Source organism: Lentzea roselyniae (assembly GCF_039537795.1).
In the GTDB taxonomy this organism is placed as follows: Bacteria; Actinomycetota; Actinomycetes; order Mycobacteriales; family Pseudonocardiaceae; genus Lentzea; species Lentzea atacamensis.
The window spans coordinates 1-57,671 of the sequence record NZ_BAABBE010000033.1 but is presented as its reverse complement, the minus strand read 5'-3'; the positions used below and the strand labels follow the sequence as shown (position 1 = coordinate 57,671).

The 57,671-nt window shown below is 69.5% G+C and carries 44 protein-coding genes and 2 pseudogenes (1 of these 46 running past the window's edge); 22 read left to right on the top strand and 24 right to left on the bottom strand.

Annotated elements, in window-relative coordinates:
* From ABFX45_RS38270 to ABFX45_RS38235, 8 genes are all read right to left on the bottom strand, one after another.
* A protein-coding gene (locus ABFX45_RS38270; RefSeq protein WP_215732155.1) for a cupin domain-containing protein crosses the window boundary here: on the bottom strand, positions 1 to 584 show its 5' portion. It extends 127 nt beyond the left edge of the window; the window shows 584 of its 711 coding nt (coding positions 1-584); it begins with the start codon at positions 582 to 584; its stop codon lies off the left edge, out of view.
* Positions 581 to 1,474 (bottom strand): DUF6807 domain-containing protein, encoded by an 894-nt coding sequence (locus ABFX45_RS38265; protein ID WP_346135594.1) that lies wholly within the window; start codon positions 1,472 to 1,474, stop codon positions 581 to 583. The genes ABFX45_RS38270 and ABFX45_RS38265 overlap by 4 nt, the downstream gene beginning before the upstream one ends.
* Positions 1,456 to 2,538, bottom strand: a complete 1,083-nt coding sequence (locus tag ABFX45_RS38260) for a Gfo/Idh/MocA family protein (RefSeq protein WP_109641309.1) — start codon at positions 2,536 to 2,538, stop codon at positions 1,456 to 1,458. The genes ABFX45_RS38265 and ABFX45_RS38260 overlap by 19 nt, the downstream gene beginning before the upstream one ends.
* On the bottom strand, positions 2,535 to 3,842 hold the full coding sequence (locus ABFX45_RS38255) for an ABC transporter substrate-binding protein (RefSeq protein ID WP_346135592.1): 1,308 nt from the start codon (positions 3,840 to 3,842) through the stop codon (positions 2,535 to 2,537). The genes ABFX45_RS38260 and ABFX45_RS38255 overlap by 4 nt, the downstream gene beginning before the upstream one ends.
* 15 nt (positions 3,843 to 3,857) lie before the next feature.
* Positions 3,858 to 4,769, bottom strand: coding sequence for a carbohydrate ABC transporter permease (locus ABFX45_RS38250; RefSeq protein ID WP_109641311.1), 912 nt, complete (start codon positions 4,767 to 4,769; stop codon positions 3,858 to 3,860).
* Positions 4,759 to 5,682: a carbohydrate ABC transporter permease gene (locus ABFX45_RS38245; RefSeq protein ID WP_109641312.1), complete on the bottom strand. Its 924-nt coding sequence runs from the start codon at positions 5,680 to 5,682 to the stop codon at positions 4,759 to 4,761. Before ABFX45_RS38245 ends, ABFX45_RS38250 begins: the two co-directional genes overlap by 11 nt.
* Positions 5,683 to 5,821: 139 nt before the next feature.
* Positions 5,822 to 7,705: a phosphatase PAP2 family protein gene (locus ABFX45_RS38240; RefSeq protein ID WP_346135589.1), complete on the bottom strand. Its 1,884-nt coding sequence runs from the start codon at positions 7,703 to 7,705 to the stop codon at positions 5,822 to 5,824.
* Positions 7,706 to 7,820: 115 nt separating this feature from the next.
* Positions 7,821 to 9,788 (bottom strand): hypothetical protein, encoded by a 1,968-nt coding sequence (locus tag ABFX45_RS38235; RefSeq protein WP_346135587.1) that lies wholly within the window; start codon positions 9,786 to 9,788, stop codon positions 7,821 to 7,823.
* 341 nt (positions 9,789 to 10,129) lie between these two features.
* Here ABFX45_RS38235 and ABFX45_RS38230 point away from each other — a divergent pair, with 341 nt between their 5' ends.
* The 5 genes from ABFX45_RS38230 to ABFX45_RS38210 all read left to right on the top strand — a co-directional run bounded on the left by ABFX45_RS38230 (position 10,130) and on the right by ABFX45_RS38210 (position 18,522).
* Positions 10,130 to 11,083: a carbohydrate ABC transporter permease gene (locus ABFX45_RS38230; RefSeq protein WP_109641314.1), complete on the top strand. Its 954-nt coding sequence runs from the start codon at positions 10,130 to 10,132 to the stop codon at positions 11,081 to 11,083.
* Entirely contained in the window at positions 11,073 to 11,909 is an 837-nt protein-coding gene (locus ABFX45_RS38225) for a carbohydrate ABC transporter permease (RefSeq protein WP_109641315.1), read from the top strand. The genes ABFX45_RS38230 and ABFX45_RS38225 overlap by 11 nt, the downstream gene beginning before the upstream one ends.
* A gap of 28 nt (positions 11,910 to 11,937) precedes the next feature.
* Entirely contained in the window at positions 11,938 to 13,239 is a 1,302-nt protein-coding gene (locus tag ABFX45_RS38220; RefSeq protein ID WP_109641316.1) for an ABC transporter substrate-binding protein, read from the top strand.
* Between the two features lie 4 nt (positions 13,240 to 13,243).
* Positions 13,244 to 17,353: a glycoside hydrolase family 38 N-terminal domain-containing protein gene (locus ABFX45_RS38215; protein WP_346135584.1), complete on the top strand. Its 4,110-nt coding sequence runs from the start codon at positions 13,244 to 13,246 to the stop codon at positions 17,351 to 17,353.
* A gap of 458 nt (positions 17,354 to 17,811) precedes the next feature.
* Positions 17,812 to 18,522 (top strand): hypothetical protein, encoded by a 711-nt coding sequence (locus ABFX45_RS38210; protein WP_346135582.1) that lies wholly within the window; start codon positions 17,812 to 17,814, stop codon positions 18,520 to 18,522.
* Between the two features lie 51 nt (positions 18,523 to 18,573).
* Here ABFX45_RS38210 and ABFX45_RS38205 read toward each other — a convergent pair whose 3' ends face one another.
* From ABFX45_RS38205 to ABFX45_RS38180, 6 genes are read right to left on the bottom strand one after another with little or no spacing between them, the layout of a single operon-like run.
* Positions 18,574 to 20,124: a glycoside hydrolase family 43 protein gene (locus ABFX45_RS38205; protein WP_346135580.1), complete on the bottom strand. Its 1,551-nt coding sequence runs from the start codon at positions 20,122 to 20,124 to the stop codon at positions 18,574 to 18,576.
* A gap of 13 nt (positions 20,125 to 20,137) precedes the next feature.
* Positions 20,138 to 21,157, bottom strand: a complete 1,020-nt coding sequence (locus ABFX45_RS38200) for an endo-1,4-beta-xylanase (RefSeq protein ID WP_109641319.1) — start codon at positions 21,155 to 21,157, stop codon at positions 20,138 to 20,140.
* Between the two features lie 22 nt (positions 21,158 to 21,179).
* A complete protein-coding gene (locus ABFX45_RS38195; protein WP_346135578.1) occupies positions 21,180 to 24,242 on the bottom strand; it encodes a glycosyl hydrolase 115 family protein in 3,063 nt (1,020 codons plus the stop codon).
* A 25-nt stretch (positions 24,243 to 24,267) separates the two neighbouring features.
* Positions 24,268 to 25,083 carry a carbohydrate ABC transporter permease gene (locus ABFX45_RS38190; RefSeq protein ID WP_109641321.1) on the bottom strand — a complete coding sequence of 272 codons (816 nt, stop codon included), beginning with the start codon at positions 25,081 to 25,083 and terminating at the stop codon, positions 24,268 to 24,270.
* 1 nt (position 25,084) lies between these two features.
* Positions 25,085 to 26,059: a carbohydrate ABC transporter permease gene (locus ABFX45_RS38185; protein ID WP_233440173.1), complete on the bottom strand. Its 975-nt coding sequence runs from the start codon at positions 26,057 to 26,059 to the stop codon at positions 25,085 to 25,087.
* Positions 26,059 to 27,342, bottom strand: a complete 1,284-nt coding sequence (locus tag ABFX45_RS38180; protein ID WP_109641322.1) for an ABC transporter substrate-binding protein — start codon at positions 27,340 to 27,342, stop codon at positions 26,059 to 26,061. The genes ABFX45_RS38185 and ABFX45_RS38180 overlap by 1 nt, the downstream gene beginning before the upstream one ends.
* A gap of 132 nt (positions 27,343 to 27,474) precedes the next feature.
* On the opposite strand from ABFX45_RS38180, the gene ABFX45_RS38175 reads away from it, so the two are divergent.
* From ABFX45_RS38175 to ABFX45_RS38155, 5 genes are read left to right on the top strand one after another with little or no spacing between them, the layout of a single operon-like run.
* Entirely contained in the window at positions 27,475 to 28,488 is a 1,014-nt protein-coding gene (locus ABFX45_RS38175) for a LacI family DNA-binding transcriptional regulator (protein WP_109641323.1), read from the top strand.
* Positions 28,489 to 28,502: 14 nt separating this feature from the next.
* Positions 28,503 to 30,806 (top strand): beta-xylosidase/alpha-l-arabinosidase, encoded by a 2,304-nt coding sequence (locus ABFX45_RS38170; RefSeq protein WP_346135574.1) that lies wholly within the window; start codon positions 28,503 to 28,505, stop codon positions 30,804 to 30,806.
* 50 nt (positions 30,807 to 30,856) lie between these two features.
* A complete protein-coding gene (locus ABFX45_RS38165) occupies positions 30,857 to 31,210 on the top strand; it encodes a hypothetical protein (protein WP_346135572.1) in 354 nt (117 codons plus the stop codon).
* 52 nt (positions 31,211 to 31,262) lie between these two features.
* On the top strand, positions 31,263 to 31,841 hold the full coding sequence (locus ABFX45_RS38160) for a carbonic anhydrase (RefSeq protein ID WP_346135570.1): 579 nt from the start codon (positions 31,263 to 31,265) through the stop codon (positions 31,839 to 31,841).
* An 8-nt stretch (positions 31,842 to 31,849) separates the two neighbouring features.
* Entirely contained in the window at positions 31,850 to 33,331 is a 1,482-nt protein-coding gene (locus ABFX45_RS38155) for a SulP family inorganic anion transporter (protein WP_346135568.1), read from the top strand.
* Positions 33,332 to 33,369: 38 nt separating this feature from the next.
* Here the strand turns inward: ABFX45_RS38155 and ABFX45_RS38150 are convergent, their stop codons facing one another.
* Positions 33,370 to 33,783 carry a DUF6928 family protein gene (locus ABFX45_RS38150; protein WP_428834279.1) on the bottom strand — a complete coding sequence of 138 codons (414 nt, stop codon included), beginning with the start codon at positions 33,781 to 33,783 and terminating at the stop codon, positions 33,370 to 33,372.
* A gap of 12 nt (positions 33,784 to 33,795) precedes the next feature.
* On the opposite strand from ABFX45_RS38150, the pseudogene ABFX45_RS46650 reads away from it, so the two are divergent.
* A pseudogene (locus ABFX45_RS46650) lies at positions 33,796 to 34,284 on the top strand (MFS transporter); the annotation flags it as partial.
* 424 nt (positions 34,285 to 34,708) lie between these two features.
* Here ABFX45_RS46650 and ABFX45_RS38140 read toward each other — a convergent pair.
* Complete coding sequence (locus ABFX45_RS38140; RefSeq protein WP_346135562.1) at positions 34,709 to 37,375, bottom strand: AfsR/SARP family transcriptional regulator; 2,667 nt, start codon at positions 37,373 to 37,375, stop codon at positions 34,709 to 34,711.
* Between the two features lie 119 nt (positions 37,376 to 37,494).
* Between ABFX45_RS38140 and ABFX45_RS38135 the strand changes: the two genes are divergently transcribed.
* Both ABFX45_RS38135 and ABFX45_RS38130 read left to right on the top strand, forming a co-directional pair.
* Positions 37,495 to 37,866, top strand: a complete 372-nt coding sequence (locus ABFX45_RS38135) for a hypothetical protein (RefSeq protein ID WP_109641330.1) — start codon at positions 37,495 to 37,497, stop codon at positions 37,864 to 37,866.
* Positions 37,867 to 38,008: 142 nt separating this feature from the next.
* Entirely contained in the window at positions 38,009 to 39,142 is a 1,134-nt protein-coding gene (locus ABFX45_RS38130) for an endonuclease/exonuclease/phosphatase family protein (protein WP_109641331.1), read from the top strand.
* On the opposite strand, the gene ABFX45_RS38125 is transcribed toward ABFX45_RS38130, so the two are convergent.
* A complete protein-coding gene (locus tag ABFX45_RS38125) occupies positions 39,139 to 39,429 on the bottom strand; it encodes a DUF1905 domain-containing protein (RefSeq protein WP_109641332.1) in 291 nt (96 codons plus the stop codon). The genes ABFX45_RS38130 and ABFX45_RS38125 overlap by 4 nt on opposite strands.
* Before the next feature lie 138 nt (positions 39,430 to 39,567).
* Here ABFX45_RS38125 and ABFX45_RS38120 point away from each other — a divergent pair, with 138 nt between their 5' ends.
* From ABFX45_RS38120 to ABFX45_RS38105, 4 genes are all read left to right on the top strand, one after another.
* Entirely contained in the window at positions 39,568 to 40,578 is a 1,011-nt protein-coding gene (locus ABFX45_RS38120) for an iron ABC transporter substrate-binding protein (protein WP_233440174.1), read from the top strand.
* Between the two features lie 86 nt (positions 40,579 to 40,664).
* Positions 40,665 to 42,095, top strand: coding sequence for an ABC transporter permease (locus tag ABFX45_RS38115; protein WP_346135558.1), 1,431 nt, complete (start codon positions 40,665 to 40,667; stop codon positions 42,093 to 42,095).
* A complete protein-coding gene (locus ABFX45_RS38110) occupies positions 42,092 to 43,096 on the top strand; it encodes an ABC transporter ATP-binding protein (RefSeq protein WP_346135556.1) in 1,005 nt (334 codons plus the stop codon). Before ABFX45_RS38115 ends, ABFX45_RS38110 begins: the two co-directional genes overlap by 4 nt.
* Positions 43,093 to 45,492, top strand: a complete 2,400-nt coding sequence (locus ABFX45_RS38105) for a non-ribosomal peptide synthetase (protein ID WP_346135554.1) — start codon at positions 43,093 to 43,095, stop codon at positions 45,490 to 45,492. The genes ABFX45_RS38110 and ABFX45_RS38105 overlap by 4 nt, the downstream gene beginning before the upstream one ends.
* On the opposite strand, the gene ABFX45_RS38100 is transcribed toward ABFX45_RS38105, so the two are convergent.
* Positions 45,476 to 46,129, bottom strand: a complete 654-nt coding sequence (locus tag ABFX45_RS38100) for a hypothetical protein (protein ID WP_109641336.1) — start codon at positions 46,127 to 46,129, stop codon at positions 45,476 to 45,478. The genes ABFX45_RS38105 and ABFX45_RS38100 overlap by 17 nt on opposite strands.
* Positions 46,130 to 46,571: 442 nt before the next feature.
* Between ABFX45_RS38100 and ABFX45_RS38095 the strand changes: the two genes are divergently transcribed.
* Both ABFX45_RS38095 and ABFX45_RS38090 read left to right on the top strand, forming a co-directional pair.
* Positions 46,572 to 47,123: a TetR/AcrR family transcriptional regulator gene (locus ABFX45_RS38095; protein WP_109641337.1), complete on the top strand. Its 552-nt coding sequence runs from the start codon at positions 46,572 to 46,574 to the stop codon at positions 47,121 to 47,123.
* 5 nt (positions 47,124 to 47,128) lie between these two features.
* The gene (locus ABFX45_RS38090) at positions 47,129 to 49,291 is read left to right on the top strand and encodes an MMPL family transporter (protein WP_346135552.1); all 2,163 of its coding nucleotides are present in this window, start codon (positions 47,129 to 47,131) and stop codon (positions 49,289 to 49,291) included.
* On the opposite strand, the gene ABFX45_RS38085 is transcribed toward ABFX45_RS38090, so the two are convergent.
* From ABFX45_RS38085 to ABFX45_RS38070, 4 genes are all read right to left on the bottom strand, one after another.
* Entirely contained in the window at positions 49,288 to 49,641 is a 354-nt protein-coding gene (locus ABFX45_RS38085; protein ID WP_109641339.1) for a DUF6292 family protein, read from the bottom strand. The genes ABFX45_RS38090 and ABFX45_RS38085 overlap by 4 nt on opposite strands.
* A gap of 139 nt (positions 49,642 to 49,780) precedes the next feature.
* Positions 49,781 to 50,719: a sporulation protein gene (locus tag ABFX45_RS38080; RefSeq protein ID WP_346135549.1), complete on the bottom strand. Its 939-nt coding sequence runs from the start codon at positions 50,717 to 50,719 to the stop codon at positions 49,781 to 49,783.
* A 29-nt stretch (positions 50,720 to 50,748) separates the two neighbouring features.
* Positions 50,749 to 51,780, bottom strand: coding sequence for a hemolysin family protein (locus ABFX45_RS38075; RefSeq protein ID WP_346135548.1), 1,032 nt, complete (start codon positions 51,778 to 51,780; stop codon positions 50,749 to 50,751).
* Positions 51,777 to 53,018, bottom strand: coding sequence for a hemolysin family protein (locus ABFX45_RS38070; RefSeq protein ID WP_233440176.1), 1,242 nt, complete (start codon positions 53,016 to 53,018; stop codon positions 51,777 to 51,779). The genes ABFX45_RS38075 and ABFX45_RS38070 overlap by 4 nt, the downstream gene beginning before the upstream one ends.
* Before the next feature lie 106 nt (positions 53,019 to 53,124).
* Here ABFX45_RS38070 and ABFX45_RS38065 point away from each other — a divergent pair, with 106 nt between their 5' ends.
* The 3 genes from ABFX45_RS38065 (at position 53,125) to ABFX45_RS38055 (ending at position 55,944) form a co-directional block, all read left to right on the top strand.
* Positions 53,125 to 53,508, top strand: coding sequence for a MerR family transcriptional regulator (locus ABFX45_RS38065; RefSeq protein WP_109641342.1), 384 nt, complete (start codon positions 53,125 to 53,127; stop codon positions 53,506 to 53,508).
* 95 nt (positions 53,509 to 53,603) lie between these two features.
* On the top strand, positions 53,604 to 54,050 hold the full coding sequence (locus ABFX45_RS38060; RefSeq protein ID WP_109641343.1) for a QcrA and Rieske domain-containing protein: 447 nt from the start codon (positions 53,604 to 53,606) through the stop codon (positions 54,048 to 54,050).
* 190 nt (positions 54,051 to 54,240) lie between these two features.
* On the top strand, positions 54,241 to 55,944 hold the full coding sequence (locus ABFX45_RS38055; RefSeq protein WP_346135545.1) for a dihydroxy-acid dehydratase: 1,704 nt from the start codon (positions 54,241 to 54,243) through the stop codon (positions 55,942 to 55,944).
* On the opposite strand, the gene ABFX45_RS38050 is transcribed toward ABFX45_RS38055, so the two are convergent.
* Together ABFX45_RS38050 and ABFX45_RS38045 are read right to left on the bottom strand one after the other, a co-directional pair.
* Complete coding sequence (locus ABFX45_RS38050) at positions 55,925 to 57,496, bottom strand: hypothetical protein (RefSeq protein WP_346135544.1); 1,572 nt, start codon at positions 57,494 to 57,496, stop codon at positions 55,925 to 55,927. The two genes, ABFX45_RS38055 and ABFX45_RS38050, sit on opposite strands and share 20 nt — an antisense overlap.
* A 76-nt stretch (positions 57,497 to 57,572) precedes the next feature.
* Positions 57,573 to 57,671: pseudogene (locus ABFX45_RS38045) on the bottom strand (IS982 family transposase); the annotation flags it as partial.

Sequence of the window (57,671 nt, the reverse complement as noted above, 5' to 3'; positions counted from 1 at the left end):
TCCCGCAGCAGGTCCAGGTGTTCACCGGTGCGTTCGGCCGACGCCAGCGCACCGGCCCGCCACCGCTCCTCCCAGTCGGGAAGGAGGCCCTGCTTCAAGCTCACGGCGGAGCGGTAGAAGTCGTCCAGTGCCGCGTGATCACCATCGGTGACCCGCTGCCGCAGCTCCAGGAACCCTTCGAGAGCCAGGTCCCTGCGGCGCCTGGCGGACTCCTCGTCGCCGGCCCGGGTGTGCGCGGCGTACTTCTCCGCGTCGGCCAGAACCTCTGCCGGGAACGTGAGCACCGCGTCACCGGCCTCCGGCAGGCCGCTGTTCTGCATCACGACGAGGATCCGCAGGTCGCCGTCGTTGACCAGGCGGTGGATCGTGCCGGGCGTGAACCACGCGACGGTGCCCTCGCGCAGCGGGGTCTCGGCGAACCCGCGGCGGGTCAGGGTCTGCACGCTGCCCCGCCCGCCGATCACGTAGTAGCACTCGGCGCAGGTGAGGTGGACGTGCGGCGACCCTCCGCACACGCCGTCCACCGTCGGCCAGTCGTACACCCGCAGGCCGGAGATGCCGATGGCGCCGGGAAACTGGATCACCAAGGGTGCTTCTCCACATAGGACTCCACGTGCTCGCGGCCCCATTCGCCGTTGGCGATGACGAGCCGGTAGCGCAGGGTCAGTGACTCGCCGGACGGCAGCTCCACGGTGTCGAAGAAGGCGAACGACGGGTTGACCGCGGCGAACAGCGTGGTGCGGACGAACCAGGTGGTGTTCTTGTTGGCCGGGTGGTCCACGAACAGCATGGTCGACGTGCGGTCCACCTCGTCGTGCTGACCGATGTAGGCGAGCCACCGCGCGGACTTGCCCATCATCTCCTCTCCGGATCCGCCGTCGGCCGCGATGACCGTGCCGTCGGTGAACGACCGCGGGCCGCGCCAGAAGAACCCGGTGTAGCCCGCGAGCTCACGGCCGTTGGTGGTCGGGCTGCCGAAGACCAGCGGCTCCGCCCGCACGTTCGTCAGCGTGGTCGCGAACTCCAGCGTCCACGAATCCTCCTCGACGTCGCGCACGGTGAACTGGCGCGCCTCGTGGATCCAGTGCCGGCCGGCCTCGGTGAACCAGGACAGCATCTCACCGACGTGCACCTCGTCACCGGTCTCGGTGATGGTGAAGTCCTCGTGCCGCATCGTGCCGACGTTCGGCAGCGCCACATACCCTTGGTCGCGCACGTACGACACGCCGCCCCAGAAGTTCTCCCCCGACACGTCGGTCGCGGTCATCTGCACGCCCTTGTGCCAGCGGTGGTCGTGCGGCCGGAACGCCGTGACGACGTCACCGGCGAGCGTGCGCACCGGGTGCAGGTACGGCTTCGGTCCCTCGAACGCTGGTGTCGACGGCCGGTGGACGTAGGTGAAGAGCTCGACGTCGCCGACCGACACCACGAGCACCTCGTCGTCCTGCCGAGTGATCACCGGGCGTTCGCCCATGGGGCACCGATTCCTTCCATCGTCGCGTAGAACGGGTTGTCCGGGCCGATCTGGCCGGCCTTCACCGCGGTGCCGGTGAACGCCGAGGCGTAGAGGGCCGCGATGAACTCCATGGTGTTCCTCGTGTCCGCCAGCGTCACCGGTGGCGTCTCACCACTGTCCAGGGCGTCGAGGAACACCGCCAGTTGACATTTGTGACCGCTCACGATCCCGGACTGCTCTTCGCGCCACCGGGTCGCGACGTCGTCGTGGCCAGGAGCAGGGGTCACGGTCCAGTGCGCGTCGGTGTAGCCGTAGAGGTGCTCGACCTCGACCGTGGCGTTCTCGAAGTCGAACCTCAGCTCAGAGGTCTCCCTGGGCGACAGCACCGAGTTGATCACGGAGGCGACCGTGCCGTCGGCGAAGGTCACCAGCGCCATCGAAACGTCCTCGGTCGCGACGTCCCGTGCCTGCCGGGCCGCGAGAGCACGGATCTCCTGCCACGGGCCCAGCACCGACAGCATCAGGTCGAACTGGTGGATGCCGTGCCCCATCGTCGGGCCGCCGCCCTCGCTGTCCCACGAGCCACGCCACGGCACGTCGAAGTACGCACCGTCGCGGTACCAGAGGGTGTCGCTCTTGGCCACCAGCGACCGGCCGAGGACACCGTCGGCGATCATGCGCCGCAACCGGACCGCGGCAGGGCCGAAGCGGTGCTGGAACACCGTCGCGACCCGGCCTGCCGAGGCGCGTTCGGCCGCGATCAGCGTGTCGATCTCGCTCAGCGACAACGCGGGCGGCTTCTCCACGAGCACGTTCACGTTCGCGGCGAGGCATTCGAGCGCCAACGGCACGTGGGAGCGCGGCGGCGTGCACACGTGCACCACGTCCAGCTCTTCCACATCGAGCAGCGTGGCGAGCCGCGGGTGCACCCGCGGCACACCCCACTCCTGCGCGAACGCGGCCGCGCGGTCGGCGTCCACATCCACCACCGCGACCAGCTCGATGCGATCACCCGCCGCTCGCAACGCCTCGGCGTGGGCGGCGGCGATCGCACCCGTGCCGACGATGGCGGCGCGCCTCACTTCGCCGCGTCCACTTCGGACTGGACTTCCTTGATGAAAGACGCGGCCGCGGCCTCTGGCGTGGTCCGGCCGAACAACACGTCCTCGGTGTGCCTCTTGAGGATCGCGTCGACGGTGCTGGCACCGTTCGGCGTGATCCTGGGCGGGTCGCTGACCGGCACGGTGTCGAGGTACTCCTTCGCGGCCTTGTCGGTTTCCCTGAGCTGGCCCGCGATCGCCTCGCGGATCTTCTGGTTGGCGGGCACGCCGCGTTCGGTCAGCAGGATCTTGGCCGCTTCCTCGTCGTTGGCGAGGAAGCTCACGAACGCCGCCGCCTCGGCGGGGTGCTTGGACCGCGACGACACCGACCAGAACATCGACGGCTTGTAGTAGGCGCCGACCTTCCCCTGCGACTCACCCGGCAGCCGCAGCAGCTTGAGCTTGGCGCCGCTCGCGGCGGTCAGCGCGGTCAGCTGGGTGTTCCACCAGAGCCCGAACACCGCGGTGTTGGTGGCGGTCGCGGACTGGTTCAACCCGGCGGAGGCCTTCTCGACGGTCACCGACGGCGGCGGCGCGATCCCGGCCTTGGCGAGATCGGCGATGTAGGTCCAGTACTGGGTCGCGACCTCGGGCGGCAGGACGACCTTGCCCTGCGCGTCGAACATCGCCTTGCCCTGCTGCCGCGCCCGGATGCTCAGGCCCGCCGTGTCGTTGATGCCCGGCGACTGCACGCCGAACACCTGGCCACCGCCGGCCTTCGAGACCTGTTCACCGATCTTCTTCAGGTCGTCCCACGACCACTTCGTGTCGTCGGGCACCGGAATGTTGTACTTCGCGAGCAGGTCGGTGTTGACCATGATCGAGTACATGCCGAGGCCGACCGGGAGCCCGTACTGCTTGCCGTCGACCGCGCCGGTGGCGAGCGCCTTCTGGTCGAAGTTCGACGTGTCGAGGTGCTTCTTGGCCTCGTTCAGGTCCAGCAGCGCACCACGCTCGGCGTACGACGCGATGTACAGCTCGTCCATCTGCATGATGTCCGGCGCGTCGTTGGCCGCCATCGTGGTGGCGAGGCTGTCCCAGTAGCCGTTCCACTCCTTGAACTCACCCTTGATCGTGATGTTCGGGTGCTTCTTCTGGAACATCTCGATGACCTGCTGGGTCCGCTTGTGCCGGTCGTCCGCGCCCCACCAGCTGAAGCGCAGCGTGACCGGCTCCGCGGTGAGGTCGCCACCCGCCTCGGAACCGGAACCGCAGGCCGCGAGCAGCGACGCGGTCAGCGACATCAGGACCGTTAACGCGGTGCGGCGGCGAACACCTCTGGACATGTCCGTTCCTTTCGGCTACTTGCCACCGGTCGTGGCGATCCCCTTGACGAGGTACCGCTGGCCGATGAGGAAGGCGAGGAAGATCGGGATGATCGACACGACGCTCATCGCGAACTGCGAGCCCCACGACGTGGCGACGGTCGAGTCGACGAACGAGCGCAGGGCGACGGGAACCGTGTACATGTCCGGATCCGTCAGGTAGATCAGCTGGGTGAAGAAGTCGTTCCAGGTCCAGATGAACGTGAAGATCGTCGTGGTGGCGAGAGCCGGTTTCATCAGCGGCAGGATGATCTGAGCGAAGATCCGCGGGTGACCGCAGCCGTCGATGCGCGCCGCCTCGTCCAGCTCACGCGGCAGGCCCCGGATGAACTGCACCATCAGGAACACGAAGAACGCGTCCGTGGCGAGGATCTTCGGCACGATCAGCGGCAGGAACGTGTTCACCCAGCCGACCTGGGAGAACAGCACGTACTGCGGCACGATGATCACGTGGACCGGCAGCATGATCGTGCCGAGCATGATGCCGAACCACCAGCGCTTGCCGCTGAAGTGCAGGCGCGCGAACGCGTAGGCCGCCATCGAGCACGACACCAGGTTGCCGATGATGCAGCCCAGCACCAGGACCGCCGAGTTGAGCAGGTACGTCCCGAACGACGGGGTGAGCGCGTACCAGCCCTCCACGTAGTTCTCGGTCTTGAGGCTGTCGAGGATCAGGCCGGGACTGCGGAAGATCTCGTCGCCCGGCCGCAGCGAGCTCACGACCATCCACAGCACCGGGTACAGCATCACGAACCCGATGAGGATCAGGCCGAGGTGCTTGGCCGGCACGATCAGGCGCCGCCACACCGAGGTGCGGGCGGCCGGTGGCGGTGTAGCCGGTGGCGCGGAACGTGGGGGCGTCGGCGCCCGGCGCAGGTCAGTCGTCATAGAACACCCAGTACTTCGCCGCCCAGAAGTTGATCGCGGTGAACGCCGCGATGATCAGGAGCAGGAACCACGCCAGCGCCGACGCGTAACCCATGTCGAACCGGCTGAAGCCTTGCTGGTACAGGTAGAGCGTGTAGAACATGGTCGAGTCGGACGGTCCGCCCGTGCCGCCGGAGACGACGAACGCCTGCGTGAACGACTGGAACGCGTGGATGATCTGCAGCACCAGGTTGAAGAACAGGATCGGCGAGAGCAGCGGCAGGGTGATCCGCCAGAACTGCGACCACTTGCTCGCCCCGTCGATCGCGGCGGCCTCGTAGTAGACCGCGGGGATCTGCCGCAACCCGGCCAGGAAGATGATCATCGGTGAACCGAAGGTCCACACGTTCAGCACGATGAGCGTCGACAGCGCGGTGTCCGGGTCGGAGATCCAGCCCTTGCCCTCGACGCCGAAGAAGCCCAGCACGCGGTTCAGCAGACCCTCGGCACCGAAGATCTGCGTCCACAGCACCGCGATCGCCACGCTCGATCCGAGCAGCGAGGGCAGGTAGAACGCCGAGCGGTAGAACGCGAGCCCCCGCAGCCCGCGGTCGAGCAGCAGCGCCACCCCCAGCGCGCAGGCGAGCTGCAGCGGCACCGACACGAGCACGTAGGTGAACGTGACACCCAGCGCGTTGTGCAACCGCTCGTCGGTGAAGATGCGGGCGAAGTTGTCGAATCCGATGAACTTCGGCGGCTGGATGAGGTTGTACTTGGTGAACCCCAGGCCGAAGGACGCGAGCACTGGACCGATCGTGATGAAGACCAGTCCGGCGAACCAGGGCGCAAGGAACCAGAATGCGGCTTTGTTGTCGCGCTTGCGCACCTGGACGCCACCGTGGCGCAGCTGACGCAGTTCGTCTAACGCGCTCATGAACTCCTGACCCCGTCGGCTGGAAAACGCTTTCCGGAGTCTGCATCGGGGCACCACGAGCGTCAAGCGAGGCAGTCGAACGGCGTCGAACGGCGTTGTCGAACGGAGATCTCGCCGTTCGACAACGGTCCACTGTGGACTAATCGAGAACGCGCACCGAGAGCCCGCCGGTACGGTACTGCGGCTGCACCCGGCGTGCGCCGCCGGACACCGTGACGCGAGCGAACCTGCCGAGCAGCACCGGTGCGGAGATGACCGGCACCACCGCGCCCGCGGGCACGTCGTCCAGCGAGATCACCAGCGTGCAGCCGGTGCCGAGGGAGAGCGGGCGCCCGGAGGTCAGCGCGGCGCAGTCGCCCCGTCGCACGGTCACCTCCAGCGTGGTCCCCGAGCTCTGCCGGTAACCGCGCACGCGGAGCTCTCCGGTCAGCCGGAAGGTTCCCGCGCGCAGTTGCACCTCTCCCTTGCCGAGCGCCGACGGCGAGGCCGCCACCAGCGTGCCGCCCTCGATCCGGGTGTCGCCGGTGTAGCTGTTGGCACCGGTCAGCGTCAGCGTGCCGGTACCGCGCTTGACCAGCCCGCCACGACCGCCGATCGCGTTGTGCCAGGTGTCGGCCGCGTGGAAGCCGCCGCGGTTGGCGTCCAGGTCGACGCGCACGTCCGAGTCGAACGCGCCGAAGCCGTCGGCCGCGGCGAAGAGGTTCAGCCTGCCCCAGTGCTCCGGCCCGTCGAGCAGCGCGTGCCCGGACGGCAGAGCGGTGGTGCGCAGGACCTCGCGGCGCTGGTTCGCGGTCAGGTACGGCTGCCGGGTCTCCAGCAGCACCTCCGCGCCCTTGGGCACGCTCATCGCGATCCGCCGCCCGGTCCTGGGCAGCCCGTACGTCAGCCGCGGGGTCACGAGGCGGGCGTTCGCCTCGCGGTCGGCGTACGGGTCGGTGGAGGTGCCCGCGGAATGCGCGTACTCGAAGACGTCGACGCCGACGTGCTGCCGGAAGTACTCGGCCGCCTGCGCCCTGGCGGCGGCCTTCAGCGTGGCGTTCGCCGGGTCGGCGAGGGTCGCGGCGGCCAGCGCGGTCGCCAGGATCCGGCCGCCGATGACGTCCGCCGGCGAGTGCATGCCCGCCACGATCCGCATGTCGGCCAGGTCGAACGCCCTGGTCACGAGCTCCTGGAACCGTTCGGGGATCGCGTGGGCGAGCGCGAGGCACGCCAGGTGCAGCGCGTTGGTGTGACCGCTCGGGTAGCCGCCGTCCTCGGCCGGCTTCAGGCTGCGCTGGCGCAGCAGTTGCGGGGCCACCACGACGTCGGTGCGATAGACCGGATAGCCGAACTCATCGGTCTCACCGGTCGGCACCACCGTGCTCTCCGGACTCAGCCGCCACGGACGCGGATACTGGTAGGCGAACTTCGACGGGTTGCCAGAGGCGAACGGCCCGCGCACCGTGTTGACCAGGGTGACGACCTGCCCCAGCGCGGAGTCCGGTGAACCCGCGCCGAGCGCCGAGCCCGCCGGCGCGTCCGGCGGCAGCTTCTCGTCCACAGTGGACGGTGGCGTGCCGTCCGGCGCCGACGTGATGCCGGTGACGGCCTTGGCTCCCGCCTTGTACAGCTCGGCCAGCGGGCCGAGCCCTCCGATGGCGCTGTAGCTCTGGTGCTGACGGTCCACGATGAACGCTCGCTTGGCCTGGTCGGCGGTCCGCGCCCCGGTGATCCGCGCGACGTGGCGGACGTTGGCCTCGAGCACGTTCCGGTTGAGCACGACTCCGTTGTCCCAGGTGCTGCCGGTGCGCCAGAGGTCCTGCATCCCCGACAGGACACGCACAGCCGCGTTGGTCTCGGGTGTCAGGTTGGCGAGCACGTTGGTGCGGTAGGAGTCGACGAACGGCGCCGCGCCCGTGGGCAGCTCGGCGGCGTTCGCTTCGAGGGCCCGGTCGAGCGCGGTCGGGCCGATCAGCAGGCCGGCGGACAGCATCGCCGAACGCCGCAGCAGTGTCCTGCGGTCGAACTCTTCGGCAATGGTCATGTTAACGCTCCCAACAGTCCTTCACGGACACGTGTGGCGGCACGGGGATTGTGGTGCACAATACGCAACGAAACGGGACCGTACTCGATACTGGGATGGTGTGAGCGTTAACAGTTCACGATGCGGCGATGCGCAGCACCGGCTCACCGCCCACGTCGCCCGCCGGGTGGCCGACGATCGCCGAGAAGAACGGGGTGCGCACGCGTACGCCGTCCGGGGCCTCCTCGGCCGCCACGTCGAGCGCGACCGGTTCCGGCCCGTAGCAGAGGACGAAGACGGCTCGCCCGTGCGGCGTGGCGGCGATCGGCCCGGCCAGGACGTGGTTGGTTGCGACAACGCGCCGCCAGCCCGCGTCCGGGTCGCCGTAACCCCTCGGGTCGTCGCCGAGCCAGAACGACAGCTGTTCCTGGGTCATGTCCGCGGTGCGCGGGCTGTTGAAGTACGCCGGGCCGTCCGGCGGGTTCTCCACGCGCAGTCCGGCGGCCGCGCTCAGCGCGAGCCCGCCCGCGAGCAGCGTTCCGCCGGTGCTGAGAGCGCGCCAGGCGTCACCGAGGTCGAGCTCACCACCGCCCGGCTCGCTCACCGTCCGGATGCGACGCTGGCGGGAGCCTTCCGCGGTCGCGTAGGGAAGGCCGGCGAGGAAGGCCAGCTCGGCGTTGACCGGCAGCGTGGCGCGGTCCAGCACCGCGACCAGGAAGAGACGTTCACCGTCGGTGACGTACAGCTGCTGCGCGGAGAGCATGACCTGGTCCCAGGTCACCACGGCCTTGGTCACCAGCTTGGCACCCAGCCCGCCCTCGGCGGCGTCGCGCACCCGGACGGGGCCGAGCGGCCGCGTGAGCAGCATCGTCCTGCCGTCGGCGTACTGCACCACCGGCCCGATCCCGTGCTGGTGGTCCACGACGGACTCGATCACCGCGGTCCCGGCGGCATCGATCAAGTAGGGCGTCAGCCGCGCGGTGAGCGAGACCGAGACCTGTCCGTGCCGCAGCGAGTAGCGGGTGTGCACAGGGGTCTGCGCCGGCTCGCGGTACCACCGGTTGCCGTCGAGGAAGAACCACACCGTGGCGAAGGCGAAGTGCCCGCTCGGGACGCCCGGCGTCGAGGCGCAGAAGTAGGCCACCCGCCGGTCGCCGAGGTAGCGGCCCAGCTCGGCCTGGACGCGGCCGCTGAAGAACCGCAGGCCGAGCATGCCCTCACAGCCGCAGTGCTGCTCGCTGTAGCGGGGCCCGCCGTAGTCGAAGCCGCGGGCCGACAGCCTGGTCTCGAGGTGCCGCGCGATCTCCTCGCCGTCGTCGAGGAAGCACTGCTCGCCGCTCACCTGGTAGGCCCTCGCCAGGAACGTCAGCGAGATCGGCAGGTAGTTCTGGTCGTGCCCGGCGCCGTGCTCGACCGGCAGGCGCAGCTCGCGATCGACGACGCGGTTCGCCCTGACCTCGCTGTGGTAGAGGAACATCGCATCGTCCACGATGGACTTTTCGGACAACAGCCGCCCCAGCGTCAAACCGGCCACCACGGCACCGATCGCCTGGTTGGCGGTCTGCTGGGGGTTGAACATGCTCGCTTCGGTCAGCCAGCGCCAGAAGCCGGTCGCCACCTCGGCGAGCCGGGTCCACTGCGTCTCGGTGATCACCTCACGGCCGAACTCCAGCACGTTCACCGCGTGCAGCAGTGCCCACACGGTGCTCGGCCAGTCGCCGAACGGGTGTTCGCCGGCTTCGAGCACGTAGCGGGCGTACGGCAGGCCGCTGTCCCGCACGAGCAGGAACGGCTCACCGGGGTTGTCGGTGCGGAAGACCCGTTCGGCCAGCACGAAGTCCAGGCCGCGCCGGGCGGCGTCCACCAGCTCGGAGTCGCGCCGGTCGTCACGGTGCCAGGCCAGGCACAGCAGCGACACGACGCCCAGCGCCATGTCACCGATGTCATCGACAGCGGCGGGGTCTTCCAGGTTGCCGTCCGGACGCTGGCGCGCGAGCACGGCGGACACGGCCCTGTCGAGCACCCTCCGCAGTTCGTCGTGGTCGTCGGGCAGGTCGTGCACGCTGGCGTGCTGGCTCGGCAGGTACACCGCGGCGGCGGTCATCGGTACTCCTCGCGGGGCGCTCGCCCGAGATCGTCAGCTGTGGTGGGCGTGCGTGGCCGGAGTGCTTTCCCTCCCCTTCGTTCTCGTGTGCGACGCGGCTGGGACCCGCCTAGTTGGTTAAAACGTAAACTTGTTCACCCGGTCGGCGTCAAGGCACAACTTGAGCCGATTCCTTGGGGAACAAGGTTTCCAGAAGTTGTTCTTGACAGGCGGACAACCGGTTCCTACAGTCCCGGAAAGCGCTTTCCAGCTCCCTGGGACGGACCACTGGAACTGCGCCGTGCGTGGCATCGGCAACTCGGCCCAACGGTCCAGCGATGACGTCCCAGGAGTGGCACAGAATGTCGGAGAACAGCGGCACCGCCGTGCTCGACCCGCCGGTCACCGAACCGCAGGCGGCACCGGTGCGGCGCAAGCGCAAGCGGCACAAGCACAACCTCGCGGGCTACGGCTTTCTCGCGCCCTGGCTGATCGGCCTGTTCGCGTTCACGCTGATCCCGATGGTGTACTCGCTGTACCTGTCGCTGACGAAGTTCAACCTGCTCACGGCTCCACAGTGGATCGGCGTGGAGAACTACACGCGGTTGTTCTCCGACGAGCGGTACCTGCAGTCCATCAAGGTCACGCTGCTGTACGTGGTGACTTCTGTACCGCTCAAGCTCGCCGCCGCGCTGCTGGTCGCCGTCGCGCTCAACCGCGGCCTGAAGGCGCTCGGCTTCTACCGGGCGACGTTCTACCTGCCGTCACTGCTGGGCGCGAGCGTCGCGGTCTCGGTGATGTGGCGGCAGATCTTCTCCCGCGACGGCCTGGTCAACCAGTTCCTCGGGCTGTTCGGCATCCAGGGAGCCGACTGGATCGGTGATCCGCGCTACGCGATGTGGACGCTGGTGCTGTTGTCCGGCTGGCAGTTCGGCACGCCGATGCTGATCTTCCTGGCCGGGCTCAAGCAGCTGCCGCAGGACCTCTACGAGGCGGCGGCCATCGACGGCGCCGGGCGGTTCACGGTGTTCTTCAAGATCACGCTGCCGCTGCTGTCGCCCATGGTCTTCTTCAACCTCGTGCTGGAGACGATCAACGCGTTCCAGACGTTCACGCCGGCGTACGTCATCTCCAACGGCCTGGGTGGCCCGATCGACTCCACGCTCCTGTACACGCTTTACCTGTACCTCAAGGGATTCGGCAGCATGCAGATGGGCTACGCCTCCGCGATGGCGTGGGTGTTGTTCGCCGTGATCGGACTGTTCACGGCGGTCTACTTCTGGTCGGCCCGCCGGTGGGTGAACTATGCCGACTGAAAAGCATCAGAGCCACTGGCGGGCACACGCCCTGCTGCTCGTCGTGCTGGTGGCGATGATCTACCCGATGGTCTGGCTCGTCGGCGCGTCGTTCAAGCCCGAGAACCAGATCTTCAGCACCATGAACCCGCTGCCGCTGGTCTTCACGTTCGCCAACTACGTCAGCGGCTGGACGGCGACCGGCACGTCGTTCACCGTCTACCTCGCCAACTCGATGACGGTCTCGATCTGCACCGTCATCGCGAACGTGGCGTCCTGCTCGGTGGCGGCCTATGCGTTCGCGCGCCTGGACTTCGCGTTCCGCAGGTTCTGGTTCGCCGTGATGCTCGGCACGATGATGCTGCCGTTCCAGGCGACGCTGATCCCGCAGTACGCGATCTTCTACCAGCTGAACTGGATCAACACGTTCCTGCCGCTGGTGGTGCCGTACCTGCTCGCCTACGACGCCTTCTTCATCTTCCTGATGGTGCAGTTCATCCGCGGCATCCCGCGTGAGCTGGACGAGGCGGCGGCACTGGACGGCGCCGGGCACGTTCGGGTGTTCTTCAGCGTCATCCTGCCGCTGCTGAGGCCGGCGCTGCTCACCACGACGATCCTCACGTTCATCTGGACGTTCAACGACTTCCTGCGTCAGCTGGTCTACCTGTCCGACCACTCGCGCTACACCGCACCGCTCGGCCTCAACGCGTTCGTCGACCGGGCGAGCGGGTCGAGCTACGGCGGCATGCTGGCGATGTCCGTGGTCACGCTCGTGCCCACCGTCGCCGTCTTCCTGATCTCGCAACGCCGCCTCGTCGAGGGCGTCGCGACCACCGGCATCAAATAACGCCTTTCACCGCCAAGAAAGGAAACACATGTCCATTTCCAGGAGAGGTCTCTTCGGCCTGGCCGGTGGTCTCGCCGCGGCCTCGGTCGCCGGCTGCGGCTTCGCGCCGACCAACAGCGGTGGCGCGGCGAACAACTCGCTCACCTTCCGCTGGTGGGGTGGCGAGGCGCGCAACAAGGCGTACCAGAACGCTCTGCAGATCTTCACGCAGAAGACCGGTACGAAGGTCGACGCCCAGTACTCCGGCTACGACGGCTACTTCAACAAGCTCAACACCGAGTTCGCGGGCGGCAACCCGCCGGACCTGTTCCAGATGGACACCGCGCTGGTGAGCACCTACGCGGCCCAGGGCGTGCTGACCGACCTCTCGTCGTTCATCCCCAGCACCATCCACCTCGACACGCTGTACCCGGCGGTGCGGCAGGCGGGCGCGGTGGACGGCAAGACCTACGGCGTGCCGTCCGGCTCCGGTTTCGCGCCGATCCTCTACGACAAGACCATCTTCGAGCAGGCGAAGATCCCCGTCCCGCCCGACACCTGGACGTGGGACGACTTCGGCCGCATCGCCGGTGAGCTTTCGAAGGCCATGGGGCAGGGCAAGTACGGCGCTCTGGACGCCTCCAAGGACGACTCCGGCGCGTTGCAGCCGTGGCTGCGGCAGCGGGGCAAGGACCTCTACAACGCCGAGGGCAAGCTCGCGTTCACCAAGGACGACCTCGCCGAGTGGTTCGCGTTGTGGGACAAGCTGCGCAAGGCCGGCGCGATCTGCCCGCCGGAGATGCTCTCCAGCACCGACTCGGCGACGGGCAACCACCCGTTGATCTCGGGTTCGATCGCGATGACGACCGGCTGGGGGCTCGCGCAGATGGCGCCGCTCACCCAGCACACGCTCGACATCGTCGTGGTACCGCGCGGCAGCAACGGCAAGACCGGGCAGGCGCTCAGCGGCGGTGTGCTGCTGTGCATCCCGGTCAAGAGCAAGAACCCCGAGGCCGCCGCCAAGCTGATCGACCTGTTCGTCAGCGACGTCGAGGCGATCAAGGCGATGGCCATGACGCGCGGGATCCCGCCGTCGAGCAAGGCCCTGGAGGCCCTGACGCCCACGCTGACGGCGTCCGACAAGCGGGACGTGACCTACGCGCAGTACGTCGCGGACGAGGTGGCGAAGGACGGTCTGCCGCCCGCCCCGACCGCTCCGCCCGGTTACAACGACGCGAAGACGGCACTGGACGCGGCGGCCAAGCAGGTCGCGTTCGGGAAGATGTCCATTCCCGACGCGGTCGCGCAGTACTTCCGCGACGCCGAGGCAGCACTGAACGGGGCCAAGTAACACCGTGCCAGCACAAACCGGGGTGGCCGTCGAGAGCACGGACCTGTTCACCGGGCCGGTTTCCGCTCCACGTCAGCTGATTCGGGTCAGCGTGGCGGTGCCGCGCCCCGAACCGGCGTGGGTGCGGATCACCGGGCCGTTGATCCGCACACCGGAGCCCGTGCGGGTGGCGGCGGGCCCTGGCGAGGTCGTGGCCGAGGTCGGCGTGGTCTTCTCCGCGCCGACCACCCCCGGCACCGCCTATCCGGCGACCGTGGTCGTCGCGCCGGTCAGCGGTGCCCCGCCGTTCGCGTGGGACGTCACCGTGACCGTGGCGGAGACCGGCTGGACGATGTGGATGGTCTCGCACTTCCACTACGACCCGGTGTGGTGGAACACCCAGGCGGGCTTCACCGAGACGTGGCTCGACCTGCCGGGCGCGCAGGCCAAGCGGATGCCGTTCCAGCTCTCCGCGTTCGACCTGGTGCGCGCCCACCTCGACGCCGCGAGGCAGGACGAGGACTACCGGTTCGTGCTCGCCGAGGTCGACTACCTCAAGCCGCACTGGGACGCGTTCCCCGGTGACCGGCACGACCTGCGGCGGTTCCTGCGCGAGGGCAGGATCGAGATCGTCGGCGGCAACTACAACGAGGCCAACACCAACCTGACGCACCCGGAGTCGACCGTCCGCAACGCGGTCTACGGCGTCGGTTTCCAGCGCGACGTGCTGGGTGCGGATCCGCAGACCGCGTGGATGCTCGACGTGTTCGGGCACGACCCGTCGTATCCGGGGCTGATGGCGGACGCCGGTTTGTCGTCGAGCGTGTGGGCGCGCGGGCCGTGGCACCACGTCGGGGCCAAGCGGCACACCGGTGACATCACCAGGATGCAGTTCCCGTCCGAGTTCGAGTGGATCTCGCCGAGCGGCCGCGGTGTGCTCACCGCGTATCTCGCCGATCACTACGTCGCCGGGTGGGACATCGAACGCAAGTCCACTCTGGACGAGGCCATGGCCGAGGCGTACCGGCAGTTCAGCACCTTGCGCAAGGTCGCTGCCACGCGCAACGTGATGCTGCCGGTGGGACACGACCACAACGTGCCGTCCCGGTTCTGCACCGAGATCCACCGCGCGTGGAACGAGAAGTACGTCTGGCCGCGTTTCGTGGTCGGGCTGCCCCGCGACTTCTTCGCCGCCGTGCGCGCGGACGCCTCGGCGCGGTCGGTGACGTTCAGCCCGCAGACCAGGGACATGAATCCCGTCTACACCGGCAAGGACGTCTCGTACATCGACACGAAGCAGGCCCAGCGCGCCGCCGAGGTGGCGGTGCTCGACGGCGAGCGGCTGGCGGCGCTGACGACGTTGCTGGGGGCGGGTTATCCGGCTCTCGCACTGGACAAGGCCTGGCGCCAGCTGGTGTACGGCGCGCACCACGACGCCATCACCGGCACCGAGTCCGACCAGGTCTACATCGACCTGCTCACCGGCTGGCGGGAGGCGGACGAGCTCGGCCGTTCCGTGCTGACCGGTGCGATCTCGCACCTGGCGTCCCGTGCCGACACGACCGGCGCCGGCGAGGCCGTGATCGTCGTCAACGCGCTGGCCTTCGAGCGTGATGCCGTCGCCACCGTGACGCTGCTCCTGCCCGGTTTCCGGGGTGCTCGCGTCACGGATGCCGATGGCCAGGAGATCCCCGCGGTGACCGAGGCCCTGGTCCGGCACCTGGACCGCACTCTCGAAGTGACGCTGACGTTCGTGGCACGGCAGCTCCCGGCGACCGGCTACCGGGTGTACCGCGTGGTCGACGCCCCGTCGGTCCCGCCGTTCTGGATGTCGAAGACCGGCACCACCGTGTCCTCGTCGTCGTTCGTCGCCGAGGCCGATCCCGAACGCGGCGGTGCGTTGTCCCGCCTGTACGACGTCACCGCCGAGCGTGAACTGCTCCGACCTGACGGTCTCGCGGCGGAACTGCTGGTGCAGGAGGAACACCCCGGGCATCCGGTGTGGGGCGAGGGGCCGTGGCACCTGCTGCCCAAGGGCCCGGGGACGACCGCGGGCGAGGCCGACGTGAACGTCCAGACGAGCCCTGTCGGTGAACGCCTCGTGAGCCGCACCGCGCTCGGCGATCTTCGGATCACCCAGCACGTGACGCTCTGGCACGACCTGCCGCGCGTCGACATCCGGTCCTTCGTGGACGGTTCGATCGGCCAGGACCGGTTGCTGCGCAGCCGGTTCGCTTTCGACCTGCCCGGCGCGCTGCCGGTCGCCGAGGTCGGTTTCGCCGCCGTCGGGCGCTCGTTCGGCTTCCCCGACGTCGACGCCGCCGAGAACCTGTGGACGCTGGACAGCCCCGCACACACCTGGGCCGGCCTGTCCGCTCCCGTGCGACTGCGGCTGCCGGACGGTGTTCTGCACGCCATCGGGGTCGCGGAGGTCGTCGCTGAAGACGGCCGGGACCTGCTGGCCGCGCTCGCCGCCAAGGGTGTCACCGCCACCTGCACCCGTCCGGCCGGTCCGCGGTACGGCGCGCTCGACGTCGACTCCAACCTGCCCGACGTGCGAATCGTGGTGGGGGACAACGAGTTCACGGCCGCGGTGCTCGACAACGCGCCCGAGTTCCGTGCCGCGCTCGAGGCCACCGGCAGGGTGTTCGTGCCCGCCGACCGTCCGCGAGCAGAGCAGTGGGTGCCGGACGCCGACCTGCGCGGCCCGCGCGACCTGCCGGTCCTGATCGTCACCGATGTCGGCGCCTTGATCGACGACCTCGCGGACGCGTGCGTCGAGGTGGCGGGGCCGGGTGGCACCACCGATCCCGTGACCGACTACTCGGTGGCGGTCGTCAACCGCGGCACGCCGGGGTTCGTCGTGGCACCCGACGGCACGCTGCACGTGTCGCTGATGCGCTCGTGCAGCGGCTGGCCGGCCGAGGTCTGGATCGACGGCGACCGCCGCACGGTGCCGGACGGGTCCAGCTTCGCCTGGCAGCACTGGTCCCACACCTTCGAGCTGAGCGTGGTGGCCGGTGCCGGAGACTGGCGCCAGGCCGGGTTCGCCCGCGCAGGGCAGGACGTCAACCACCCGGTGCACGCCCGCCAGGTCCCTTCGACGGAGGGCTGTCTGCCCACCGAGCTGAGCCTGCTCGCCGTGTCACCGCCCAGCGTGCTGCTGACGGCGGTCAAGTCCCGCGGCAACCCGCTCGCGTCCTGCGGCGACGAGCACAGCTCCGACCTCGCGGTGCGGTTGTACGAGTCGGCGGGGACACCGGTGACCGCTTCGGTTTCGCTGTACGGAGGCATCAACGCGGCGCAGCGCACGGATCTGCTGGAGGAGCGGGAGCTCGAACCGCTGAAAGTCCAATCAGGACAGGCCGAGATCGCACTCGGCGCTGCCGACGTGGCCACTCTGCGGCTCACGGCGGAGTCCGCGCTTCCCCACACCTCCGCCGAATCGGTGGAGCCGGTGCAACCGATCGCCACGAAGTACTGGCGCCACAACGCGGGCCCGGCGCCGATCGGCAACCTGCCGGTCACCGTGCACGTCACACCGTCCTTCATGCGCCTGCCCCCCGGCGCCGGCGGCCAGGCGAGCATCACCGTCAGCTGCAGCGGCACCCCGGCCAAGGGACGCCTGGAGTTCACCGGCGGCCAGTCGTGGGACTACGACCTCGCCGCCGGCGAGTTCGCCGAGTTCACCGCGACCGTGAAGTCTCGGCCGGGACGGCACCTGCACGCCGCGCGCATCCGCGACCACCTCGGCCAGGTGCTGGAGGACACCATCGAGGTGGTGTCCGGCCACACCACCGACCGGGACCTGGTCGACGTCCTGCTCAGGGCGGGCGCGCTCCTGCTCGCCCCCGGTGAGCACTCGCTGCTGCCGGTCACGCTGCAGAACCGGGTGCAGAGCGAGGTGCACGGCGAGGTCACCGTGGTCAGCCCGTTCGGCACCTGGGGCAACGATCTCGTCATCGGCCCGCGCACCCAGCCGTTCGTGATCCCGCCGGGAGGCAAGGTCACGGTCGCCGTCACGGCCACCGCGGCACCCACCGCTCGCCGCGGCGCGCACTGGTGGACGATGGTGCGCGTCGCGGCCCACGGCAGGCTGTACTACTCCCCCGCGATTCCCGTGAACGTGCGGTGACGGCACAGTTGAACGCCGGGAACCCTACGACCGACCCTTAATTGAGACGACACGCGTTGCTATCGTCGCGACACTGATCATCTACGAGATTTTCCTGGGGAATTCGGAGATTTCATCGTGCGCGTCCCTGTACCTGTCCCGCCCAGAACCAGGCTGCCCGCGTGGCGGACGATCACCGCGCTGGGAGTCAGCGCGCTCGTGGTCGCCGGGCTGACCGCGTCGACCGCCAGCGCGGAGGACAGCACCCTGCGCAGCGACCAGGCCGTCGCGCGCTCGTGTTTCGCGAAGGCGCTGGCGAAGGGCGACCGCGGTGTCGCCCTTCGCCACGTCACCTCCACAGTGGACGGACTCGTGCAGGCGCGGCTCCGCCCGCACGGCAGCGGGTCCGGCGGAGCACCGCGAGCCAGTCCGCGCACGCCACGCTCGTCGGCTCGGCTCCCAAGGGCTACAAGCTCCAGGTGCGCAAGGCTTTCAGCACGCCGACCTCGCGGGTGATCCAGCCCGGCGGCACGACCACCGACCCCATCCAGTGGGCAGACGTGATCAAGTCCGACCTGGTGAGCACCGGCGGGAAGTTCAGCTGGGCGGTCAACCCGTCGACCCGTCCGTACGTCGCAGGCCGCTACGGCCGCGACCCGCAGGGCCCGGCGCAGGGCAAGATCACGCTCGCGAACCCGGACGGCATTCCCGCCACCAACACCGAGTTCCCGGACAACCCGGTCGCCGAGCGCATCCCGTTCCGGGTCGAGGGCACGCCCACCGCGGACAACGGCAAGATGGAGGTCAGCGTCGGCTGGGGAACGGCCGGCACCGACTGGGACCTCTACGTGTTCGACTCGGCCGGCAACGTGGTCGCGTCGTCGGCGTCCGGCGGCACCAACTCGGAGAAGGCCCGGCTGTTCGACCCGCCCGCCGGTGACTACACCGCAGTGCTGGTCAACTACTCCCAGGCCGACCCGGCGAAGCCGGACGACTGGTCGAACCTGACCGTCGAGTTCTCCTCGCCGCTGCCCATGACCTACGGCCCCAAGGAGCCGTACACCCTCACGTGCAGCGACTCGCGCGGCCGCCTGGTCGGGCTCGCGGAGATCTACGTCGACCGCGGTCAGACGGCCGATGTCGGCGATGTCTGCACCCGCTCGGCCCGTACCGCCAAGGAACGCAGGTAGTCACGTGCGGCGGCGGCCACTGCGATTGGGCGGTGGCCGCCGCCGCGCGCTTCACCGCGGTGCTTCTCCGAGAGCGCGGTAGGTGAAGCTGTCGAAGTCGGCCCACGTGTCGCTCGGCGCGCCGTCACCGGTCGCGTACAGTCCGATGTGGACGCCGGTGAACCCGCCCGCGACCGGCGTGCTGAGCACCCGCCCGTCGAACGACTCACCCAGCAGCTGCCACTCCCCCGAGCCCGACGCGACCAGCGCCTGGTGGTCCTGGCCCACGGCCTCGAAGCCCAGCCGCACGGTTCCTTCCGCGACCTGGGTCTTGCCGAGCACCTCCTCGCGCCCACCGGCCCGGCGCACGAGGGTGACCTCACGCCCCGCGCCGAGCAGCAGCCGGAAGTGGTTGTCGTTGTTCTGCAGCAACACCATCCCCGCGGCCTCGGCCGGTCCCGCCGGCTCGAACTCCAGCACGCACGACGCGTGGAAGTTCTGGTGCTGCTGACGCCGCACCACGACGCTCGGCGTGACGAGCTCGGTGATCGACTCCGGCCGGACGCGCAGCCGGAGGTGGCCCGGTCGTTCGGTCAGCGACCAGAACTCCTCCTCCGGGGTGCGGAGGAACATCCAGGCCGCGTCGAGCTCAGGTGCGTCGAAGTCGTCGGTCTGCAACGGCTCCGACCACGGGTGCACGAGCAGATCGGGCACGGGGTAACTGCTTTCGAGGCGCCCGGTGCCGGGACTGAAGACCGGCCCGCCGTTCTCCCACGACACCGGCACGAGGAAGGTCTCGCGCCCCAGGTTGTAGTAGTAGCCGCCGTACGGACGGGTCGCCAGCAGCACCGCGTACCACTGGCCGTGCTGCGTGCACACGAGATCCGCGTGCCCCGTCGCCGCGACGGGGTACGACCGGCCGAGGTGGCGATGGGTCAGCACCGGGTTCAGCTTCGAACCGCGGTACGGGCCGGTGACCTCGTCGGCGAACGCCACGACCACGGAGTGTTCGAAGTCCGTGCCGCCTTCCGCGCACAGCAGCACGTACCTGCCGTCCACTTTGTACAGATGTGGCGCTTCGGCCCACACGGCGTCGTGCATCGCGCCGCGGAACAGCACGTGCTCCTCGCCGACCAGCGAGAGCGACCGGACGTCGAACTCGCGCAGGTAGACCTCGGTCCGGCCATCGCGGACCTCACGGGTCGCGGTCCACCAGGCGCGGCCGTCGTCGTCGAAGAACAGCGACGGGTCGAACCCCGGGGCTTCCGGCAACCAGTGCGGCTCCGACCAGGGACCCTCCGGATCCGTGGCCGTCACGACGAAGTTGCCGCTCTCCCGCGTGCCGCCGACGAGCGTGCACACCACGTAGAAGACGCCGTCGTGGTGGCGGATCGTGGGCGCGTACAGGCCGCCGGAGGCGCGGACGCCCTGCAACGGCAGCTGCGAGGGCCGGTCCAGCACGTGCCCGGCCGGCCGCCAGTGCACCAGGTCCCGGCTGTGGTAGATCGGCAGGCCGGGGAAGTACTCGAAGGTGGAGGTGACGAGGTAGTAGTCCGGTCCCGCCCGGCACACCGAGGGATCGGGGTGCGAGCCGGGCAGGACCGGGTTCCGGAACTGTGTCAAGTGGGCTCTCCCGCTAGGGGTTGATCCGGGTGTAGGCGGGCTTCGGCCTCAGGTTCGAGTCGAAGAGGCAGGCCGCGCCCTCACCGGGGAACGTGCCCGGCACCCAGGAGTGACGATCGGTGTAGCCCCACGTCGTGAACTCCACGCACCGCGGGACCGCGTGGCAGTCGTCCCAGATCCGCTTGTACATGGTCGCCTGCTGGTTCAGCTTGTTCTGGTCGACCGGCAGCTGAATGCGCACGTCGGCCTCGGTGATCGCGATGTCGACGCCGAGAGCGGCGAGCCGCTCGAGGTTCTGCCGGAAGCCCGACGGGTAGCCGTACCGGGTCGCCAGGTGCGTCTGGATGCCCACACCGTCGATCGGAACGCCCTGCTGCTTGAGCGTGCGCACGAGGTTGTAGACCGCGTTGCTCTTGGCGTTCATGCCTTCGGTGTTGTAGTCGTTGATGTACAGCTTCGCCGACGGGTCGGCGGCGCGGGCGGCGCGGAACGCCTCGGCGACGAAGCCGTCACCCAGCCGCTGCTGGAAGATCGACTGCCGGCGCGAGCCGTTCTCCTCGAAGATCTCGTTGACGACGTCCCACGCGCGGATCTTGCCGCGGTAGCGGCCCATCTCGGTGTTGATGTGCTCCCTGACCACGTTGCGCAGCTCGCCGCCACCGAGGTTGTTCAGCCAGTTCGGATACTGGCTGTGCCACACGAGCGTGTGCCCGCGCACGGACTTCCCGTTCTGCTGGGCGTAGTTGACGATCGCGTCCGCACCGGACCAGTTGAACTGGTTGCGGTTCGGTTCGACCACGGCCCACTTCATCTCGTTCTCGGGTGTGACGCTGTCGAACTCACGGGTCAGCACCGAGCGGTAGTCCTGCTGGCTGCCCAGAGGTCCCGCCGCCACCGCGCTGCCGACCCAGCGGTTGGTGATGTCCTTCAACGGTCCCGCCGCCGACGCGGGAACCGCCTGACCCGCCGCGATCGCGGCCGCCGCCGCCGCGATCGCGAGGATCCGAGTGCCAAGGGGTAAGTGCAACTTCATCGTCGCTCCTTGAGGGTTCTGCTTACAACCGCTTGCTCTCCGGCGGTCCGAGGTAGCTCGGTCGCAGGCCGCCGGTGTCCACGACCAGCTTCTGCACCACGACGGTGGGATCGACCATCCACAGCCTGAGCACGTGCGGGCCGGGTGTGCCGATCACGTGCCGCGTGGCGGTGAGATTGACGTTGTCGGAGGTCAGACGCTCCCACTGCCGGTTCATCCCGGTGTGGTCGGCGCCCGTCGCCTGGATGACGTCGACGACCTGCGGAGCCGCGTCGTCGAACGAGACCGCGTAACGAAGCCCCGGTACCGGCAGCACACCGGCGCGGGGTGAGAGGTACGCCCACACGGTGACCTCGCCGGGAGTCAGCAGCGTCATCCGGTACTCGAGCCGCGGGCCGCGACCGGGTTCCTGGCGCGCGGCCGTCGCCGGGAACGGCTTCATGCCCGCCCCTGTCCGCCCGATACCGGGGATGCGACGCCACTTCACGTCTCCGGCGGCGATGTTCGCGCTGAAGTGCTCGGCCTCCATCGACACGTAGCCGTTGGCCTCGATGAAACCCTCACGCCACGCGCGCGGCACGTCGGGACTGCTCACCACGGCCTCGACGGTCACCGTGCGGCCCGCGCCGGACACCACGATCGGGACGCGCGTCCTGCCCCGCGGCGCCCGCGACCAGTCGACGCGCAGCTCTGCCCGCAGCTGCTTCTCGACCCTGCCCCTGGCCGGCTCCACCAGCAGCCACGGCACACCTGCGCGGATCGTGCAGTCGAACGGTTGCGAGCCGCGGTTGAACACGTCGACGTACTGCGCGGGCTGACTCTGGAACGGGCTGAACTCCGGCAGCACCGGTGTGTCCGAAGAGGACGGCCACCACTGCTCGGACCCGTCGATCGCGACACCCATCTCGGCACCGGCAGCCGGGCTGATCCGCTGCACCGGCGGGAAGATCTCGTCGGGCAACGCGACGTGGTCCTTCTCCGGCTGCTGCCATCCCGCGTCCGGGCCGTAGCGCTCCACGTCGCCGTACCCGATGTGGGGCTGGGTCTGGAAGCCGTTCCACTTGCCGCCCGCGACCACGGTGTTGAACCTCTCGGCCAGCGCGAGGTCGTCGGCGAACCGCGCCTCCGTCGTCGCGGCGAGGTCGTTGGCCAGCGCCCTGCCCTGCTTGGCGTAGAAGATGTTCGTGAACTCCGCGCGGCGCAGCTCGTACAGGTTCGCGGTCGCCTTCACCTGGTACAGCACCAGCTCGAAGAACGCGTCCCGGTACGGCTCGGGCAGCCGTGCGGCGATCCGCTCGGCGCGTTCGCCGAGCTTGCGCCACTCCTCCGTCACGCGGTCGAGCTCGCGGTAGTGGACGAGGCTGAACGGCGTCGCCTTGTCGTCGTAGACGATCGTGGTGCCGTCCAACGTGATCTTGCGGTTGAGCAGCTCCGGTTTGCGCCGCGCCTGGAGTTTTCCGTAGGTGTTCAGCACCGCGGCGATGGACACGGCCGTGCGCCTGCCGAAGTTCTGCTCGGCGTAGTCGCGCTCCCACACCGGCAGCCGCTCCAGCGGCATCGGCTGCCAGGCCTGGTCGAGGAAGAACTGCGCCGGCAGCTCGTTGCCCTTGAAGTCGCCGACGTTGGCCACCCACAGCTGGGAGACGCCGTACGCGGCTGCCTGGTCGAGCTGCTCCCACACGTTCGCGAGCGGGCAGGTGTCGACCCACTTGTAGTTGCGGCCCGCGCCGACGTAGTCGAAGTGGTAGTACAGGCCGTAACCACCGGCGCGCGGCGGCAGCGACCGGTCCGGCAGCTTGCAGAGGTTGCCCCAGTTGTCGTCGGGGAACACGACGGTCACGTGGTCGGGCGGGCGCAGGCCCTTCTCCCAGTACCGCATGACCTCCTTGTAGAGCGTCCACACCTGCGGGATCGAGGCCGGGTCCCTGCCGGTGACGGAGGCCAGGACCTCCTGCTCCGCCGCGATGATCGACCGCATCAGTTCGATGCTGTCGCCGTCGGGCAGCCGGGTGTCGCCGTTGCCGCGCATGCCGACCGTGACGACGCCTTCGAAGTCCTCGTCCACCATGCGTCGGATGCCGTCGGCCCAGTAGGCCTTGATGGCCTCGGGGTTGCGGCGGAAGCTCCACTCGCCCGTGCCGCCGTACGGGTCGTGGCCGGGCTTGACGATGTTGCCGTCGGCGTCGCGCACCGCGGCCACGGCGTGCCGGTTCCACTCCTCGATGCCGCGCATCATCGGTGCCTCGTGCGAGGTGCCCATGACGATGCCGTAGCGCTTGGCGGTGGCGTGGTTGAGCGGGTCGTCCTCGGCGAACGCCCGGCCCCACACGGCGGGCCAGACGTAGTTGCCCTTCAGCCGCAGGACGGTTTCGAAGATCTTCTCCCAGAAGCGGTGGTTGAAGCCGCCGGGATGGCCGGGTGCGTGGCCGGGGCCGAAGTACCGGGGCGCCCACGTGCCCAGCGCCGGGTTCTCGTCGTTGATGAAGATGCCGCGGTACTTGACGAACGGCGTGCCGAGGCTGTGCCTCCCGGCGTCCACGTGCAGCTCCTCGCGGTGCTCCGCGGGCACGTCGTCCCACCAGTACCAGGGCGAGACGCCGATGCGCTTCGAGATGTCGTAGGCGCCGTAGATCGTGCCGCGCGGATCGCTGCCGGTGATCACCAACGCACGTGTGCGTCCGGTGCGCACCACCTGGGTGAGGGAGGTCTCCCACTTGCCCGCGATGCCGGTGACGTCGAGCTTTCCCGCCGCCACCAGGTCGTCCACCGGGCGGCTGCGGCCGAGCGAGCCGATCAGCACCACGTCGCCCTGTGCCGGGATCGTGTCGACGGCCAGCACCGGTCTGATCCCGGTGACGCGTTCGATGTCGGCCTGCAGGTCGCCTGCCACCCGCACGACACCGGGATGATCAGCGCCGCTGACCACGAGCGTGGCCGCTCTCCCTTTCGACACCAGCGGGAAGCGGCCGGAGCCGCCCTGGTTCGTCACGTACTCGGCCGCGACCGCCGTGGTCCCGGTCGTGCCGACCGCGGTCAAGGCCGCGAAGAGTTGCAGAAAATGTCGTCGGGCGAGGTCCGAGGTCATCGTCGAACTCCTCCGGAAGCAGGGATCAGCCCTTCACCGAACCGGTGAGACCGCCGACCATGCGGCGTTCCGCGAGCACGAAGAACGTGAGCGCGGGGATCATGGACAGCGCGGTGAACGCGAGGATCTTCGCGGTGTCCTGGCTGTGCTCGGACTGGAACATCGCCACGCCGAGCGGGAGCGTGAAGTTGGTGGAGTCGTTGAACACGAGCAGTGGCAACAGGAAGAAGTTCCAGCTGCTGACGAACGCGAGGATGGACACGGTCGCCAGGGCGGGCCTCGACAGCGGCAACAGGATGCGCCAGAAGAAGCCGAGCCTGGCCGCGCCGTCGAGCAGTGCGGCGTCCTCCAGTTCGACGGGGATCGCGTTCATGAACGGCCGCAGGATCACGATCGTGATCGGCAGGGAGAACGCCGCCTCGGGGATGGCGACGCCGAGCGGGTTCTCCAGCAGACCGAGCTGGCGCAGCCACAGGTACAACGGCAGCGTCGCCACCCCGAGCGGGAACAGCAGACCGAGCGTGAACAGCGTGTAGAACGCCTCCCGGCCCCGGAAGACGTAGCGGGACAACGCGAACGCCGCCATCGAACCGAAGCCGACCGCCAGCGTCGTCGCGATCACCGCGATCAGCGCGCTGTTGCCGAGCAACCGCCAGAACTGCGCCGACCCGAGCACCTCGGCGTAGTTGTCCCACACCCACGGACCGGGCAGCCCGGCCGGCGCGCGGTTGATCTGCGCCGTCGTGCGGAATCCGCCCAGCACGACGAACAGCAGCGGCACCACCGTGATGCCGACGACGGCGAACGCGGCGAGATAGCCGACGGTGTTGCGACGTGGCATCTCAGCTCACCGCCCTGGTCAACGCGCCGTCGGTGTCCCGGCGCAACGCGAACCTCTGGTACAGCAACGCGAACGTGAAGCAGATGACGAAGAGGATCACCGCGACCGCGCTGCCGAAGCCGAACTCGTAGCGCTTGAAGCCGTGGTCGATCAGGTAGGTCGCCATGGTCGTGGACGCGTTGGCCGGTCCGCCCAGCGTCATGATCCAGACCAGGTCGAACAGCTGCAGCGATCCGATCACCGACAGGAAGATCCACACCCGGATCGTCGGTCCCAGCAACGGGAGCACGACGTGCCGGGTGGCCTGCCAGCTCGTCGCGCCGTCGAGCGCCGCGGCCTCCCGCAGCTCTGCCGGGATGCCCTGGAGCCCGGCCAGCAGCAGGATCACGCCGAACCCGATGTACTTCCACGTGATCACGACGAACAGCGTGTAGAGCACGATCTTCGGGTCGGCGAGCCACTGCCGCACGAGCCAGCCGAGGCCGGCCCCGCGCAGCACCTGGTCGACGAACCCGCCCGGCTGCAGCATCAGCAGCCAGATCACCGCGGTCACGGCCTCGGACAGCACGTACGGCGCGAAGACCACCATCCGCAGGAACGTCCGGCCGCGCAGCTTCCGGTTCAGCAGCAACGCGAGGCTGATGCTGAGCGGAAGCTGCACGACGATCGAGAGCGCCGCGATGATCAGGTTGTGCCCGATGGCACCCCGGAACACCTCGCCGGAGAACGCGTCGACGTAGTTGTCCAGGCCGACGAAGTCGGTCAACGGGCCGAAGCCGTTCCACGCGTACAGGCTGTAGAACCCGGCCACGCCGATCGGCACCAGCACGAACCCCGCGAACAGCAGCAGCGCCGGTGCCAGCAGCAGGGTGAGCTCGAGACGGGTTCTCGTACGGGACCGCCGCCGGGTGCCCCCAGCCCGCGGCGCGTGCGAGCTGGGGGCGGTCATCGGTCGCGCGCTGGTCGCGGTGCTCATCACTTGTTCCCGGCAGCTGCCTTGGTCACCGACTGCACGATGGTGTCCGGACCACCCTGGCCGGCGAAGAAGTTCGCGATGGCGTCGTTCAGGGCCTGTCCGACGTTGGTCGGGAAGGCGATGTCGAGGTAGAACTGCAGGTGCGGCGCCTTCGCCGTGTACTCGGCGATCTGCTTGTGCGTCTCGGTCTTCAGCGACGCCACCGCGGCCGGGTGCACCGGCAGGCCGGACCCCGTCGCGGCGAGCTTCTTCTGCACCTCTTCACCCACCAGGTAGCCCATGAAGTCCGCGCACGCCTTGGCCGCTCGCGAGGTGCAGGAGAAACCGTCACCGCCACCGAGCACCGCGGCCGGGTCACCCTGCCCGCCCGGCACCGACGGGAACGGGAACCAGCCGATCTTCGAGTCCAGGTCCTTGTCCTCGGACAGGGCCTGCATCACGTCCGGGTTCCAGTCGCCCTGCAGCTCCATGGCGGCCTGGCCGTTGGCGAGCATGCCGGCCGAGCTGCCGGCGCCCTGCTGGGCCGGTGTGCCGACGAACCCGTCCTGGAACGGCTTGGTGTCCAGGAACGCCTTGAGGTTCTCCCCCGCCTTGGTGAAGCACGGGTCGGCGAGCTCGGTCTTCTCGACGGCCTTCTTCAGCGCGTCGACCGAGCACTGCCGGATCGCGAAGTAGTTGTAGTAGAACGCGTCCGGCCAGCGGTCCTTGCCGCCGACCGCGATCGGCACCAGCTTCGCGGCCTTCAGCTTGGTCACCGCGGCGTTCAGCTCGTCCAAAGTGGACGGCGGGCTGGTGACGCCGGCCGTGGCGAAGAGGTCCTTGCGGTACCAGAACCCGACGGCGTGCATCTGGTACGGCACACCGTACTGCTTGCCGTCGACCTGCCAGCCCTTCGCCGACTGGCCGAGCGGGCCGATCCAGCTCGACGACGCCTGCGTGATGTCGGCGATCTTGCCGGAGCTGAGCTGCGACTTGAGCGAGCCGCCGCCCCACTGCTGGAAGATGTCCGGCGGCGTGCTGCCCTGCAACGCGAGTGGCATCTTGGTCTGGAACTGCTCGTTCTGCAGCGGTTCGATCGTGAACGAGACGTCCGGATGACTCTTGTGGAAGTCGTCGGCGATCTGCTGCCAGATCGTCTTCATCGGTTCGGTGGTCCGGTTGTGCCACCAGGTGAGCGTGACCGGACCGTTGGCTGATGCGTCGCCGCCGGAGCCGCTGCACGCGGCGAGCACGAGCGTCGCTGCGGCGGCGAGAGCGACGGACATCTTGTGCACAGAACGCATTGGGTCCACTCCTGACGACGTCGGCCGAGTTGGACGGAGAGAAATGGTGCGTGCGACGGCAGTGAGAATTCCGCTTCGATCTCGCTGTGTCAATCGTTGTCGATAACGTTTTACACGGCTAGTCTCAGCCCCGTGCCCCCACGCTCCCGCGTCACCATCCGTGATGTCGCCGCTCAGGCAGGCGTCTCGGTCGCCACCGTCTCCAAGGTCCTCAACCAGCGCTACGGCGTCTCCGCGGACACGTTCGCGCGGGTGCAGGCCGTGATCAAGGAGCTCGGGTACGAGGCGAGCCTGGTCGCGCAGAGCCTGCGCAACCACCGCACGAACGTCATCGGGATCCTGGTCGCCGACATCGAGCCGTTCAGCACCGAACTGCTCAAGGGCGCGGCGGATGCCATCCGCGGCACCGGTTTCGAGCTGGTCGTGTACTCGGCGGGCGGGCGCGTCGGTGATCCACAAGGCTGGGAGCACCGCTACCTGACCCGGCTCAGCGGCACTCTGGTCGACGGCGCCGTGCTGGTCACCCCGGCCGTCGACCTCGAAGGCCTGCCCGGCACCCCGGTCGTCGCGGTCGACCCGCACACCGGGCGCTCACCGCTGCCGACCGTCGACTCCGACAACCTGCACGGCGGGCAGCTCGCGACCGAGCACCTGCTCGCGCTGGGCCACCGCCGAATCGCCCTGCTCACCGGCCGTGAGGACCTGAAGTCGGCCCAGCAACGCGAAACCGGCTACCGCAGGGCACTCGCGGGCGCGGGAGTCATGGTGGACGAGAGCCTGATCCGGCGCGGCGACTACGACCACGACGTGGCCGCGGCGTCCGCCCGCGAGCTGCTCAGCGAGCCGAACCGGCCGACGGCCGTGTTCGCCGCCAACGACATCACCGCGATCGCGACCATCGAGTCGGCGGCCGAGCTCGGCCTGCGGGTGCCGGAGGACCTGTCGGTGGTCGGTTTCGACAACATCCCCGAGTCCGCGCTGTGCACCCCCGCGCTGACCACGGTCCAGCAGCCGATCCGCGAGATGGGCCGCCGCGCGATCACGTTGCTGGTGCGGCTCATCAACGGCGACACCCCGGACGACACGCACATCACGCTCGGCACGGAGCTGATCGAACGGCACTCCACCCGCGCGCTGCCCGCCTGACTCCAGGAGATCATGTGACGACCGAAGCCACCACCTCGGGCGAACTCTGGCGCGACCCGAGCGTCGCCATCGCCGACCGCGTCCGCGATCTCATGGCGCGGATGACCGTGCGCGAGAAGGTCGCGCAGCTCTACGGCGTCTGGGTCGGCATCGACTCCGCCGGTGAAGTCGCGCCGCACCAGCACGATCTGATCGTGGAGCCGCCGAGCCTCGACGACCTGAGCCGGCACGGCATCGGCCAGCTCACCCGCGTCTTCGGCACCCGGCCGATCGCGCCGGACGTGGGCGCGCGCAGCCTCGCCCGCACCCAGCGGCAGATCATCGCCGGCAACCGGTTCAGGATTCCCGCGATGGTGCACGAGGAGTGCCTCACCGGCCTGGCGGCGTGGCAGGCCACCGTCTACCCGTCGCCGCTGTGCTGGGGCGCGACGTTCGAGCCGGACCTGGTGCGGCGGATGGGCGAGCACATCGGCCGTTCGATGCGCCGGCTCGGCGTGCACCAGGGCCTCGCCCCCGTGCTCGACGTGGCGCGGGACCTGCGGTGGGGCCGGGTCGAGGAGAGCATCGGCGAGGATCCGCACCTCGTCGGCACCATCGGCGCCGCCTACGTCGCCGGGGTCGAGTCCGCGGGTGTCGTGGCGACGCTGAAGCATTTCGCGGGATACTCCCTCTCCAGGGCGGGGCGCAACATGGCGCCGGTGTCGATCGGGTCGCGCGAGCTCGCGGACGTGATCCTGCCGCCGTTCGAGATGGCCTTGCGGGCGGGCGCGCGTTCGGTGATGAACTCCTACACCTCCAACGACGGGGTGCCGGTCGCGGCCGATCCCGCGATGCTGACCGACCTGCTGCGCGGTGAGTACGGCTTCACCGGCACGGTCGTCGCGGACTACTTCGCCGTGGCGTTCCTGTACCGGTTGCACGGCGTGGCCGCGGGCCGCGAGGACTCCGCCGCGCAGGCGCTGGCGGCGGGCATCGACGTCGAACTGCCCACTGTGGACTGTTACGGCGAGCCGCTGCTGGCGGAGATCGACGCCGGCCGGGTCGACCTGGCACTGGTGGACCGGGCGCTGGAACGCGTGCTGCGACAGAAGTGCGAGCTCGGGCTGCTCGACCCGGACTTCTCCCCCGAGCCCGACACCGACGTCAACCTCGACGATCCCGCCTCCCGGGCGATGGCCCGCGAGGTCGCCGAGCGGTCGGTCGTGTTGCTGCGCAACAAGGGCGTGCTGCCGCTGACCGGCAAGCGCCGGATCGCGGTCGTCGGGCCGCGGGCGGACGATCCCGCCGCCATGATGGGCTGCTACGCGTTCCCGTTGCACGTCGGCGTGCACCACCCGGACGTGCCGATCGGCGTCGAGGCGCCGACGGTGGTGGAGGCGTTGCGCGCCGACCACGACGTCGAGTTCGCACTGGGCTGCCCGGTGCAGGGCGGTACCGACGAGGACATCGCTCTCGCGGTCGAGGCTGCCCGGCAGGCCGAGGTCTGCGTCGCCGTGCTCGGAGACCAGGCCGGGTTGTTCGGCGGCGGCACGTCCGGAGAGGGCTGCGACGTCACCGACCTGGTGCTGCCGGGCAGGCAGGAAGAGTTGCTCGAAGCGCTCATCGCGACGGGTACCCCCGTGGTGCTGGTGCTGCTGTCCGGCCGCCCGTACGAGCTGTTCCGGCAGATCGACCGGCTTTCCGCCGTGGTGTGCGGTTTCTACCCCGGCGAGGAGGGTGCCGCCGCGCTCGCCGGAGTCCTCAGTGGACGGATCAACCCGTCCGGCAGGCTCCCGCTGAGCTTCCCCGGCGCCGGTTCCGCCCAGCCGTCGACCTACCTCACCGCACCGCTCGGTGCACGCAGCGAGGTAAGCAGCGTCGACCCGACGCCGCTCTTCTCGTTCGGCCACGGGCTCTCCTACGCGCCCGTCACGTGGGTGGCCGTCGAAGCCGACGCGGCCGAGTGGCCGGCCGACGGCACGTGCCGCCTGGTCACCACGCTGCGCAACGACAACGAGATCAGCACCACCGAGGTCGTCCAGATCTACCTCCACGACCCGGTCGCCGAGGTCGCGCGGCCGGTGCAGCAGCTGATCGGCGCGGTCAAGGTCGACCTCGCGCCCGGTCAGACCCGCACCGTGACCGCGGTGCTGCACGCCGATCTCACGTCCTACACCGGACGGGCGGGCCATCGTCAGGTCGATCTCGGCGAGGTGGAGCTCCGCGTCGGCCGATCGAGCGCTGATGTTCACGCCACCGTTGCCCTGACGTTGACCGGGTCTGCAAGTCGGGTGGGGTTCGACCGCACGCTCGTCCCGGAGTTCGAGATCGGTTCGTGACAACGCTCTCCGCGACGATATGATTACCACCAGTCGTCGAGGGGGAGTTCGTGAAGCTGGTCGTCGTCGCGATCGTGCTGGCCCTGATCGGGGTGCTCACCCCGGTCGGCGGCGCGATCGCCGACTACGCGACCACGCCGCGCAAGGGCTCGTCCCAGGGCCACGACCCGGTCAAGCAGGAATCCAAGAAGGAAGACCTGCCGCGCAAGACCGGTGACAAGAAGGAAGCTCTGCGCCAGGTGCCCGTGCGGCGCGTGGCACAGCAGCGTTCCGAGCGGCCGCAGACGCGCGTCGCGCCGCCCGCTCGCACCATCGGCCTCACACCGGGCCCTGGCAACCTCCTCCGCGTCGAGCACCTCCGTCTGCTCTCCAGACCCGCTGTCCTGCAGGTGTTCCGGAACTGATCGGCGAACTCAGCCGACAACCGAACACTTTTCAAAGCACAGTGAGGAATTCATGGACTTCCGTCGCTTGATCGAGCGCGCCCGCGAACACGCCACCACCCGCCCGAAGTCCGTCGGGCAACGGCTCGCGTCCGGTCAGCAGCCCACCGTTCTGTTCATCACGTGCGCCGACTCGCGCATCGTGACCTCTCACATCACGGGTGCCGAGCCGGGCAGCGTGTTCGAACTGCGCACGGCGGGCAACGTCATTCCGCAGTACCGCCTGGAAGCCCCGTCCAGCGAGATGGCGACCATCGAGTTCGCGGTGGTCCAGCTCGGCGTGTCCGAGGTGGTCGTGTGCGGTCACTCCCACTGCGGCGCGGTGAGCGCGTTGCACGGCGCGGACATCGGGCACCTGCCCACGATGCGCGGCTGGCTGGCTCGGCACGCCCGCACCGGCGCTGCCGCCGCCGACCCGGCGTTGCGCGAGGAGGGCCGCCAGCACGTGCTGGAGCAGTTGCGGAACCTGGAGACCTATCCGTTCGTGCGCGACCGCCTGCACACCGGCGACCTGCGCGTACACGGCTGGTTCTACGACATCGAGACCGGTGAGGTCTCGACGTCGGTGGCTGCGGCGTTCCAGCCGCTGTGAGGCCGGAGATGATCACCTTGACCCGTCCCACCGAGCGCGCCTCCCGACCTGGTTGGCGGCAGACGTTCGGCAACGACCTCGGCGCTTCACTCGTCGTCTTCCTCGTCGCGCTGCCGTTGTGCGTCGGTGTCGCGGTCGCCTCCGGTGTCCCCGCGGAGCTCGGCATCGTCACCGGCGTGGTCGGCGGCATCGTCGTCGGCCTGCTGCCCGGCAGCACCATGCAGGTCAGCGGACCCGCCGCCGGACTCACCGTCCTCGTCGCGGACACCGTTGCCCAGCACGGCATCGCCGCCCTCGGCGTCATCGTGCTCGGCGCCGGCCTCCTGCAGATCCTGCTCGGCGCCCTGCGCTGCGGCACGTGGTTCCGCGCCATCTCCCCCGCTGTGGTGCAGGGCATGCTCGCGGGCATCGGCCTCGTCCTGATCCTCGGCCAGCTCTACCCGCTCATGGGCGCCACGCAGCCGAGCGGCACCTGGGCGAAGGTCAGCGGCTTACCCGAACTGCTCGTGCGGGCGTTCACCACCACCGCGGGACTGACCGCGCTCGGCGTCGGCGTCCTCACCATCGTCGTCACGGTGTTGTGGCAACGAACTCCGCCGCGCGTGCGAGTGGTGCCTGGCGTCCTCGTCGGCGCGGTCGTGGCCACCGCGGTGTCCGTCGTGGCCGGGCTCGACCTGCACCGCATCGAGGTCGGCAACCTGGCGGACGAGCTGCACCTGCCGGACTTCTCGCTCATCAACGCGGGAGTGCTCGGCGCGATGGTGGTGTTCGCCTTGGTGTCGTCGGCGGAAAGCCTGTTCAGCGCCGCCGCCGTGGACCGCATGCACAGCGGTCCACGAACCAGGTACAACACCGAGCTCATCGCGCAGGGCGCGGGCAACACGGTCTGCGGCCTGCTCGGCGCGCTGCCGATGACCGCGGTGATCGTGCGCAGTGCGGCCAACGTGCAGGCCGGCGCGCGCACTCGGGCGTCACGCGTCCTGCACGGCGTATGGCTGCTGCTGTTCGTCGTCGCGTTGCCCGGAGTGCTCGGACTCATCCCCAGCGCGGTGCTCGCCGCACTGCTCGTGCACTCCGGCTGGAAGCTGCTCGGCCTCAAGGGCGTGGCCGGCATGCTCAGAGCGGATCGCGCCGAAGCCGCGATCCTCGTGCTCACCGCCGGCCTGATCGTCGCCACCGACCTGCTCACCGGCACCGTCGCCGGCCTGCTCGCCGCAGTGATCAAAACGGCGTGGGACGTCTCCCACCTCTCGGTGACCGTGACTCCGCAGGGTGATGACGACGAAGTCGTCGTCCTGCGCGGCAACGCGACGTTCCTGCGGCTGCCGCGACTGCTCGCGGTGCTGGAAGGACTGCCGCTGACCAAACACGTGCGGCTCGACCTCACCGGGCTGCGGCACCTCGACCAGGCCTGCCAGCAGGCCATCGACAACTGGGCCACCCGGCACCGCGACGCCGGGCTGGACGTCGACGTCGTACGGTCGTCCTGACGTGACCGCCCCCGAGGCTGCGGCCTCGGGGGCTCCGGTCAGTCCTCGTGCGGGACCAGCGACCCGTCCGGTGTCATCCGCATCCGGGTGGGTCCGCCCGCGACCATCTCGGCCACGACGGCGGCGAACGCGGCATCACGCTCGGCTTGGCCCGGGCGGGTCACGCGGAAGCCGTGAACGACGACCTCGTCCGGCGCGCTTTCGGCGGTGAACCCGAACATCTCCCTGGCAACGGAGTCGGCGAGCTCGTACTGGTCGTCGGCCTCGGCGTCGTGCGACCGGATCAACGCGCCGTTCGCGTCGAACTCCGCGAAGGCGAGCCATCCCGAGCCGGAGTGCTGGCCGAACACCACCATCGGACGTCCGGCGGCGAACTCCAGCACGTGCGCGGCCGGTGGCACAACCGCCAGTTCCTGGTCGCACACGATCGTGGCGTCCGGCAGCACCGCCACGTACGCGAACCCGTCGCCGGGGTAGATGTCCTCCTGCAGTGTGCTGTCGGCGGGTTGTTCGTGGACCACCTCAGCTGGCGGTGGGCGTTCTACGTCAACATCCCGCTCGGCGTCGCCGTGGTGCTGGTCGCGATCGCGGCGCTGCCCACGATCAAGGCCGGCGGCCATCCGAAGATCGACTACGCCGGCATCGCCCTGATCGCGCTGGCGGCGACGGGGTTGACGCTGGTCACGAGCTGGGGCGGCACCGAGTACCCGTGGAGCTCGCCGACGATCCTGTGGATGGCGGCGGGCTCGGTCGTTCTGCTCGTCGCGTTCGTGTTCGTCGAGCAACGCGCCGCCGAGCCGATGCTGCCGATGAGGTTGTTCCGCAGCAGGGTGTTCACGGTGTCGGGCATCCTGAGCTTCGTCGTCGGGTTCGCGATGCTCGGCGGCATCACCTACCTGCCGACCTACCTGCAGTACGTGCGCCGTGCCGCCGCGACCGGTAACAGCGGTGTGGGCGAGAGCTTCGCCGCGCCGCCGTCGAACTCCTACGACGAGCTGCGCAAACTCGTGTCCACAGTGGTCGCGAAGTCCGAGGAGCACCCCGGTCTGGCGGTGCTGCGCAGGTCCGGTGTCGACCTGCCGCTGGAGCAGGCGTGGCTGCTCGGCCGGGTCTACCGGGCGGCGGCGGACGACGGCGTCGCGACGCTCGACGAGATCACCGAGATGACCGAGGTTCCCGGCGGCATCTTCGCCCCGACCGCGCGAGCACTGGTCGAGGCCGGGCACCTGGCGGCGCACGACGACGGCTACCGGTTCACCGGCCTGGGCGCGGACGTGTTCACGCAGCTCGTCCGCGCGTGGCGGCGCTGGCTGCTCGACCAGCTGGAGGACTGGCACGAGCCGGACCAGCGAGAGTTCGCCGAGGCTCTCGACTCGTTCACCGACGAGCTGATCGAGACCGGCCGCCGGCTGAGCCGAGTTTAGCCACCACGGCGGCAGCTTCCGAGGCGCGGCCCTGCCGCTCGTACAGCTCCAGCGCACGCGTCCACTGCTCACGCGCCTCGGCGTCGTTCCCCGCCGCGGCGAGCACGTCACCGAGGTGATCCAGCACGGTGGCCTCCTCCGCGGAGTTGTCCACCTCCCGGTACAGCGCCAGTGCCTCGCGGTAGTGCGCGACGGCGTCGTCGTGCCTGCCGTCGTGGGAGGCGATGTGCGCGAGACTGTCCAAAGTGGCCGCCGCGCCCTCGGTGTGGCCGAGCTTCTCGTTGAGCAGCATGGCATCCTCGCAATAGGTGCGCGCCTCGGCGTACCGGCCCAGGCAGGCGTACCGCCAGCCGACCTCGTTCAGCGACTCCGCCTCGCGGATCTCCGTCCCGGCCGCGCGGAACATCTCCAGTGCCCGCAACGAGTGCTCCAGCGCCTTCTCCAGGTCGCCCTCGAACTCGGCCGCCCACGCCATCGCCCGGTGTGCGCTGCCGTGCGCCGCGTGGTCGCCGGACCGCGCGAACAGCTCCAGGCTGCGCTCGAAGTGCTGATGCCCCAGCGACGACTGGCCCAGCTCGACGTAGTCCGTGCCGAGACAGAAGTGCGCGTTCGCCTGCTTCGTCTCGTCCCCCAGCGCCTCGGCGGCCCGCAACGCGCCGAGCCACACCTCCACGTCGTCGAGCGTGCGGCCGCGCCGGACGTGGTAGTTGTTCAGCGTCCGCCCGATCATCCACGCCACGCCGAAAGCACCACACGCCAACGCCTGCCGTTGCTCTGCCATCAGACAACCGTGCTCCGCGTCGAACCACGCCATCGCCGCGGCGTTGTCCAGGAACGACAGAGCATGCCCGCTTTCGTGGGCCGGCAACGGTTTGTGCGGCTCCAGCGTGAGCGCGGCGGCTCTTGCGGTGGCCGCGTAGAAGTCGGCCAGCCGCGATCCGGCGTCCGCCGCCAGGTCGGCCGCGTACAGCCCGACGAGGTCGTGCATCCGATACCGGCCGGGTACGTGCTGCTGCAGCAGATGCGCGTTCTCCAGCTCCCGCAACACCATCCGCGTCCGCGCGGCGGGCCGGTCGAGCAGCGCCGCCACCGCCGGGAGCGATACGTCCGCCGTGCCCACGGTCCCGAGCAGCCCGAACGCCCGCGCCGCCTCTGCCGACAGCGCGGCCACGGACCACGAGAACACCGAGCGCAGGTTCGTGCCGATCTCCCCCGCGTCCAGCGCGTCGAGCGGCTGCTCCCGCAGCTCCTGCGCGAACACCGCGAGCGGGAAGTCCGGTTCCATCGCGGCCCGCGCGGCCACGATCGACAACGCCAGCGGCAGCCCGTCGCACCAGCTCACCAGGTCCGCGACCACGCCGGGTCCGGCAGCCACCCGCTCGGCGCCGAGCCTCACCTCCAGGAACGCTCGCGCGTCGGCGTGGTGCAGCACGTCCAGCGACACCGACCTGGCGCCGTGCGCGGCCACCAGTCCCGCGAGCTTGAGCCGGCTCGTGACCAGCACGGTCGCGTCCGGACCCGGCAGCAGCGGCACGACCTGCTCGGTGGAGCGGGCGTTGTCGAGCACCACCAATATCCGCCTGCCCGCCATCAGGCCGCGGTAACGCGCGGCCCGGGCGTCCAGCCCGGCGGGGATCGCCTCCTCCCCCAACGCCTCCAGGAACTCCCGCAGCACCGCCTCCGGTGGCGTCGGACCGGCGGACGGGTCGAAGCCGCGCAGGTTCACGTACAGCTGGCCGTCGGGGAAGTCGCCGAGGTGCAGGTGCGCCCAGTGCAGTGCCAGCGCGGTCTTGCCGATGCCACCCGTCCCGCCGATCGCGGTGATCACGGCCGTCCCCGGCGGTGCGAGCGCGGCCAGCTCCTGCTCACGGCCGGTGAACCACGGGGGTGGCGCGGGCAGCTGCCGGGGCCCGGGCTCCACGTGGCTCAGGGCCGAGTCGCCGGCCAGAATCCGCTGATGCAGGTCCTGCAACGGTTTGCTCGGATCCGCGCCGAGCTCGTCGGCGAGCTCGCGGCGCACGGTCTCGTAGTGCCGCAACGCCTCCGCGTCGTTGCCCGACCGGTGCAGGGCCAGCATCAGTTGCGCGGCAACGCGTTCGTCGTGCCGCCGGTCAGCGGCCAGGAGCCGCAACGAGGGCAGCAGCGCGGCGTGCCGCCCGTCGGCGAGCGCGACGTCGTTGCGATCCAGTTCGGCGGCGAGGCGTTCGGCGTGCAGGCTTTCCCGCAGCGCGTCGAACCACGGCGACTCGAGTCCTTCCACCGCCTGCCCGCGCCACAGCCCCAGTGCCTCGTCGAGAGCGCCCTGCCGCACGAGTGCGCGGAAGCGGAACAGGTCGACCTGGTCCGGCGCCACGGTCAGCCGATAGCCGGCTGGTGAGCGCTCGATGTCGAGCTCGAGCAGTTTGCGGAGCTTCGACACGTACCCGTAGAGCGTCTCGCGGGCTCTCAGCGGTGCTCGTTCGCCCCAGACGCGGTCGAGCAGCCGGTCGACCGGCACCGGCCGCCCCTCCTCGACCAGCAGCGCGACCAGCACCGACTGTTGCCGGACGTGGCCGACGTCGACCGATGCGCCGGAGTCGCGCACCTCCACGGCACCGAGCAGCCCGAACTCCAAGATCACCCCTCAGCAGCGGATTCAAGGTTCATCCTAGGTTCGTACCTGATCAAACGGGCAACGTTGCTGGTGGCGGGCCGAACGGCTCGCTGGGGCATCTCCCGGATCTGTATCGAGGGGTATTCGTGAAGTCTCGCAACCTGTTCCTGGCCGCCGCTGGTCTCGGTCTCGCGCTCAGCGGGGTTCTCCCGGCGGTCGCCACCGCGGAGACCTCCGGCGACGTGTCCGTCCAGGACGTGCACCGCAAGTCGGCGAAGTGCCGCACGCCGGAAGGCCAGAAGATCAACATCTCCTGGGGAGACGGCAGCGTCACCACGACCGTCTACTACAACAACCACTGCAACCAGGCTCGCGCGATCGAGCTGGAGTTCGTGAAGGAGAGCGGCGAGCGCTTCAACAAGTGCTTCGTCGCGCCGGCGCGCACGCAGGGCAGCAAGAAGATCGACAACGGCAACCCGAACAAGGTGTCGATCCTCGGCGCCAGCCGCTGCCCGTGATCGCGGCCCGCTAGACCTGGAAGGCCCCGGGACGCAGTCGAACCGGCAGCCCAGCCGCCGGGGCCTTCCAGTTCCACCCAGCTCAAAGATCACCCGACCAGACCAGGGCGGACCCGTATATCCACATGCGACCCTGGAAGTGATGAGCACCACGCGGATCGGGTCGTTCAACGTGGAGAACATGTTCGAGCGCCCCAAAGTGATGGGCCGCGGCGCCACCAGGCACGCGGCTCCGATCCTGGCCGCCCACGCCCGGTTCAACGAGCTCATCGCCGCCGAGAGCTACACCCCGGAAGTCAAGGAAGAGCTCAAGGAACACCTGGCGACGCTCGAGCTGCTGCGAGGTGACCGGAGCAAGTACGCGATCCTGCGGCGCATCCGCGGCAGGTTCCTCGCCCGCCACCGGACCGGCGAAACCTCGGTCGTGGCAAGCGGTCGCGAGTCCTGGGTCGGCTGGGTTGAGCTCACCACCGAACCCATCAGCGAGCTCGCCACCCGCCACACCGCCCAGGTGATGCGCGACGTCGGCGCCCACGTGCTCGGTGTGGTCGAGGCAGAGTCGCGCGAGCTGCTGCACATGTTCTCCGCCAGCATGCTCAAGAGCGTCGGCTGGACCCCGTACGAGGAGGTCCACCTCATCGACGGCAACGACGAGCGCGGCATCAACGTGGGCCTGCTGACGCGCGACGCGCACCAGGTCATCACCATCAGGACGCACGTGTACGCCAAGGACAACACCGGCGTGATCTTCTCCAGGGACTGCGCGGAGTACCACGTCCGCACACCCGCGGGCCCCGAGGTCGTCCTGCTGGTGAACCACCTGAAGTCCAAGGGTTACGGCGCTCCCGGCGACCCGATCGGCGCGCGCCGCCGGTTCCGGCAGGCCGTGCGCATCGCCCGCATCGTGAACCGGCTGCGCGACGAGGGCCACGAGCACATCGCGGTCGTCGGCGACCTCAACGACACCCCGGACAGCGAAGCGTTGCGCCCCTTGTTCCAGCGCACCGGTCTGCGCGACATCAGCGAGCACGAGAACTTCGACTGGAACCACCGGTTCGGCACGTATCGCGGTGTCAACGAGAAGGGCAAGATCGACTACGTCCTGCTGACCCCGGAGCTGTTCGCGAAGGCCACCGGCGGCGGCGTCTTCCGCAAGGGCGTGTGGCGCGGACCGCGGACCAAGAACCGTTGGGACGTCTACGAAACCATGACCGACGAGGTGCACGCGGCGAGCGACCACGCCGCGATCTACGCCGACATCGACTGGTCCCGCTAGACGACCTCGACGGTCACCTCGACGACATCGCCCGGCCCCACACCGTTCTTCTTCCGCACGGCCGCCTTGATGGGCAGCACGTAACAGCCGGACTCCTTGTCCGGGAACACCGACGTCGACCAGCTGCTCGCACCGACGCCCGCGCGGACCTTCACGGAGCCGAAGCCGCGGCCGGGCGTGGCCAGCTCGCGAATCTGGTCCGAAACGTCCTCCGGCAGCGTCACGAACGTCCACGTGTCCATGCGCCGGGCGTCCCACAACCACAATTCCGCGTCGAAAACGAACATGCACACATTATGGGGCCAAACAGGTGATGTGTCCGGCATCGCATCACGTAATGGCAACTCGGACTTGTCGCAAGCTTAGGTTAGCTTTACCTTGTCGACACCCAATCTGACCTGGGGATTGATCGAGGAGGACTGCCGGTGAGGCGTCGTGCACTGACCGTGACGATGGCAGTGGCACTGCTGGCGTCGACGGTGACCGCCTGCAGTTCCGCGAACGACCTGATCATTTACTCCGGCCGCAACGAACAATTGGTCGGCTCGCTTCTCGACCAGCTCGAGGACGCCGTCGGAATCGATGTCGAGGTCCGCTACGGCGGCAGCGGTGAAATGGCCGCGCAGTTGCTGGAGGAGGGTCAGGGCACCGAGGCGGACGTGTTCTTCTCCCAGGACGCGGGGGCTCTCGGCGCGGTGGGCGAGCAGGGCCGGCTGGCCGAGCTGCCCGCGGACGTGCTGAGCATGGTCCCGTCGAGCTACCAGGCGCGCGACAAGCGCTGGGTGGCCACGAGCGCGCGGGCGCGGGTGATCGCGTACGACCCGCGCGTGGTGCAGGAGAGCGAGCTGCCCAAGACGATCGAGGAGGTCGTCGACCCGAAGTGGAAGGGCAAGATCGGCTACGCGCCCACCAACGGGTCGTGGCAGGCGTTCGTGACGTCGGTGCGCGTGCTCAAGGGTGAGGACTTCGCCAAGGAGTGGCTGAAGAAGTTCGCCGCCAACGAGCCGAAGCGCTACGACAACAACATCAGCATCCTCAAGGCCGTCGACGAGGGCCAGCTCCCCTTTGGACTGATCAACCACTACTACTGGTACGCCTCGGCCGCCGAGAAGGGCGGTGAGGCCAACATGAAGGCCAAGCTGCACCGCGTCGGCGGCGGTGATCCGCTCGCGCTGGTGAACGTGGCCGGCGTCGGGATCATCCAGGGCACCAACCAGAGCGAGGCCGCGCAGAAGGCCGTGCGGTTCCTGCTGTCCGAGCAGGCGCAGCGGCACTTCGCCGACCAGACCGCGGAGTACCCGGCGAACCCCGGTGTGAAGTCGAGCAAGCACCAGCTGCCGCCGATCACGGACCTCCAGGCACCCGACATCGACCTCTCCAAGCTGTCGTCGCTGCAGGAGACGGTGAAGCTGTTGCAGGAAGCGGGGTTGTCCTGAGGCCCGCCCACCGGGCCGCACCGACACTCACCATCCTCTCGCTCCTCGTCGCCGCCGCCGCGGTGCTGCCGCTGGCGTATCTGGCGGTGCGTTCGTTCGAACGCGGCGGGGGCGTCGTGTGGGACGTCCTGGCGCGGACCCGGACCGCGGAACTGGCGCTGCGGAGCCTCTCGCTCGCGGTGGCGGTGACGGCCGCGTGCCTGGTGCTCGGCGTGCTGAGCGCGTGGCTCGTGGTGCGGTCCGACCTGCCGGGCCGGCGGATTCTCGGCGTGCTGCTGGTGCTGCCGCTGGCGGTGCCGTCGTACGTCGCCGGGTTCACCTGGATCTCGGTGGTGCCGGACCTGACGGGGTTCGCCGGGGCGTTCGTGGTGCTGACGCTGGTGTCGTACCCGTACGTGCTGCTGCCGGTCAGCGCCGCGTTGCGGACGGCCGATCCGGCGGTCGAGGAGGTGGCGCGCTCGCTCGGGCGGACGAGCCGCCAGGTGTTCTTCTCCGTGACGCTGCGACAGATCCGGCCGGCGGCGCTCGCGGGCGGGTTGCTGGTGGCGCTGTACGTGCTGAGCGACTTCGGCGCTGTGTCGCTGATGCGGTACGAGGCGTTCACGCTCGGCATCTACACGAGCTACCGCGCGACGTTCGACCGCACGCCGGCCGCGATCCTCGGGCTCGTCCTGGTGTTGCTGGCGATCGCGCTGACGCTGGGCGAACGACGTGCGCGGGGCCTGGTCGCGCATCGTGGCCGCCGCCGCCCGCTGACCGTGCCGCTGGGACGGGCTCGCGTGCCCGCCTTCTCGGGAACTCTGGTGTTGATCGTGCTGACGCTCGGGGTTCCGGTGATCAGCCTGGTGTGGTGGCTCATCGCCGGTACGTCGACGTTCTCGGTCACCGATGTGCTGGCCACGACCGGGAACACCGTCGCGGTGTCGGCGTTCGGCGCGTTGCTGACGCTCGCGCTGGCGTTGCCGGTGGGGATTCTGGCCGCGAGGTATCAGGGCCGGCTCGCACGAGGGGTCGAGCTGGCCAGCTTCGCCGGGCACGCGCTGCCGGGCATCACGGTCGGTCTGGCGCTGGTGTTCTTCGGGATCCGGTTCGCTCCAGCGCTGTACCAGACGACACCGATGCTCGCTTTCGCTTACGCGGTGCTGTTTCTGCCGCTGGCCATCGGAGCCGTCCGCACGGGTGTGGCACACGCACCGCCGGTGCTGGAGGACGTGTCGCGGTCGCTCGGCCGGGGACGGTGGGAGACCGGGCTGCGGGTGACGGTGCCGCTGGCCGCGCCGGGGATTCTCGCCGGTACCGCGCTCGTGTTCCTCACGTGTGCCAAGGAGTTGCCGGCGACGTTGATGCTGAGGCCGACCGGGATGGACACCCTGGCGACCGAGCTGTGGACCCGTACCGAGGTCGCCGCGTACGCCGCAGCGGCGCCCTACGCAGCGGTTCTGCTGGTGGTGGCGGCGATTCCGGCGGTCGTGCTCGACCGGTTCCTGAGCCAGACCGATGCGGGAGGTGAGCGATGAGCGGCATGACGGTGAAGCGGCTGGTCGCCGGGTACGGCGGGGAACCGGTGCTGCGCGAGGTCGACTTCGAGGTGCCGGAGGGCGGGCTGCTCGCGGTGCTCGGGCCTTCCGGCTGCGGCAAGACGACGCTGCTGCGCGTGCTGGCCGGGTTCCACCCCGTGGCGTCGGGTGAGGTGTGGCTGGGCGGGCGGCTGCTGACCTCCGAGGTGCCGCCGGAGAAGCGCGGAATCGGGATCGTGCCGCAGGAAGGCGCGTTGTTCCCGCACCTCAGCGTGGCCGGGAACGTCGGGTTCGGGCTGAGCCGCGAGGAACGCCGCGGCGGGCGGGTCGAGGAGCTGCTCGACCTGGTGGGACTGTCCGGGTTCGGCGCGCGGATGCCGGGCCAGCTCTCCGGCGGCCAGGCGCAGCGTGTCGCGCTGGCCCGTGCGTTGGCACCTCGCCCCGGCGTTGTGCTGCTGGACGAGCCGTTCTCCGCGCTGGACGCCGGTCTGCGCGAGGAGCTCCGTGCCGACGTGCGGGCGACTCTGCGCGCGGCGGGGGCGACGGCGTTGCTCGTGACGCACGACCAGGAGGAGGCGTTGGGGATCGCCGATCTCGTCGCGGTGCTTCGGGATGGAGTGGTGGCGCAGCTGGCGCGGCCGCAGACCGTCTACACCTCGCCCGCCGATCTCGGGGTGGCGTTGTTCGTGGGCGAGGCGATGACGTTCCCCGGTGTCGCGCGTGGCGGTTCGGTGGAGACTCCGCTCGGCGTCCTGCCGACGTCCGGTGAGGGGTTCGGCACGGTGCTGCTGCGGCCCGAGCAGCTCGTGCTCGGCGCTCACGGTGTTCCGTCCACTGTGGACGACGTGTTGTTCCACGGGCACGACGCGACCGTGTTGCTTCGGCTTCCCGACGGCACCTCCGTGCGGTCGCGGGTGCAGGGCAAGATCTCGGTGCGGGCCGGGGACTCCGTCTCTTTGTCGGTGCGAGGTTCCGCGTTGTTCTTCGGGAGCACGCCGTGACGGCCACGGCGGACCTCGGGTTCGCTGATCGTCTCGCCACTTTCGGCGATCGGCTCGCACTGGTCGCTCCCGGAACCTCGCTCTCGTACCGCGATCTCGACCTGCGGGTCTCCGAGATGGCCTCCCAGCTGGGGTCCACGCGGCGCCTGGTGTTGCTGGCCGCGGAGAACGACGTCGACTCCGTGGTCGCGTACCTGGCGGCGTTGCGCGGCAAGCATCCGGTGATCCTGGCCGCCGCATCGCAGGTGCCTGCGCTGACGTCGGTGTACGACCCGGATGTGGTGATCTCGGGTTCCTTCCTCGAGCGCCACGAGGGAACCGTGCACTCGCTGCACCCGGAGCTCGCCCTGCTGCTCTCGACGTCCGGCACGACCGGATCGCCGAAGCTGGTGCGTCTGAGCGCCGACAACCTGGCCGCGAACGCCGCCTCCATCGGCTCGTACCTCGACATCCTTCCGACCGATCGCGCCATCACGTCGTTGCCGCTGCACTACTGCTACGGCCTGTCTGTCGTGAACAGCAACCTCGCGCGCGGCGCTGGCCTCGTGCTGACCGGACGTTCGGTGATCGACCCGGAATTCTGGGACCTGGTGCGCACGCACGGCGTGACAAGCCTGCACGGCGTGCCGCACACGTTCGGCCTGCTAGACACCATCGGCTTCGAATCCTTGGACCTGCCGAGTCTGCGCTATGTGACGCAGGCGGGCGGACGCCTGGCTCCTGCTGATGTGGTTCGCTACGCCACGATGGGCGCAGAGCGAGGCTGGCGCTTCTTCGTGATGTACGGCCAGACCGAGGCCACCGCGCGCATGGCCTACCTACCGCCCGACCTGGCCGCCACACACCCGTCCGCCATCGGCGTAGCGATCCCCGGCGGACGTCTCCACCTCGACGACGGCGAGCTCGTCTACCGCGGCCCCAACGTGATGCTCGGCTACGCCCACACACCCGCCGACCTGGCGTTGGGCCGCACGACGTTCGAGCTCCGCACAGGCGACCTCGGCTCGTTCGCCGACGGCGTGTTCTCGGTGACGGGCCGCAAAAGCCGTTTCGTGAAGCCCTTCGGCCTGCGCGTGGACCTCGACCAGGTCGAGCGCTCCCTGGCCGCCGACGGCCTGCGCGTGGCGTGCACCGGCGACGACACCGGCCTCGTGGTAGCAGTCCTGGGCGACGTCGACCGCGCGGTAGCCCTGATCCGCGCCCGAACCGGCCTGCCGCCGTCCGCCATCCGCGCTCGTGCGGTGACGTCCCTCCCGTTGCTGTCCAATGGAAAAGTCGACTATCGCGCCGTAGCAGCTTCCCCCGACCGCTCGCTGACGTCCGTGCGCGAGGTGTTCTCCTCCGTCCTGGGCGTACGCACCGTGCCCCCGGACGCAACGTTCAACTCTCTGGGCGGCGACTCCCTGCGCTACGTGCAGATGACCGCTCAGCTGCAACGCCTGCTGGGCGACCTGCCACCCTCATGGCCGACGATGCCCGTGTCCTCGCTCGAAGAACTCCGCGGCCGCCAACGCCGGGCGCCGCTGATCGACACCACCATCGTGTTGCGCGCCTTGTCGATCCTGCTCATCGTCGGCTCCCACGTGAGCTTCTTCAAACTCCTGGGCGGCGCCCACCTGCTGCTGGTCGTGGCAGGCTGGAACCTGGCCCGCTTCCTGCTTCCCGCTCGCCCACTCCGAATCCTGCGCGCCGCGGCGTACATCGCGGTCCCGACCTCGCTCTGGCTCGTCTACCGAGTAGCCGCGACCGACGACGTGACCATCGACAACGTCCTGCTGGTCAACAACTTCACCCGCGTGGGCGCGGCCGGCTACTGGTTCGTCGAGGTGGTCGTCCACCTGCTCGTGTTGTGTGCCTTGGTCTTCGCGATCCCTGCCCTACGCCGCACGGAGCAGCGCCACCCCTACTTCTTCGCCCTGACCGCGCTGGCCCTGTGCGTGCTGGCCCGCTTCGCCGTCGAGGGCGACTTCTTCGCCCGCAACATGACCACCCTCGGCGCCGCGTGGTTCGTGGCCCTGGGCTGGCTGGCCCACCGCTCTCCCGCGCTGTGGCAGAAGTGCCTCGTCGTGGTGGTGCTAGTGGCGATGGTCCCCGGCCGCATGGAAGACCTCTCGCGCGAGATCGTCGTCATCGCCGGCGTGATCCTGCTGCTGTCACTGCCCCGCGTACCGGTGCCGCGCCGCCTGCTGCCCGCGGTGAGCCTGCTGGCCAGCGCCTCGCTGGCCATCTACCTCACGCACTACGCGGTGTTCCCGCACCTGCAACCCGAAGTGCCCGCGGCCCTCGTGTTCGCGGCGTGCGTCGCGGTCGGCGTCGCGGCGTGGCTCGGCCTCACCAAGGCGTTCGGCTCGACGACCTGGCTCAGGCTCCCCAAGGCGGTCAAAGTGGCGCGCTGATGTGGAAGTGCTCGTCGAACACGTCCGCGAGCCGCTCCCCCATCCCGTACGGCGCCCACTCCCGCACCAGCTCCAGGAATCCCAGCAGATCCTGCCGCACCACCGCGAGGTGCCCCGGCAGCTCCGCAATCCTGACCTCGCAAGCAGGCCCGCCCGTGTCGCGCGAGTCCGGCCACAGCCGTGCGACCCCGGCCCCGAACTGCACCCCGTCCCCGAACCGCACCTCGGGCCACGGGTCGTGCCCGAGCCACGGCGTGCGCCCGTCCAGCAGGTACTGCCAATCCCGCCAAGTCTCCAGCCCCACGCAGCAGCCGGGTTCGATCTCCACCCCGGTCTCGGTGTCCCGCACCAGCAGTCCGCCCGATGCGATCACATCCTTGTCCAGCAACACCCCGAGCGTCGACGGCCCGTCCGCCTCGTGCTGGCCCTCGTTGTTGTACTCGGCAATCGAGGCGAGCACCGTGCCCACGTCCTCCCGGGACATGCGGCCCGACAACACCACGTCGCCGTCCGAGTACGGGCCGGTCGGCCAGTCCGGGAACCTGACGAGGTGGTGGGCGGCGACGACGGCGGACATCTCGATCACCACGACATTGTGCGTGACGAGCCCGCAGCGGCATGGGGACTCGGCGAGCATCGTCGAACTCTGGCACCACGCACCAGCATTCCGGCCCACATGATGACGTTTCCCCAGCCCTTCCGATCACTTGTGTCGCCGCCGCATCCTGCCGATCACTTTCGCCGCCGCATCCTGCCGACCACTTGCACCGCCGCCGCACCCTTCCAACTACTTGCGCCGCCGCACACCCCTCCCAACCGCTCCCGCCGCGCGCTTCCTTCTATCGCGATGAAGATGACCATGTTTTCGGGACATGAACTAGACGACGCCAGGCGCGAATCAGGACAAACACCACCCGCCTGAGTGACAGCCACCCCACCCCGTCACCCCCAGCGGAGAAGCACGCCCAACAAACGGGCACACCAAACACCACACCCCCCCGTTCGAGTGACGAAGCACACCGACCGTTTCGGTCGGTTTACCTACCGAACTGGTCGGTAAACGCCGTAAAGTCGTCGACGTGCCACGACAGCCAAGGACCGGTTTCGACGAGAAGATCCTCGACACCGCCGCCGCCCTCTTCGCGCGGCACGGCTTCGAGCAGACGTCGCTCAAGGCGCTCGCCGACGCCGTCGGCCTGTCCAAGGCCGGTCTGCTCCACCACTTCCCGAGCAAAGACGCTCTCTTCGAAGCGGCCTGGGAGCACAGCCGCGTGCTGAGCCGGCACGTCGTCGAGCTGGTGTCGCCGATGCCCGCGGGGCCCGCGAGGGAGAAGCGGGCCCTGGAGCTGCTGACCGACATCGCGCTCGACCGGCCTGGCCTGGTCTCGCTGCTGTTCCGGTCGATGACCGCACCGGGCGAGGACCCCCAGCAGGCCCAGGACGAGCTGTTGCTCAACGAGATGTTCGTCGTCGACCCCCAGGTCGAGCTCGAACGCGCGGTTCGCATCGTCGGCGCGCTCAGCGCCATGGCTGTGCTGACGCTCTTGGCCAACCAAGAGGGTGACAAGACCACGTGGCGCCCACTGATCCTCGCAACCTGCACTGACGCACTCGGGCACCGGGAGGCCTGACCAACATGGCGAAACTGCTCTACAGACTGGGAACGGGTGCTCATCGGCACCGGTTGCCCGTCGTCCTGATCTGGCTGCTCGTGCTGATCGGCTCCGGTGCCGGTGCCTACGCGCTGGGCGGGGAGACGTCCAACGCGATGTCCATCCCCGGCCAGGAGTCGACCACCGCGCTCGAGCGCATCGACCAGAAGTTCGGGTCCGGCGAGAGTGCGTCGGCGAGGGTTGTCGTCAAGGCGCCCGAGGGGCAGAAGCTGCCGCAGCACGCCCAGGCGATCACCGCGCTGGTGGCCGACGAGGCCGCGCTCAAGGGGGTTCGCTCGGCGACCAACCCGCTCGACCCCGCCGCGCCGAGTGTGAACCGCGACCTCAACGTCGGGTACAGCACCGTCACCTACGACGTGAAGCCCGGTGAGGTCACCGCCGAGCAGCGGTCGGAGCTGCTCAAGGCGGTCGACAAGGCGAGGGCCGGCGGGCTGACCGTCGAGGTCACCGGCACCGCGATGCAGGAGACGCCGCACGTCGGCGGGCCGACCGAGGCCATCGGTGTCGTGCTGGCGCTCGTCGTGCTCGCGCTGACCTACGGGTCGCTCGTCACCGCCGGTATGAACCTGCTGACCGCCGCGATCGGCGTCGGCATCGGCACGCTCGGCATCACCATCGCGACCGGGTTCATGGACCTGCAGTCGACCACGCCGATCCTCGCCTCGATGCTGGGGCTCGCGGTCGGCATCGACTACGCGTTGTTCATCATCAACCGGTACCGCCAGGAACTGCGCAAGGGCTCCGGCGTCGGGCACGCCGTGGCGACCGCGGTGGGCACCGCCGGTTCCGCCGTCGTCACCGCGGGACTCACCGTCGTGATCGCGTTGGTCGGACTGGTGATCGCGGGCATTCCGTTCCTCACGCAGATGGGCGTCGCGGCCGCCGCGACGATCGTCGTGTCGGTGCTCATCGCCGTCACGCTGGTGCCCGCGGTGCTGAGCATGCTCGGCCGCCGCGTGCTGACCCGCAAGGAACGCGCGCAGGAGAACAGCGAGCCCGCTGACCGCGGTGTCATCCGCGGCTGGGCGGGGGCCATCACCCGCAACCGGGTCGTCGCGCTGCTGCTCTCGGTCGTGGCGCTCGGCATCGTCGCGATCCCGGTGGCCTCCATGGACACCACGCTGATCCAGAAGCCGCCGGCGAACTCCACGCAGGAACGGGCCGACCAGATCCTGGCGCAGGGCTTCGGTGAGGGCTTCAACGGGCCGATCATCGTGCTCGTCGAGGGCAACGGTGCCGCCGCGACCGCCACCAAGGCCGCGGAGCCGATCGCGAAGATGGCCGACGTCGCACTGGTGACGCCAGCCCAGCCGAGCCCGGACGGCTCCGCCGCGCTCCTCACGGTGATCCCGAAGTCCGGCCCGGACAGCGCCGCCACCGAGCAGCTCGTCGCGGACCTGCGCGCCGAACTGTCCGGTGTGGACGGTGTGGGCGGTGGCAGGGCCTACGTCACCGGCGCCACCGCGGTGAGCGTCGACGTGGCCACGTCACTGGACCGCGCGCTGCCGATCTACCTGGCCGTCGTCGTCGGCCTGGCGCTCGTCCTGCTGATCCTGGTGTTCCGCTCGCTGCTCGTGCCGCTCGTGGGTGTGCTCGGCTTCCTGCTGACCATCGGCGCGTCGCTCGGTGCCACCGTGGCGGTGTTCCAGTGGGGCTGGCTCGGCGACGCGGTGAACCTCGACAGCACCGGACCGCTGATCAGCCTCACCCCGATCCTGGTGATCGGCATCCTGTTCGGCCTGGCCATGGACTACCAGATCTTCCTGGTGTCCAGGATGCACGAGGCGCACCACCGCGGCGCCAAGCCGATCGAGGCCATCACCACGGGTTTCCACCAGGCGGCACCGGTGGTCGTGGCCGCCGCGCTGATCATGTTCTCGGTGTTCGCGGGCTTCGTCCCCGCAGGCGAGGCGACCGTGAAGTCGATCGCGTTCGCCCTGGCCGTGGGCATCTTCGTGGATGCGTTCGTCGTCCGCATGGTGATCGTGCCGGCCGCGCTCGCTCTGATCGGTGAGCGCGCCTGGTGGCTGCCGAAGTGGCTGCGCTGGCTGCCGGAGCTCGACGTCGAGGGCACCGCGCTGGACTCGGACGAGCGCGAAGAACCGAAGCCCGTCGCTGTCAGCTAGCCCGCCTGTTTGATCAGTGGCCGGTCCACCCGTTCGGCGGGGACCGGCCACTGGCCTGACAGCAGCCTGCCCGCCCACCGCGCCACGGTGCGCGGCGGAGGCTCGACCGCGCCACGCAGCCTGGCCACCACGGTCAGCTCGGTGCCGCCGGGCTCCTCGACTGCGATCTCCCAGCCCTGGCCGTCCGTCCAGAGCAGGGCAACGTCGCGGCCGGGGTGTCCCGGCAGCTCGCCGTCCACGGCGACGTACACCCGCAGCGGTCGCTCCGCGTCCACGCATGATGACTCGCCGCTCAGCCCGAGCTCCGCGGACACCCGGCGCGCATACTCCCGTACCGCGGTGGTGAACACGTCAACGCCCTTTCGCCCCAACGGTGCAACAGCGCCGACTGCTTGACGTATCGGCCGTTTACCCCGTTGAGGGCGATTCCACCCTCTGTTCCGATCCAGAGGATCCGCCGGTTTTGCCGACGTCAAGTGGAAAGGCAGGTCATTCGCCGAACTCGCCGAAGTCCTCGAACGCGTCGTCGATCATCTCGCCCATCACCATGCCGCCGACGACACCGGCGGCACCCGCCGCGACGACCGTGCCCATGCCCATGCCGCGACCGTGGTGACCACCGTGGTGACCGTACTGCTCGTAGCCGTGCAAGGCGCCGCCACGCTCGGCGATCTGAGCCAGCCAGCCGTTGATTGACGACGCCCAGTCGGCCACCTGGGCCTCCTGGTGCGACAGCCGGAAGTGGCCGAACGCGTCACCGCCCGACGAGAACATCCCGCCGCGCTTGTCGGCTTCGAGGATCACGTACAGCTCGTGCGGTGAGGCCACGAACGTGAGCTCCACCTGCTGGATCCGGCCCGCGAACTGCGCCGGCGGGAAGAACTCGATCTCCTGGTAGAAGCCGAGCTCCTGCGGCACGCCGCGCAACCGGCCCGCCTCGACGTCGGCGCTGCGGAACGAGAACCCGAGCTGTCCGAACGCGTTCAGCACCGCGTCCTGCGAGGGCAGCGGGTGCACCAGCACGGGGTCGAGGTCGCCCTTGTCCGGCGCGCCCGCGATGACCAGCTCGGTCCGCACGCCCACGGTCATGCCGGGCAGCTGCGCGCCGCCGACCGCCGTGATCGGGGTCTCCCACGGGATCGGCAGCTGGAACGGGATCGACACGAGCTGGCCGGCCGTGACCCGCACGTTCTGTTGCACGACGACGCGCAGGAACTCGGACACGCCGCCGTACTCGTGGTCACCGTGCTCGACCTCGACTCGGGTGACGAGCGACAGCACGACCTGGCCGATCTCGGCGTCCGCGCTGCCGCCCTGGATGCGCACCTGTCCGGTGACGAGCTGGCCGGGCGCGGCGTGCGGCGAGTCCAGCACGGTGTCGACCGACGGGCCGCCGACGCCGAAGGCGCTGAGCATCCGTTTGAACATTGATGTTTCCTCTCGGAGGGAAACTCCGGTCAGCGGGCGCCGACCGGACGGGTGTCGGTTTCATCCTCGAAGTCGCCGATCAGCTCTTCGAGGAGGTCTTCCAAGGCGGCGATGCCCACGACCTCGCCGTCCTCGACCAGAGCCAGCTGGGCTCTGGAGTCGCGCATCTCGGTCACGGCCCTGGCCACCGGCATCGACGCGGGCAACGTCAGCACCGGGCCCATCAGCTCGCGCGCCGGAGGGTCCTCGCCGCGTGCGGTGGCCCGCATGGCCTCGCGGATGTGCACCAGGCCGGCGTAACGGCCGCGCAGGTCGGTGACCGGGAAGCGCGACCGTCCACACTGGAGGCTGCGCCGCTCGATCGCCCTCGCCGTGGTGTGCAGGGTGACCGAGGAAACCCGGCCGATCGGCACCATCACCTCGCGCACGGTGGTCCGCTGCACCTGCAGCATCCTGGTCAGCAGCCGTTGCTGGCCCTCGGGGATGAGGCCGTGCTCGGCGGACTGCCGCAGCAGCATCCGCAGATCGTCCGGCCGGTGTGCCTGCGCCAGCTCGTCCTGCGGCTCGACCTTCATCAGCCGCAGCAGGCCGTTCGTCACCGAGTTCAGTCCACTGAGGACCCAGCGGACCGAGCGGGCGAACGCGCGGAACGGCAGCGCCAGGATCAGCGCGGACCGTTCGGGGTGCGCGATGGCCCACGACTTCGGCGCCATCTCACCCACGACCATGTGCAGGAACACCACCAGCACCAGGCTGATCGCGAACGCGACACCGTAGGCGAACGCGTCGGGCAGTCCGGTCCACATCAACGCGGGCTGCAGCAGATCGGCGACGGCCGGTTTGGCCAGCGCGCCGAGACCCAGCGTGCACAGCGTGATGCCGAGCTGGGCACCCGCGAGCATCAGCGACAGATCACGCACGCCCGCCACGGCGGCGCGCGCCGCCCGTGACGTCTCGGCTGCCTGCTCCAGGCGGTGCCGCTTGGCCGCGATCAACGCGAACTCGGCGGCGACGAAGAAGCCGTTCAAAGCCAGCAGCACCAAGGAGATCACGATGCTCATCGGGACAACACCACCGTGTCCGGCACGTTGCGCGCGACCGCGGTGACCACGAGCCGCACGCCGTCCATCTCGACCTCGTCGCCGGTCTCGGCCACGCGGCCCAGCTGGTGCAGCACCAGGCCGGACACCGTGTCGTACGCGTCGTCGGCGGGCAGTTCCACGCCGGTGACGTCCTCGACCTCGTCCAGCCTCATGCGGCCGGGCACGCGCCAGTCGGACCCGACCTTCTCGATCATGTCGGCGACCAGGTCGTCCTCGTCGTGGATCTCGCCGACCAGCTCCTCCGCCAGGTCCTCCAGCGAGATGACGCCCGCGAACCCGCCGAACTCGTCGACCACGCACGCGAGCTGGCGGCGTTCGGCCCGCAGCCGCTCCAGCACCGCGGGCAACGGCAGCGTCGCGGGCACCACCAGCGCGGGCGCGGCGATCTTCCCGATCGCGACCGCCGAACGCTCGTGCGGCGTCAGCGTCAGCACCTCGGACAGACCGACGACACCGCGCAGGTCGTCGAGGTCCTCACCGACCACGGGGAATCGCGAGTTCCCGGTGTCCAGCAACGACACCACGCGCGCGGCGGGCTCGTCGAACCGCACGGTGTGGACGTTCACGCGCGGCGTCATCGCCTGCTCCGCGACGAGCTCGCGGAACCCGATGCCGTGCTCCAGCAGCCGCGTCAGCTCGGGGTCGAGGTGGCCCTGCTCCCCCGCGTCCTCGACGATCTGCTTGAGGTCCTCCGGCGTCGCGCCCTGCGGCAGTTCCTCGACCGGCTCGATGCCGATCGCACGCAGCAGGCGGTTCGCGGCCGCGTCGAAGAGCCGGATCACCGGTCCCGCGATCTTCAGGTAGGCGAGCGTCGACGCGCTCAGTGCGAGCGCCAGCCGTTCTGGCCGGGCGATCGCGAGGTTCTTCGGCAGCAGCTCACCGAGCACCATCTGCACGAACGTCGCGAAGACCAGCGCGATCACCATCGAGAACGGCACACCCAGACCGGTACCGAGCAGCGGCTCGGCCACGTATCCCACGAGCAGCGCCGTCACCGTGATGCCGAACTGGGCACCGGACAGCATGAACGAGAGCTTCTGAGTCACTCGGAGGGCGCGGTCCGCGGCCTTGGAACCGGCCTCGGCCAGCTGCTGCAGACGGCCGCGATCGACCGCCATGTAGGCGAACTCCTGAGCGACGAAATACCCCGTGGCGATCGTCAGCACCACGATGGCGAGCAAGCCGGACGCGATCAACAAGTCGCACCCGGCCACGTACTACAGCCGTCTGTATCGGCTTCTTCAGGCATACTCCAACAGTAGCACGTAGCACTGTACGGTTTCCGGAAGGAGGTGGCCCGATTTGTCCGAATCGCTGCTGCGGATCGGCGAGCTGGCCGCCCGCGCCGGAGTCAGCATCCGCACCGTCGACTACTACACGACCCTCGGCCTGATCAGCCCCGCTCAGCGCACCGCGAGCAACTACCGCCTCTACCGCTGCGGCGACGTGGACCGCATCCACCTCGTGCAGCGCCTGGAGGTCCACGGTCTGCCGCTCGAGGACATCGCGAAGGCGTTCACGGCCAAGCCCGCCGACACGGCCGCGCTGCTCGGCCAGATCGACACCGACCTGCGCACGCTGCAGGAAGCCGCCGACGCCGCGTCCCCGGAGATGCACGGCCTGCTGACGGTGATCGCGAACCGCGTCCACTCGCTCATCACCATCGCCCTCGAACTGCCTCTCTGACCGCCGAAATTTCGGGATTTGTCCTGGTCCCGCCCGTCACGACAAGGTGAACGAGCCGCCTCCGCCGCGTCCCACCCCCGGCAGGAAGTGAGCGCATGGAGTTCCTGGACCACCCCACCGCCGTCAGCCGCCGCTGCTTCATCGGTGGCTGCGCCGCGGCCGCCACCGTGATCACCACCGGTACCGCCGCGGCCGCTGACACCGGAACTGACACCGGCGCCCAGCCGTGCGGCAAGCTCCCGCCCGGCACGGTCCTCGCGAAGAAGGCGGACGTGCCGCTCAACGGCGGTGTCGTCGTCTACTTCGACGACGAGACGTCCGTTGTCGTGGCACAGCCGAAGAAGGGCACGTACACGGCATTCGACGCAAAGTGCACCCACGCCGGCTGCATGTGCAGCGAGGTCGACAACAACCTGATCATCTGCTGGTGCCACGACAGCCGGTTCAGCTCCGTGGACGGCAAGCGCAGGTCCGGGCCGGCCAAGAAGCCGTTGCCGCAGATCAAGACGAAGATCAAGGGAGAGAACATCGTCGTGGCCTGACCTGCGCGGGCGGATCCGGAGAGTCGTGCTGTCCGGATCCGCCGCACGAGAAGGACTGGTCGGCTGAACTTCCAGGACGACGTGCTGCCGTTGCACGGTGACCCGGCTACGCGTGCGTGGTCCACCGTCACGGCAGTCCCCTCGACGAACGATCAAAGGCTACTGTCGAGACGTTCTTCTAGGAGGTGCCGTGGGGCTGCGCAGCGAGCAGTGGTACGCAGGTCAGGACCGCAACGCCTACATCCACCGTGCCTGGATGCGCCGCGGCGCGCCAGACGACGCCTTCACCAGACCGCAGATCGCGATCGCCAACACCGCCTCCGACCTGACCCCGTGCAACGCGCACCTGAACGAGGTCGCCGCCTCCGTCTCGAACGGCGTGTACGAGGCAGGCGGCATCCCGCTCAACCTGCCCGTCGTGTCGCTCGGCGAGACCAACGTCCGCCCGACCGCGATGCTCTGGCGCAACATGGCGGCGATGGCCGCCGAGGAGATGCTGCGCGCCAACCCCGTCGACGGCGTGGTGCTGCTCGGCGGTTGTGACAAGACGATTCCCGCGCTGCTGATGGCCGCCGCGTCCGTCGACATCCCGGCCGTCGTGGTGCCCGGCGGCCCGATGCTGACCGGCACGTTCCGGGGCGTGCCCCTGGGCTGCGGCACGGACGTCTGGCGGCTGTCCGAGGAGGTCCGCGCCGGGACGCTGTCTCAGGAGGCGTTCAGCCGCTCCGAGTCCGCGATGATCCGCAGCCGCGGCCACTGCAACACGATGGGCACCGCCTCGACCATGGCCCTGGTCGCGGAAGCGCTCGGCACCGTCGTCCCCGGCGTGGCGGGCACTCCGGCACCGGACAGCAGGCTTCTGGAAGCCTCACACGGCACCGGCCGCCTGATCGTCGAGCTGATCGAGAAGGACCGCCGCCCCAGCACGTTCCTCTCGAAGGCCTCCTTCCACAACGCGATCGTCGCCCTGGCCGCGATCGGCGGCTCGACGAACGCCGTCGTCCACCTCCTCGCGATCGCCGGACGCCTCGGTGTCGACCTGACGCTGGACGACTTCGACCGCATCGGCTCCGGCGTTCCCCTGCTCGTGGACCTCCAGCCGGCGGGCCGGTTCCTGATGGAGGACTTCCACCGCGCGGGCGGGCTTCTGGCCGTGCTGCGGGAAGTCCGCGACCTGCTGGACCCGGAAGGCCTGACGGTCACCGGACGGCCGCTCGTCGACCACCTCGACGACGCCCCGATCTGGGACCCCGAGGTCATCCGCAGCCGGTCTGAACCGATCATCGCCGAGGGCGGGATCGCGGTGCTGCGCGGCAACCTCGCCCCGTCCGGCGCGCTGGTCAAACCGGCCGCGGCGTCCCCGAACCTGTTGCAGCACCGCGGAAGGGCCGTGGTGTTCGACAGCATCGAGGACTTCCACGCCCGCATCGACGACCCCGATCTGGACGTGGACGCGGACTCCGTGCTGGTGCTGCGCGGCTGCGGACCGCGCGGCTATCCCGGCATGCCGGAGGTGTCGAACATGCCGCTGCCCAAGAAGCTCCTCGAACAGGGCGTGCGCGACATGGTCCGCGTCTGCGACGGACGCATGAGCGGCACCGCGTACGGCACGGTCGTCCTGCACGTGGCACCGGAAGCCGCGGCGGGAGGGCCGCTCGGACTGGTCCGCACCGGCGACGTCATCGTGCTGGACGTGGAGAACCGCCGGATCGACGTGGAGGCGCCGGACTTCCTCTCCCGCACGCCCAGCACAGCGATGACGGCGGCGTTCGCGGCACCGAAGCGCGGCTGGGAGCGTCTCTACATCGACCACGTCCTGGGCGCCGACACCGGAGCCGACCTGGACTTCCTGGTCGGCTCCAGCGGCAGCGAGGTCACCCGCGAGTCGCACTGAGGCGATCTACGACCTGCGCCTCGTACAGCGACTCGGGCACCAGCGGCCCGGTCTTGATCTCGATGCTCCCCCACGGTCCGGGGAAGTACGGCTGCGACCGCCGCGTGCCCTCGTTGGACACGGCGTAGTTCTGCGCGGTCGGCGGCTTCTGGACGACGATCTCCTTGTTGTAGTCCCAGATCACCGAGTGGGCGGCGCCCCAGCCGTGCGACGTGCCGTAGTCGCCGCGGTTGATCAGCTTGGCCTGGTTGCCGCGGTTGCCGATCTCGCGGATGTTGTCGAACAGCAGGCCCTGGCTCCACCGCCGGTGTGCCTCGGCGTCCCCACCGTCCACAGTGGCCCGATGCCACACGACGCCCGCCACCGAGTTCGCGCCGTTGCTGACGAAGGCGTGCCGCGCCTTGGACGCGTGCAGGCCGGTGAACAGGACCAGGTGCGAGTTGGTGTTGGCGGCGAAGTTGTACATGCGGCCGCCGGTGCGGATCGCGACCGGGTCCGTGGCCTGCGCGTCCTTCACCGTGATCCGCACGGATCGTTCGGTGACCACGCCCGCATAGCCGAAGTAGCGGGTCTTCACGTTGCGGACCCAGCTGTTGTCCGCGCCGAACACGCCGATGGCGTTCCACGCGTGGTTCTCGTCCTCGCCGCCCTTGGTCTCGATGTCGACCCGCAGACTTTCCACCCCGGACTCGGTGACGAGGTTGCGCGAGGTCACCGGCGCGACCGTGGAGATCGTGAGCGACCGGTCGAGGTGGTTGTAGATCGGTGCGTCGAACGTGAGCCGGCGCCCGTCGATCGCCCTGATCCGGCGCACCCAGTGGAGGTCCATGGACCCGGGCGTCCACTTCGCGTCCTGCACGACGCCGCCACCGCCGACCGCGTCGATCCACTTCTTCGACGACGGGTGCCTGACGACCACCTCCTGGCCGACCTTGAACCGCGAGGCGTCCGCCACCTCCAGGCTCAGGGACCCGACCTGCACGAACGGTGTGGTCACCTCGGTGGCGGCGCCGGTCGTCCACGGCGTCCTGGCGTCGCTGCCGAGCACGACCACGGTGCGCTGGTGCGGTGTGTCGCCGCGGCCGGACAACGTGGTGGTGTCACCGGATCCGCGCAGCACCACGCCGTTGTGCCTGATCCGCACGGTGCCGTGGATCTCGTACCGGCCGGCCGCGAGCTTCACCGCGCCGCGATGCCCGTTCGCGTCGGGCGTGCGGGCGCCGACCTGGTCGATCGCCCTTTGCAGGTGCGCGGTGTTGTCGCCGGTGACCGGGCTGATCGTGACCGCGTCCGGCACGGTGGGCAGCGGCTTCTCGCCGTGGTGGTAACCGACGTAGCTGAAGTCCGGCACGCGGTTGCCCGCCCGGTCGGAGGCGTATTTCAGCTTGCCGTTCGTGCCGTACGAGACGTGCGCGGACGACCACTGGCCCGGCTGGTGCGCGGGCGGGTACTTGCCGCAGAACTCCTGCCAGCACGCCGGTGCCGCGTCTGCGGCCGGGGTCAGGCTGCCCAGAAGCACCAGCGTGGCGAGGACGTCGACCATTCGAGACACTTGCGTTGCTCCTGCCGCGTCAGCGAGAAGGCGGCAGCGCGCGCAAGCCTAGATGGTTGATTCCGTGAAGTTGGTGTCAGTGATCGAACGCGGTCAGTGAGCGTTTGCTGGTCACGCCCGCCTCCCAGTTGTGCCAGATGCCGGCGGCCATGGCCAGCAGGCGCTGAGCGACACG

Excerpts from the sequence above, each read along its gene's own strand:
- ABFX45_RS38130 (WP_109641331.1), top strand. The coding sequence starts at position 38,009 with ATGAGCACCACGCGGATCGGGTCGTTCAACGTGGAGAACATGTTCGAG.
- ABFX45_RS38255 (WP_346135592.1), bottom strand. The coding sequence starts at position 3,842 with ATGTCCAGAGGTGTTCGCCGCCGCACCGCGTTAACGGTCCTGATGTCG.
- ABFX45_RS38110 (WP_346135556.1), top strand. The coding sequence starts at position 42,092 with ATGAGCGGCATGACGGTGAAGCGGCTGGTCGCCGGGTACGGCGGGGAA.
- ABFX45_RS38200 (WP_109641319.1), bottom strand. The coding sequence starts at position 21,157 with ATGAAGTTGCACTTACCCCTTGGCACTCGGATCCTCGCGATCGCGGCG.
- ABFX45_RS38075 (WP_346135548.1), bottom strand. The coding sequence starts at position 51,780 with ATGAGCATCGTGATCTCCTTGGTGCTGCTGGCTTTGAACGGCTTCTTC.
- ABFX45_RS38195 (WP_346135578.1), bottom strand. The coding sequence starts at position 24,242 with ATGACCTCGGACCTCGCCCGACGACATTTTCTGCAACTCTTCGCGGCC.
- ABFX45_RS38125 (WP_109641332.1), bottom strand. The coding sequence starts at position 39,429 with ATGTTCGTTTTCGACGCGGAATTGTGGTTGTGGGACGCCCGGCGCATG.
- ABFX45_RS38160 (WP_346135570.1), top strand. The coding sequence starts at position 31,263 with ATGGACTTCCGTCGCTTGATCGAGCGCGCCCGCGAACACGCCACCACC.
- ABFX45_RS38190 (WP_109641321.1), bottom strand. The coding sequence starts at position 25,083 with ATGCCACGTCGCAACACCGTCGGCTATCTCGCCGCGTTCGCCGTCGTC.
- ABFX45_RS38080 (WP_346135549.1), bottom strand. The coding sequence starts at position 50,719 with ATGTTCAAACGGATGCTCAGCGCCTTCGGCGTCGGCGGCCCGTCGGTC.
- ABFX45_RS38240 (WP_346135589.1), bottom strand. The coding sequence starts at position 7,705 with ATGACCATTGCCGAAGAGTTCGACCGCAGGACACTGCTGCGGCGTTCG.
- ABFX45_RS38230 (WP_109641314.1), top strand. The coding sequence starts at position 10,130 with ATGTCGGAGAACAGCGGCACCGCCGTGCTCGACCCGCCGGTCACCGAA.
- ABFX45_RS38250 (WP_109641311.1), bottom strand. The coding sequence starts at position 4,769 with ATGACGACTGACCTGCGCCGGGCGCCGACGCCCCCACGTTCCGCGCCA.
- ABFX45_RS38245 (WP_109641312.1), bottom strand. The coding sequence starts at position 5,682 with ATGAGCGCGTTAGACGAACTGCGTCAGCTGCGCCACGGTGGCGTCCAG.
- ABFX45_RS38060 (WP_109641343.1), top strand. The coding sequence starts at position 53,604 with ATGGAGTTCCTGGACCACCCCACCGCCGTCAGCCGCCGCTGCTTCATC.
- ABFX45_RS38100 (WP_109641336.1), bottom strand. The coding sequence starts at position 46,129 with ATGCTCGCCGAGTCCCCATGCCGCTGCGGGCTCGTCACGCACAATGTC.
- ABFX45_RS38090 (WP_346135552.1), top strand. The coding sequence starts at position 47,129 with ATGGCGAAACTGCTCTACAGACTGGGAACGGGTGCTCATCGGCACCGG.
- ABFX45_RS38265 (WP_346135594.1), bottom strand. The coding sequence starts at position 1,474 with ATGGGCGAACGCCCGGTGATCACTCGGCAGGACGACGAGGTGCTCGTG.
- ABFX45_RS38155 (WP_346135568.1), top strand. The coding sequence starts at position 31,850 with ATGATCACCTTGACCCGTCCCACCGAGCGCGCCTCCCGACCTGGTTGG.
- ABFX45_RS38235 (WP_346135587.1), bottom strand. The coding sequence starts at position 9,788 with ATGACCGCCGCCGCGGTGTACCTGCCGAGCCAGCACGCCAGCGTGCAC.
- ABFX45_RS38185 (WP_233440173.1), bottom strand. The coding sequence starts at position 26,059 with ATGAGCACCGCGACCAGCGCGCGACCGATGACCGCCCCCAGCTCGCAC.
- ABFX45_RS38180 (WP_109641322.1), bottom strand. The coding sequence starts at position 27,342 with ATGCGTTCTGTGCACAAGATGTCCGTCGCTCTCGCCGCCGCAGCGACG.
- ABFX45_RS38225 (WP_109641315.1), top strand. The coding sequence starts at position 11,073 with ATGCCGACTGAAAAGCATCAGAGCCACTGGCGGGCACACGCCCTGCTG.
- ABFX45_RS38220 (WP_109641316.1), top strand. The coding sequence starts at position 11,938 with ATGTCCATTTCCAGGAGAGGTCTCTTCGGCCTGGCCGGTGGTCTCGCC.